Here is a 57057-nt window from a genome sequence, read left to right on the forward strand (position 1 = left end):
ATCTACACCTCTCTATTCGTCGGCAGCGTCAGAGGTGTATAAGAGCCAGCGTGTCCACGGGGCTGAAGGGGCGTCCCGTGGGCTGAGGGGCCGTGGTCGGTTCCGGGGGGGGTTCAGGAGAGTTCCGTGGAACCCTTCCATCCTTCGGCTTCCTGCTCCTGGAGCTTCTCCAGGGCGTCGGCGAAGTGGTCGCCCATGACGTCGCTGAGGTGGTGCGCCATCTCCTGGGCGAGCACCGCGTCCACGGCCTGTTGGGCCAAGGGGCGAACTCTACGGACCAGTTCGGCGATCTGGTCCACCTCGTCGACCTGGATGACGCTTCCCGGCGTGTACTCCCTGATGATGTGGTCCGCCACCGTCCGGACCATGTGCTCGGAGACGTCACCGATCCTGTTCCTGAGGTTCTCGGCGATGTCGAGGACGGAGTCGACCGTCATACCGAGCTTGACCAGTTCGACCCCGGCGTGGAACAGGCGGGGGCTGGGGACCCGGAAGCGCAGGCCGTCGCGTTCGATGACACGCAGTGCGAGGGCCCGCCGTACGGTCCTGGGGGTCACCTCCTTACCGAAGGCCTCCCGGAGCTCTCCGAGGCTGACGTAGTCGGGGATCTCGTCGCTCCAGGCATCACCGATGGCCGACTCGAAGCCGAGGATCTCCGACAGGTCTCCCCCGCGCTCCCACACCTGGAACATCTCGCCGATGTTGGCGAACGTGTAGCCGCGGCGGAGTAGTTGGCCGATCAGCCGCAGGCGCGCCAAGTGCGCCTCCGAGTAGATGCCGACCCGACCCTGACGGCGTGGTGGCGCCAGCAGCCCTCTGTCTTGGTACACCCGGACGTTACGCACCGTCGTTTCGGCGAGCCGGGCGAGTTCGTCAATACGGTATTCGGCCATGGCACCACCCTAGAGACACGGCGGAGCCGTACTCCTCGGTAATCACGCCCCTTCACGCCCATGCGGGTCGCCGACGAAGGTCGACGCTCCTCCAGCACGGCAGTGTGGAACGGATCACAGAGTACGCCATGGACACCCGCGACCTACTCGCGAGTAAATATCCGGCGTCACCCCATTGAATTGTGACAATGCTCGTTGTAACGTTCCGGCAATGACTGTGGAGGAGATCACATGACGGCCCCCCTGCCGCGTCACCTGCGCCGGCTCCCCGGCCAGAACGCCATCGTCACCGGCGCTTCCGGCGCGTTCGGCAGCGCGACCGTCGCGGTCCTGCGCCACCTCGGCGTCAACGTCGTCGGCATCGACCGCAAACCCGCCCCCGGTGTCATCGCCTGCGACATCACCGACGACCGACAGGTGCGCGAAGGCGTCGCCGAGGCGGTCGAACGGCTCGGCGGCGATCTGGACCTGCTCATCCACTACGCCGGTGTCGGACCCTCCGTGGACATCGGTCACCCGCCCGACGCCCACGTCCACCAGGCACTGGAGGTGAACCTCCTCGGTGCGTGGCGGGTCACCGCCGCCGCCATGCCCCACCTCGTTCGGACCCGGGGCCGCGTGATCGTCACCTCGTCCCTGTTGGCCCACCTCCCACTGCCCCTCGCCGGCGCCTACACCGTCTCCAAGCGCGCGCTCTCCGCCTTCTCGGACTGCCTGCGCGCCGAATACGGCACCCACGTCGGCGTCACCACCGCCTACCCGGGTTTCGTCGACACGCCCATCCACGAGAGCTCCCGCGCCACCGGGGCCTCGCTCGACGGCGTCGTCCCCGCCGAGACCGAACGCGACACCGTCATGGCGGTGGTCCGGGCCGCCGGGGCCAAGCACCCCCCGCGCGAGATCGCCTCCACCGCCCTGGGCACCGCGGCCCTGCACCTGACCCGGCACTTCCCGGGCACCACCGAACAGATCGTGTCGCTCCAGCTCGGCCTGCTCCTCACCGACGGCACCTTCGCCGAAGCGGAGATCGCGCGGGGACTCCACACGCGCCACGGCACCCAGTACGCACCCACCGCCCTCTCCTGAAGGAGGAGTCGATGACCGCCGAAGTCGCGGGCAAGCCCAAGACCACCGACCGCGAGGACATCGCCAAGCGTCTCCTGCGCGGCTCCGCCAAGGCCTCCTACGACCCGCTCGTGGAGATCGACTGGGGCGCCCCCGTCGACCCCGACATGTGGGCGATCCGACCCGAGCGCATCTCCCTCTACGGAACCCACCTGTGGGAGCGCCTGACCGATGCCCAGCGCAAGGAACTGTCGCGGCTGGAGATCGCCAGCATCGCCACCATCGGCATCTGGTTCGAGACCATCCTCATGCAGATGCTGGTCCGGCACACCTACGACAACGATCCCACCACCCTGCACGTCCAATACGCCTACACCGAGATCGCCGACGAGTGCCGGCACACGGTCATGTTCGCGAAGATGATCGAGAAGCTCGGGTGGGAGGCGCACAAGCTCGATCCGGTCGCCCACCAGCTCGGACGGCTCTTCAAGACGATCGCGCACGGTCCGCTGATCTTCGCCGGCGCCCTGTTCGTCGAAGAGGTCCTGGACCAGATCCAAAGAGAGGCCATCCCGGACGAGGAGATCCTCCCGCTGGTGCGCGCGGTCGCGCGGATCCACGTGACCGAGGAGGCCAGGCACATGCGCTACGCCCGCGAGGAGTTCAAGCGCGACTGGCCGCGGCGCGGCGCCCTCAACAAGGCCTACAGCCGTGTCGTGCTGGGCCTGGTCACCTACTACTCCGCGACCCGTCTGATCAACCCCAAGGTCTACGAGCAGGTCGGGCTCGACCCCAAGGAGGCCTACCGGGTCGCCAAGGCCAACCCGCGCTGGACCGACACCAAGACCTGGGCCTCCCGCAAGGTGGTCGACACCCTGGAGACGGCGGGCGCCATCTCCGGACTGGGCCGGTACTTCTGGAAGAAGGCCGGACTGCTCGGCCGCTGACCCCCACCGACACGGCCCCCGGCGCCGTCCGGGGCCACCGTGTCCCCGAGAACGCCGTCGTCGGAAGGCGAAACGCGCCACGTCTTCCGACGACGGTCCCCACGCCGGGGCCCGAGGACGAACGCGCCACGTCCTCGGGCTCCGGTGCCCCTCCCCAGGGAGTGGCATACCTACCGGTCGGTAAAGTGATGTGGCCCGATCGGACCACGAAGGGAAGAGCGACATGACCGAAGAAGCACCGCACTACCGGGTGGCCGTCATCGGCTCCGGTTTCGCCGGCATCGGCATGGCGGTCCGCCTCCGGCAGGCGGGGCTCAAGGACTTCGTCGTCCTCGAACGATCCGACGGCATCGGCGGCACCTGGCGGGACAACTCCTATCCGGGCGCCGCCTGCGACGTCCCCTCCCACCTGTACTCCTTCTCCTTCGCGCTCAATCCGAACTGGAGCCGCACCTTCTCCCCCCAGCCCGAGATCTGGGACTACATCAAGCGCGTGGCCTCCGAGCACGACGTCGACGAGCACGTGCGCCACGACAGCGACGTCAAGGCCACCCACTGGGAACCCGACCGGAACCGGTGGCGGTTGGAGACCACCCGTGGAACCCTCACCGCCCAGTTCGTGGTCAGCGGGGCCGGTCCACTCGCCGACCCCTCCCGCCCCGACATCAAGGGCATCGACACCTTCGAGGGTCGGCTGTTCCACTCCGCCGAGTGGGACCACGACCACGACCTGACCGGACGCAAGGTGGCGGTGATCGGCACCGGGGCCTCCGCCATCCAGTTCGTACCGCGGATCCAGCCGAAGGTCGCCCGGCTCACGCTCTTCCAGCGCACCGCCCCCTGGGTGATGTTCCGCCACGACCGCGACATCACCGGGCCGGAGAGGTGGCTGTACCGGAACGTCCCCGGCGCCCAACAGATCGCCCGCAAGAGCATCTACTGGGGGCGCGAGAGCTACGTCCTCGGTTTCGCGAAGAACCCCGGGCTGCTGAAGGTCGTGGAGCGGCTGGGCCGCGCCAACATCGACCGGAGCGTCAAGGACCCCGAGCTGCGACGCAAGCTCACCCCGAGCTTCCGCGCCGGTTGCAAACGCGTCCTGATGTCCAACGACTACTACCCCGCGCTGGCACGACCCAACGTCGACGTGGTCACCGACGGCATCGTCGAGATCCGCCCGAACTCCGTGGTCACCCGAGACGGCTCCGGCCGGGAGATCGAGCACGAGGTCGACACCATCATCCTCGGCACCGGCTTCCACGTCGCCGACCCGCCCATCGCGCGTCGGATGTTCGACCCCGAGGGGCGTTCGCTCTCCGAGCACTGGGGCACCGACGCCCAAGCCTTCCGAGGCACCACGGTCAACGGGTTCCCGAACCTGTTCGTGCTGGCCGGACCCAACACCGGCCTGGGCCACACCTCCCAGGTATTCATGATCGAAGCCCAGATCCGGTACACGATGCAGGCGCTCAAGTTCGCCTGCCGCAACCGGATCGACCGGCTCGAACCGCGAGCGCGGGCCCAGCGCGCCTACAACGACATGGTGCACGAGTCGATGCGGGGAACCGTGTGGGTGACCGGTGGCTGCGACAGCTGGTACCTCAACGAGGAGGGCCGCAACACCACCCTGTGGCCCACCTTCACCTGGAACTTCGCGCTGCGCACCCGCTGGTTCGACCCGCACAACTACGAGCTGCGGCGGATCCGTTCGGCACGTCGATCCGCCCGGAAGAAGACCGTCGCGGTCTGACCGAGGAGGAACACCATGAGCGGGTTCGACGACGAAGAGGAGTACCAGGGCACGGTGACGGTCCTGTTCTCCGAGGAGGCCACCGAAGGGGCCGAGGTCAGGGCGCACGTCGCCGGCCACTTCTCCCCCCTGACCGGTGACTACCGGTGGACCGGGCGGCTGTCCGCGCACCCGGAGGTCACCAAGGCCTACGAGGACGGGGTGCGGACCGTCGTGGTGCGCACGCCCGACGGCCACCGAGGCGTGGGCGCCCTGTCCGGTCCCAACCTGTGGGGCGGCCACGTCGTCAACGGATCGGGAGCTCCGCCCTACGCCATCCCCGAGATCGTCCTGGAGGACGACTGAGGGGAACCAGAACTTCCCCACTCCCCCCTTTTCCGCACCAACCCCCGAGAGGTGATCCGATGGCGACACGACACGTGGGCCACGCACGGGAACTCCAGGTCCGTTCCGCCGACGGAACCCTGCTGCACGTGGAGGTCCGCGGCCCGGACGAAGGCCCGACCGTGGTCTTCTCGCACTGCTGGGCGACCTCCCTCGCCTCCTGGGGGCGCGTGGTCCGGCGGCTGGACCCGGATCTGCGCGTGGTCCTGTACGACCAGCGCGGTCACGGCCGCAGCCAGACCCCCATCACCCGGGCCGGTTACGGCACCGAGAAGCTCGCCGACGACCTGTGCGCCGTCCTTGAGGCCACCGTCCCCGAGGGGGAGAAGGTCGTGGTCGCCGGGCACAGCATGGGCGGCATGACGATCATGGCCGCCGGCCCGCGTGCGACCTTCCAGGAGAAGGTGGGCGCGGTGCTGCTCACCAATACCGGCAGTACCGACCTGGCGTCCAGGTCGACGGCGATCCCGCTGCCGGGCCCGCTCGGTACCCTCGGCTCGAAGATCTTCCTGACCGCGCCGCTCCCCTTGGGCCCCTCCAGCCCGCTCAGCGAGCACATCTTCCGCTACCTGGTCATGGCCAAGGGCACCGACAAGGCGACCAGGCGGCTGTGCGCCCGCCTGGTCCACGGCTGCGGCAGTGTGCCTCGGGGCGAATGGGGTCGGGTCATGACCACCCTGGCCCTGGACGACTCCGCCCGCCGGATCACCGTCCCGACCGTGGTCGTCGGCGGTTCCGAGGACAAGCTCACCCCGCTCTGGCACGCCCATCACGTCGGTGGACTCCTGGAGAACTGCGAGGAGGTGCGGGAGATCCCCGGTCTGGGCCACATGGGCCCCTTGGAGGTCCCGGACGCCCTCGCCGAAATCGTCGACAAACTCGCCGTCGAGCTCCCCTCGACCCGCTGAGGCTTCGGCCTGTCCGCCCCCTCAGGCGGACAGGCCGGCCTCGACCATGATGGTGTCCAGCTCCTCGATCCCGTGGTCGTCTCCGGCGACGGGCTTGCCGAAGGCGCCTTTCGTTCACCGGAGCCTTCAAAGGGGGTTCGCCCGCTCAGGCCGAGTCGCGCGTCAGGGTGGGGATCACGTGTTCGGACACCTCGGAGTGGACCTGGTGCAGACGGGCCTGGACGGCCCGGCGGAGTTTGGCCAGGCACTCGACCAGGGTGATGTCGTCGCCGACCATGCCACCCTTGGCCACGACCGGGGTTCCGTCGAGTGGGCCCCCGCCGAGGTGACCGTGGATCGCCAACGGCACCACCTCGCCGCCGACGTCGAAGGCGTGCACGTCCAGCTCGTCCAGGACACTGGCGATCAGGTCGCCTCCGGTCAGGTACAGACCGCTGGGCAGAGCGTGGGCGCCCACGGTGTCGGCGAGCTCGTTGACGACGTCGGCGACCAGACCGGCGAGGCGACCGGGGAGCTCGGCCCGTGCCTGTGGTGGCAGGTCTCGGACGTCTTCGGGGGTGGTGACCAGCCGCAGCACGCACAGTTCGGGAAAGCCCGAGGACGACAGGTGTTCGGTGAGCTCCTGGGCGACCACGTCGACGTGGTCGTCGTCGGGGTCCCCGAGCCGGACGGCGTCGACGTCGACGAAGCGCACCGCGCCCGTACGGGCCACGGTGGCCAACTGGCGTCGGGTGAGCTCGGTGGTGCTGCCGGCCACCGCCAGCAGGGGTCCGCGCGAGCCGGCCTGACCGCGCAGACGCAGGGCGTAGGCGAGCAGCGCCCCCGTGGGCCCGGGGTCGACGGCCACCCACACCGTGCCGTCGGAGTGATGCGCGGCGGCGGCGGCCTCGGCGATGTCGGTCAGGTGCTGTTCGGTGGAGGCGTCGCACACCACGACCGGTTCGTCGCCGGCGAGGAGCTCGGCGGTGAGCATCTCCTGGGTGATCCGCCGGATCGGCACGTGCCGGACGGCCAGGTCGGTCTGGGCACCCAGGATGTCGGCGACCACGCTGGTGCTCATCGGGAAGAGCGGGTCCAGGGCCAGGTCGGTGCGTTCCAACGGGACGCCGTTGAGGAGCTGTACCCCGTCCTCGGTGATGCGGCCGGAGCCGGGGAAGGCGGGGGTGAACAGTACCCGCACCCGGGTGGCGGAGGGCACGCGTTCACGGACGGCGTCGTAGGCGGCCTCGACCTCGGCGCCGATGTTGCCGCGCAGGGTGGTGTCGGTGCGCTTGACCACGAGCCCGACCGGCCACACCGCCTCGATGACGTCGGTGACCAGATCGGCCGCCTGTTCGGCCGGGACGTGGCGGCTGTCCAGGTTGGCCACGACCACGTCGTAGTCGCCGGCGACCCTGCTGACGTGTTCGGGGGTCACCGTGGCCACCCGCATGCCGGTGCGGGCGAACCGCGCGCCGGTGGCGTTGGCACCGGTGAGGTCGTCGGCGACCACGAGTACCTGGGCCACGGGTGTCTCCTTCGGGTGCGTGAAGCCTGGACCTTCCTCCTTCCAACATAGAGCCAAGGGCGGGTCGGGGCGTCTTCTCCGAGGTCGGTACGCGACCGTGCCCCGATCGTCGCGGCGATCGGGGCACGGAAGGGATCGGAGCACACCGACGGGTTCAGGCCTGGGAGCGCGGACCCGCCGAGGTCAAGGTCAGGTCGGCGTAGCGATCACCCTCCACCAGATCGGTCAGACCGTCGAGTTCGTGGAGATCGGATTCGGTCAGACGCAGGTCTACCGCGGCGGCGTTCTCGTCCAACCGGTGTGTCCTCCTCGTACCGGGGATGGGTACCACGGGCAGGCCCCACACGTCGGCGCGTCGCTGTACCCAGGCCAGCGCGACCTGCCCCGGGGTGGCGTCGTGAACCCCGGCGATACGGGTGAGCGGCTCCAGGATGCGGTTGTTGTTCTTGATCCGCTCATCGGCGAACCGCGGCTGATGACGGCGGAAGTCGTCGTCGGCCAGATCGTCGGTGGTGGTGATCGTGCCGGTGAGGAAACCGCGCCCCAGCGGGGAGTAAGGGACGAAACCCACCCCGAGTCGAACGCACTCGGGGACGACGGCCTCCTCCACGTCACGGCTCCACAGCGACCACTCGGACTGCACGGCGGCGATCGGATGAACGGCGTGGGCGCGACGCAGTTCGCCGGCGGTCACCTCGGACAACCCGAGGTGACGGACCTTGCCGTGGGCGACCAGTTCGGCCATCGCGCCGACGGTCTCCTCGATGGGGACCTCCATGTCGACCCGGTGCATGTAGTACAGATCGATGACGTCGGTACCCAGGCGACGCAGGCTGGCCTCGGCCGCTTGACGGACGTAGGCGGCGTCGCCCCGAACCGGTCGGGCGTCGGGGTCGTCGGTCCTCAGAATGCCGAACTTGGTGGCCAGGACGGCGTCGTCTCGACGCCCCTTCAACGCCCTTGCGACAAGTTCCTCGTTGGCCCCGCGCCCGTACATGTCGGCGGTGTCGAGGAAGGTGACGCCGGTGTCAAGGGCGTGGTGCAAGGTACGGATGGACCGGGCCTCGTCTCCGGGTCCGTAGAACTCGCTCATCCCCATGCAGCCGAGTCCTTGGGCGGGGACGGTGGGACCGTTGTCTCCGAGAACGGTAGTGCGCACGATGGCTCCGATTTCGTTGATGTTCGTCGTGAACGGATACCCCGGTGAGGGGTCTTACGCCGCGCTTTCTCGCGGCAGAGTACGCATGACCAGCAGACGGCAGGCGACCATGCAGACCAGGAACAGCACGGCCATCGGAAGCAGACTGTCGACCTCCAGCAGGGAGGAACCGAGCATGATGAGACCGGCGAAGAGCATGAGGCAGAAACCGAGCCAGGAGCTGGCCAGGCCGGTCATCTCTGGAAAGCGGGAGACTCCCGCTCCCATGAGGTTGGGGTAGAGGACGCCGGCGAAGAGGATGATCACCGCGGAGGGCACCGTCAGGACCCACAGGTTGGGGTCGGTGAGCGAGGCTCCGGCGACCATGGCCGCGGCGGCCACGACCGATCCGATGGAGGCGATCTGGAACTTGCCCCGGTTGGTGACCGAGGCCGGCAGGAGGCGATTACTGAACACGCCGACGAAGTAGGCGGCGCCCATACCCAGGGCGATCGCTCCGTACATCGCGGGTGAGTACCCCATGACGTCCTGCACCAGGAAGGGGCCGATGAGGTTGAAGGTCAACAGAACGCCGTAGCACAGCCCCATGGACAGGTAGATGCGGGTGAACACTCCGTCGCCGAGGATGGTGGCGGTGCCCGAGACCAGGTTCTTGATGTTCAGCGGCCGGGGGGACTCATGGGTCTCCCGGTAGACGACCCCGACCATGAAGAGCAGCATCGCTCCATAGGCGACCAGGAAGTACAGGCTGTACTCCCAGCTCAGACGGGTGTGGAACCAGGCTCCGATGACCGGGGCGATGATCGGTCCCAAACCCCAGGAGACCACCATGTAGGTCATGACGGTACCGAGGCGGGGGCCGCTGAAGCGGTCCGCCGCGATCGTCTTCATCACCACGGACGCCGCGGTGATACCAAGGCCCTGGATGACGCGAGCGGCGACGAAGACCCAGATCGAGGCGGCGAACAGACTGAGCACGCCGCCGAGCAGGTACAGGGTGATCCCGATGAGCAGGGAGCGCCTGCGACCGAGAGCGTCCGAGAGCGGCCCGTAGAACAACTGGCCGATGGAGAACGCGATCAGGTAGAGGGTCACGCTGAGCTGGACCGCGTTCTGGGTGGTCTCGAAGGCGCCCACCAGGGCGGGCAACGACGGGACGTAGATGTCGATGGCCATCTGGCCGATCGGTGCCAACAACACGATCAGCCAGATGAGGAACGTGTCGCTGTTGGCCCTGGTCCGGCGACGGCCGGTGGGCGAAAGGCCGGGGCCCGACGCGGCCCCGGAACCGGAAGAGGGTCCGGTGGTGGTCATCGACGTTCCTTCTTTCGTTGGGATGGTGATCCTGTGGATGTGTGCTCCCGTTCCAGGAGCATTCCGGTCCAGGTGAAACCGGCTCCGGCTCCGATGAGCAGCACCCGCTCACCCGGTGCCGGACCGGCCTCGCGTGTCCAGGTGTCGAGTCCGGCGATCTGGTCGGCGGTCCCCAGATGACCGACGGTGGCCCCGAACGACCACAGGGAACGGTCCGCTCCGCCGGGGAGCTCGGGGAAGTAGGAGCTCTCCAGCAGCGGCCGGCCGAGGTTGGGATACACGACCGCCCGAACCCCGTCCTTCTCTCCCTCGGGGAGTAGAGCCGTGCGTATGGACGCGACCGCGGCCCGGGTGAGCTCGCCCAGGGCCTCACCACCGTGCCTGGTGAGAAAAGCGCGCTTGCTCGCCCGCATGTCGTGTTCGGCGACCAGACCCTCGGGGGTCTCGGCGACGGGTCGGTCGTCACGGTGCAGGCCCTCCAGCGAGGGCTCCGACACGGAGTGCACGGCACGGACCCGCCAGCCGCGACGTTTCGAGGCGCTGATGACGGCGGCGGCCGCCCCGTCCCCGTAGACGATTCCGTAGTCGCTGGTGAAGCGGTCGAAAGCCGAGCCGGAGAATCGGTCGGCGGCGACGACGAGCACCGCCTCGTTTCCGTCGGACCTGCCTTTGAGGACGTCGGCGGCCACGTCCAGCAACAAGAGCTGGGCGTTGCAGCCCTGGTGGACGTTGAAGGGGACGGCGTTGACGCAGCCGAGCCGTTCCTGGAGCCAGGACGCCGGGGACCACATCCTCCGGTGGCCATGTCGGTGGATGGAGGTGAACACCACCATCCGCACGTCCCCGGGGTCGATACGGGCCTGGTCCAGGGCACGGCGTGCGGCGACCAGCCCCATGTCCCCGGGATACAGTTCCGGTTCCACGCACACGGTCTCGTATCGGTAGGCGAGGACACGCTCCCGTTCCCGTCCGGGGAGATCGTCCACCGCCCGCCGTACGTCGACACGTCGCTCGGGCAGATAGGAGCCGGTCCCGATGATGTTCAGGGCGTCGCTCACCGGACCGCCTCCGTTCTTCGCACCGGGAGCTGACTCCACTCATGGGCCAAGCCGTCCAGGCGCGCGCGCACGAAGGCCCGTTCGGATTCGGTGGTGGCCTCACGCATGGTCTGGAGCAGATCCCCGACACCGGTGCTCCGGGCTATCCGTTGCGCGGTGGGACGTCTGACCGCCTCGTAGCCGTCCAGAAGTTCGGCGGGGGCTCCGGACAGAACCGTCTCCAGGCGTCCGGCCAACTCCACGGCGTCGGCGAATCCGGTGTTCATGGCCTGGCCACCCGCCGGCGAGTTCACGTGCGCGGCGTCACCCGCCAGCAGGGCGCGACCGACACGGAACCGGTCCGCGAGGCGCTCATGCACCTGATAATGGGTGAGCCGGTCGATGGTGGCCATGCGCAACCGGGAACCGAACCCGAGCCCCTCGACGGCCTCGCGGAAGACATCGGCGGACAAGGCCTCCTCCCGCTCCAGGAAGCGAGACGTCACCGGTCCGGCGATTCGCGTCCGGCCCCCGGGAAGGGGGAGCACGGAGACCGCCCCCTCGGGGCCGACGAACATGGCCGACTCATCGCGGGGTGTGGTGAGCTCTTCCGCCGGGAGCCCCTCCGCGAGCAGGTAACTCATCGGATAGGTGGTTCCGGGAAAGCCCACACCCAGATGTGCGCGGACCGCGCTGCCCGCGCCATCGGCGCCCACCAGGTAGCGCGCGCGGACCCGTGTCCTCGTGGTCGCGTCGTCGGCCCGGCCCATCTCGGCCAGGAGGTTCCCGCCGTCTTCCCGGTGCCCCGTGTACTCGACGCCGCGCAACAGGCGACCGCCCAAGGAGAGGTAGAGCCGTTCCAGTACACGTTCGACCTCGGGTTGAGGAACGTTGAGATAGTAGGGGTGGAGCGTGGGCAGGTCGGTGAAGTCGACGGTGTAGTCGGCGCGGTCCAAGAGGTGGAAGACGATTCTTCGCATGCGCAGCGCCATGTCCTCGATCCGGCCACGCACCCCCAGCCCTTCCAGCCATTCCAGGCCGGCGGCGTGCACCATGACGGCACGGGGACGAGGATCGACCTCCAGATCACGGTCCACGATCACGCAGTCGGTACCACGTCGTCTGAGTTCGCATCCCAACGCGAGTCCGGTGGGCCCCGCACCCACAACCAGGACCTCGCAGTGCACGAAGGATGGTGTGTACGGCCTCACCGCACAGCCCTCCGCATCGACCAGTCCGCCAGCACGCATCCGCACCGACAGTCCTCACCGTGGTGGAGGTCGACGGGGGCCGGCGCGCGGGGATCCAGGACCGGCCAGCCACGCTCGGCCGCGTGGGTCAGCAACTCCGGGTCGGAACCGACCACGTGGGGGTGTCCGACCGACTCCAACAAGGGGAGGTCGCTCGGGTGGTCACCGTAGGCGTGGCTGCACCGCAGGCACAGTCCTCGGGCCACGGCGAGCTCCCGTGCCGCCGCGCCCTTGGCCGTTCCGATCATCGGCCGCTCGACCTCTCCGGTGAGCCGCCCCTGATGGACCATGGGTCTGGTCCCGTGTGCCTCGTCCACTCCCAACCCGGCGGCTATGGCGTCCAGGCAAGCGAAGAAGGAACCCGACAGCAGGATCGTGCGCGCCCCCTGCGCACGGTGGCGGTGCAGTGCTCGCACGGAGACCGGCAGGAAGAACCCCGGACGGCCGCGGTTGGCCTCGAACCAGCGCATGCCCTCGCTCGCCAGGGCTTCGTAGGACTCACCCCGATAGAGCCGGTAGTAGGCACGGTTGATCTGTGCGCGTGAGGATCCGTCGGTGGCAAGGTCGCGTAGCTCGGCGGTGAGGCGATCGTAGGCGGAGCTCGGCTCACCACGTGCACGTAGATGGTGGGCGAGGAAGTCGAACATGCTCTTACCCGAAAGAAGCGTCTCGTCGACGTCGAAGAACGCGGCGTGATCTGAGGCTCCGTGTCGGCAAGCGAGCGGTGTACTCATCGTGGCCATCACCCCTTGGCCTTGAGCAGCCCGGCCGGTTCCGGGTGAACGTCCCGGCCACCTCTACCGGAACCGACGAGATAATGGTCGAGGGCACGTCCAGCACGGCGGTGTTCGATCTCGTGGAGCGTCTCCGAGGCGAATGCCGTGAACTCGACCTCGGAGCGTGAAGAACGACGGCCACCCTGTTCGATGTCGACGGTGACGCTGAATCCGAGGCGCGCGGGATCGTCGCAGTCGGCTCGGTTGACGCGGTAGTGGATGCTCGCGTCCAGGGGGAACAGGAAGTTCTCGAAGATGGTGGCCAGCGAGTCGATGACGAAGTAGTAGTAACGGCGAGGGTTTCTGGAGGCGTGGTGGCGCTCGGTGACGGCCAGGAACATCTGGCGTACGGCCTCGACGGCCACCATGCCTTGGACGTGCTGGCCGGTCTGGTGGTCCAAGAGGAGCTCGTTGTCGGCGTGCAGGCGTAGCGAGGCTCGGTACTCGTCCTCGTCGATCCGGACGAGGTCGGCGACCAGGACGTTCTCGCTCCGGCACTTGTGCGCCTCACCACGGCCGACAAGGTCGGGGACCCGATCCTGGAAGAGGACTCGTTCCCACACACCTCGCGCCCGAAGCACGGCGTGCACGTACTCCCACTCGTACTCACCGATTCCCTGGCCCGCCATGATGACGAGTGGGTGGGCGAGTTCGTCGTACTCTCCGTCGCGCACCGCCTTGGTGAAGGCACGCAGGGTGCGGACTCGTTCGTGTGCGGCGAATCCCGCGAAGCGGTCGCCGACGATACAGAGGGCGGTATTGGGCTGCTCGAACATGTTCACGCCTTTCCACTGTCTGATCCGTGTGTCGAACGTGGGTTCATCGGCCCACGGGTGATCGGATCGCCGGGCCATGGGCGAGCATCTGTGCGTTTCAGGGACTTTTCGCCTCCCTCCCGCGAGGGCGAAGACCGACCTCGTTCGGTGGCTTCCGGGGAGTGCTGTGTCAGCATGCAAAACCAACTAGTTGGTTGTCAACGCGAAAAGGCGTGGTTCACCGTCCGAACCCGGCCAGGTGACCTGCGCCACCGGCTTTCGAGGGCCTCGCCGCCCCCGGAAACCAACTGGTTGGTGCCCGGATACCCTGGGGGCATGGGACGAACCGAGGTCACGCGCACACTTCTCCTGGACGCGGCACGGAGGGAGTTCGCGGACCACGGGATCGCCGGCGCACGGGTGGATCGGATCGCCCAGCGCGCCGGCGTCAACAAACAGCGTCTCTACGCCTACTTCGGCAGCAAGGAACGACTCTTCCAACACGTCGTCAACAACGCGCTGGGGGAGCTCTCCACAGCAGTGCAGCTCCAAGGCACCGAGCCTTCCGAGTACGTCCGGCGTGTCCACGAGTTCCACCGCGACAACCCCGACCTGCTTCGGCTGCTGTTGTGGGAGTCCCTGCACTATGGAGACCGCGTCCTACCCGGCGAGGAGGAGCGCGCGACCCTGTACACCCACAAGGCCGACGTCCTCGCCGAGGCCATGGGGGAGGAGCCCTCCCAACACACGCGGCTGCTACTGCTCACCCTCATCGGCGTGGCCGCCTGGCCGAACATCGTTCAGCAACTGTCCCGGATGATTCTGGGCCGTGACCCGCAGGCTCCGGAGACACGAGAAGAGCTGACCGACTTCCTGGCCTCTTTCGTCCACTCCGCGGTCGAGTCCGGACAGGGCGCCGGGGGAACACCCCCCGAAGAACGGACTCCGTGAACACGGCGGCGCCGGCCCACCGGGGCGGCCCGGCACGCGCTCCGGATCAGGGAGCGGGCAGGGGCACCACGGTGCGGGTCCGTGCGCTGTGGCGGGCCGCCTCGATGACCTCCAGCCCGTGGATCACCTCGTGCGGGGCCACCGGAAGCGGTTCGCCCTCGCCGACAGCGTCGCGCACCCCGGCGTAGAACTCGTGGTAGGCGCCTCGCTCACTGGGAACCGGCCGCGACTCCCCGTCGACGCCGAGCGTGCCCCACTCGCCCTCGGGAAGAACGCCCCAGTCGGGGGCCGTGGGGCTCTCCCCCGCGACGAGACGGGCCTCCTGGCCGTCCATGCCGTGGGAGACGTAGCCGCCCCGGTCGCCCAGCACCCGGAAACGGGGGCCGTTCCGCGCGCTCAGTGCGCTCATCCACAGGTGGGAGCGGGTACCGCGGGTGTGCTCCAGTGCGAGGAACACGTCGTCGTCGGCGTTCACCCCCTCGCGGAGGGCGTCCACCTCGGCGTAGACCGAGGCGACGGGGCCGAACAGGTTGACGGCCTGGTCGATCAGGTGCGGTCCCAGGTCGTACAGCAGCCCGGCACCGTGTTCCACGCCTCCGCTCTCGCGCCACGTCCCCTTGGCCTCGGGACGCCAGCGTTCGAAACGGGACTCGAACCGGTGGATCCTGCCCAGGGCACCCTCCTCGATGATCCCCCACAGGGTGAGGAAGTCGGCGTCCCAGCGGCGGTTCTGGTAGACGGTGAGCACCTGGTCGAGGTCGGTGGCCAGGTCGGTGAGGTCGCGTGCCTCCTGGGAGGTGAGCGCGAACGGTTTGTCCACGACCACCGCGAGCCCGGCCGCCATGGCCGCGCGGGCCAGGGGGGCGTGGGTCTCGTTGGGGGTGCTCACGACGGCGATCTCGTAGCGTCCGGCGTCGGCCCACAGGTCTTCGACGGAGGAATACGCGGTCACACCCGGGTAGCGTTCGCGCGCGGCGGCCTGCCGGGCGGGCGATCCGGTGACCACGGCGGACAGCCGCAGTCCGGGGACGGCGTCGATGAGGGGCGCGTGAAAGACCTCCCCGCCCTTGCCGTAGCCGATGAGGGCGACGTGCAGTTCGGGTCCGTCATGCTCGGGGATGCCCTGACCAGGGCTGGTGGGTGCGTCGACCATGCCACCAATGTACTTTTCCCGCCGGTCCGTCTCCGACCCGCCCTCCACACGTAGGTCAGAACGATGAACCTCTTGTACACAAAAAACCAACGCAAGCTTTCGGATTGTTACGCAAGATTTTGCGCGAACTCTGGACATCGGGTCGAAATCCTACTTACATCGGTACACGCATGACCCGGATCACAAGCGCCGCACCGCGCGTGTACGTGCCGAAGGAGACCCCCTTGCCCAGAAGCGGCTACCGCCCCCTGCTCCCCGTGGCCGCCGCCACCGGAGCCCTCGTCCTGCTGGTTTCCGGCTGTGACTACCTCAGCGGTGGTGGCGGCGGCACCGCCGACACCTCCGACATCGACTGCTCCCCCTACGAGCAGTGGGAGGACACCGGTGGCACCGTCTCCGTCTACGCCTCCATCCGTGACGAGGAGGGCGAACGACTGGAGGAGTCCTGGGCCGACTTCGCCGCCTGCGCCGGGATCACCGTCCAGTACGAGGGCAGTGGCGAGTTCGAGGCCCAACTGCCCATCCGCCTGGACGGCGGCAACGCCCCCGACCTGGCCTTCATCCCCCAGCCCGGCCTCCTGGAGCGCTCGGTGGAGGACGGTCACGCGGTTCCGGTCGCCGACGGCGTCCGCGAGAACGTCGAGGCCGGTTGGAGCGAGGACTGGCAGGGCTACGCCACCGTCGAGGACGAGCTCTACGGTTCTCCGCTCGGCGCCAACATGAAGTCCATGGTCTGGTACTCCCCCGCGTACTTCGACGAGAACGGCCACGAGGTCCCCGAGACCTGGGACGACATGATCGAACTCAGCAAGGACATCGCCGCCGAGGGCACCAAACCCTGGTGCGCGGGCTTCGAGTCCGGTGACGGCACCGGCTGGCCCGGCACCGACTGGATCGAGAACACGCTGCTGCGCACCTCGGGCACCGACGTCTACCACGACTGGATCTCCAACGACGTCGCCTTCGACTCCCCCGAGGTCGTCGAGGCCTTCGACCTGGCCGAGGGCGTCCTGCGCAATGAGGACTTCGTCAACGGCCCGTTCGGCGGCGTCGACAGCATCGCCGTCACCTCCTTCCAGGAGGCCGGCCTGCCCCTGCTCGACGGTGGCTGCGCCATGTACCTCATGGGCTCCTTCTACGCCGCCCAGTTCGAGGAGGACGTGAACATCGGCGAGGACGGCGACGTCTACGGGTTCGTGCTGCCGGCCATGGAGGCCGACGGCGAGGTGCCGATCATGGGCGGTGGTGAGTTCACCGTGGCCTACGACGACCGCCCCGAGGTCACCGCCATGCACGAGTACCTGTCCTCCGTCGAGTTCGCCGACAAGCGCGCCTCTCTCGGTTCGTGGGTCTCCGCCCACCAGGACCTGGACCAGTCGCAGCTGCCCGACCCGACCGACCAGTTCACCGCCGAGGTCCTGAGCGACCCCGACACCGTCTTCCACTTCGACGCCAGTGACACCATGCCGTCCTCCATCGGCACCGACGTCTTCTGGACCGCGATGATCGACTGGGTGACCGGATCCGACACCGAGGACGTCCTGGAAACCGTCGAGTCCGCCTGGTAACCCGGGCCCTCGGCCCACCGGGGCGGAGCGGTCGCCCTCGCCGCGTACCCCTTCGCCCCGGTCCCCCATCTCAAGGAACCACCCATGGAGTTCTCGCTCCTGTCCGAGCTGCCCAAGCTCGTGTGGATGCTCATCGGGATCGCCGCGTTCCTCGCGGTCATCGGCCTGATGCTGGTCCTCGTCGACGTCCCCCGCACCCGACGGGACCGTTGGCAGGCCTTCCTCTTCCTCGCCCCCGCGCTGATCCTGCTGGTCGGCGGGCTGGTCTACCCGGTCCTGCGCACCACCTGGCTGTCCTTCCACGATCGCACCGGCACCGAGTTCATCGGTCTGGCCAACTACGTGTGGATGTTCCAGCGCCCGGAGATCCTCCTGGTACTGCGCAACACCCTGCTGTGGGTGCTGTTCGCCCCGATCATGGCCACGGCGATCGGGCTGCTGTACGCGGTGCTCATCGACCGGTCCCGGTTCGAGACGGTCGCCAAGTCCCTGGTGTTCATGCCGATGGCGATCTCGTTCGTGGGCGCCGGCATCATCTGGCGCTTCGTCTTCGCCTATCGCCCCGCCGACCAGGAACAGTACGGCCTGTTCAATCAGATCGTGGTCCGGCTCGGCGGCGAACCACAGCTGTGGCTGCTCGACCAACCCGTCAACACCTTCCTGCTCATCATGGTGCTCATCTGGGTGCAGGCCGGGTTCGCGATGGTGGTGATGTCCGCGGCGATCAAGGCGATCCCCGCCGAGATCGTGGAGGCCGCCCGGATCGACGGTGCCGGCCCTTGGCAGCTGTTCACCCGGATCACCCTGCCGTCGGTGTGGCCGACGCTGTTGGTCGTCCTCATCACCATCACGGTGCAGACCCTGAAGGTCTTCGACATCGTCCGCACCATGACCGCCGGCAACTACGGCACCAGCGTGATCGCCAACGAGATGTACAGCCGGGCCTTCCAACAGGGGCAGGTCGGCCAGGGTTCGGCCCTGGCCGTATTCCTGTTCGTCCTGGTCATTCCGCTGGTCATAGTGCAGATCCGGCGTTCGCGCAAGACGAGGGAGCTTCTGTGAGCCGCCCGACCCCGACCGGGGACACCGCCCACACGATCCCGGACGTGCGGGCCGGCGCCGCCGCCCGAGTACGCCGCCGGTTGAGCCGCGGGGCGGCGAGCCTCGCCGCCCTCGTCATCGCGGTGCTGTGGACACTGCCGACCGCCGGACTGTTCGTCTCGTCGTTCCGCCCGGCCGAGGACATCCGCACCACCGGCTGGTGGACGTTCTTCGCCGACCCGAAGATCACCCTGGACAACTACCGGGACGTACTGTTCGGCAGCGCCAGTGACGGGCGCCTGGCGTCCTACTTCGTGAACTCGATCGCGATCACCCTGCCGGCCACGATCTTCGTGCTGGGCGTGGCGGCCCTGGCCGCGTACGCTCTGGCCTGGATCGACTTCCGCGGCCGGGACTGGTTGTTCCTCGGTATCTTCGCGCTCCAGATCGTCCCTTTGCAGATGTCCCTGGTGCCGCTGCTGCGTTTCTTCTCCCAGGGGGTGACCGTCGCCGGTCTCCAGGTGCTGCCGGCCTGGGAACTGGGCGGGGCCATGGCCTTCACGAACGTGTGGGTGGCGCACACCATCTTCGGGCTACCGCTGGGCATCTTCCTCCTGCACAACTTCATCTCACAGCTACCGAAGTCGCTGTTCGAGGCGGCGCGCGTGGACGGCGCCGGACACGGCAGGATCTTCACCCGAATCGTGCTGCCGCTGATCGCGCCCGCCCTGGTCTCCCTGGGCATCTTCCAGTTCCTGTGGGTGTGGAACGACCTGCTGGTGGCGTTGATCTTCACCGGAGGCGACTCCTCCACAGCCCCCCTGACGGTGCGGCTCGCCGAACTGGCCGGTACCCGAGGAGAGGCCTGGCACCGGCTCACCGCGGGCGCGTTCGTGTCCATGGTGATCCCACTGCTGGTGTTCTTCCTGCTACAGCGGTACTTCGTACGGGGGCTACTCGCCGGCAGCGTCAAGGGGTGAGGAGTGAGGAAGAGGCTCAGCCCGCGCGCAGAGCGGAGCGGGCGGCCTCCAGCGTGGTGGTGCGGTAGGCGGCGCCGAACAGGCACAGGTGCACGAGCAGCGGATGCAGCTGGTGCAGCGCCACCCTGCCGCGCCATCCGGCGGACAGCGGTGCCACCTCGTTGTAGGCGTCCCGCACCCGGTCCAGGTGCGGCAGTCCGAACAGGGCCAGCATGGCCATGTCGGCCTCACGGTGACCACCGTGCGCGGCGGGGTCGATGAGCACCGCGTCCCGTTCACGCCACAGCACGTTGCCGTTCCACAGGTCGCCGTGGACGCGCGCGGGCGGTTCGGCCTCACCCGCCAACCGTGCCACCGCGTCCACGACCCGCTCCACCTCACGGGCGTCGCCCGGGGTGAGCGAACCCTGGTCCAGGGCGCGACGCAGGTAGGGGCGCAGGCGCTGTTCGGCGTAGAAGGTGGGCCAGTCGTCACTCTGGGTGTTGTCCAGCGGCAACGGTCCGATGAAGCCGGGCCAGGCCGCCCCGAACGCGTCCGCTCCGGTCAGATGGGTGCCCGCCAGCTGACGGCCGAGCCGTTCGGCGGCGCCCTGTGAGGGTTCGTCCTCGGCCACCCACGGCAGCACCAGCAGGTGGTCGTCCCAACCCTGCGGGGTGATCACCGGGGAGCCGAAGCAGCGCCCCAGCCACTCCAGGCCCCGCGCCTCGGCGGTCAGCACGCCCATGGCGGGCGACCCTCGGGTCAGGGACTTGACGAACAGACGGGTGCCGTCGTCCAGCTCGGCGTAGGACAGGGTCCAGTCGTGGCTGGTGCCCGCCCGGGCCGCGCGCCGTACCTCCCGACCCAGCAGCGCGGAGATCCGGTCGGCGAGCGTGCCGGTCAACGGGTCACGCCGGCGGGGTCTCTGGGGACCCCGCGGTCCATCCGGCCCGTGTTCTCCGGCTCCGGGGCCGTTTCCCCCGGGGCCGCGTAGGTGCGCGATCGGCTCGCCCTCCACCGTCTCAGCCCCGCAACCGGGTGACGAGTTCGTTGGTCAGGCCCTTGGCGGCGGCCTCCACCATGTTCAGGACCGCGGAGAAGCCGTCGTCGCCCCCGTAGTAGGGGTCGGGCACCTCGGGGTTGGGACCGCCGCCCGGCGCGAAGGAACGGAACAGTCGGAGCCGGGACATGTCGAACCCGAGCTCCTCTCCCCGTTCGTCCACGACCCGGCGCAGGTCGTCGAAGTTGTCCAGGTCCATGGTCAGGATCAGGTCCCGATCGGCAAGGTCGGACGAGTCGAACTGTCGGGCGGTGTGGTCGGTCAGGTAGCCGTGCACGCGCAGGGTGGACGAGGCGCGCGGATCCATCCCGCCGCCAACGTGCCAATCGCCCGTGCCGGAGCTGTCGACCCGTACGAGGTCGCTCATTCCGGCACGTTCGAGGTCCGCGGTGAGCACCTTCTCCGCCATGGGCGAGCGGCAGATGTTTCCCAGACACACCACACTGACACGGTAGGGGCCAGCGGGGTCACGCGGTTCCGGCAGACTCATGCCTCTTACCGTAACGAAGATCCGCCGCGACCACCCGTTCTGGCACGGTGCGTGTGCGCCCCGCCGCCGATTCCTCGCCGTGTCAGCTCTTGGGCAGGCGCACCACGGAGACGAAGAAGTCGTCGATCTGCCGCACCACACGTATGAACTGTTCGAAGTCCACCGGTTTGGGCACGTAGGCGTTGGCGTGCAGGCGGTAGCTGCGCAGCACGTCCTCCTCGGCCTCGGAAGTGGTGAGCACGACCACGGGGATGTGGGCCAGATCGTCGTCGCTCTTGACCTCCTCCAAGACCTCCCGGCCGTCCTTTCGGGGCAGGTTGAGGTCGAGAAGGATCAGGTGGGGGCGCGGGACGTCGGCGAACTCGCCCTCACGACGCAGGAAGCGGAGCGCCTCCACGCCGTCCGAGACCACGTGCAGGCGGTTGCCCAGCTTGTGTTCCTCGAATGCCTCCTTGGTCATCAGGACGTCACCGGGATCGTCCTCGACCAACAGCACCTCGATGGGATGCACCAACATGACCTCGCTCAAGCTTCCAGACCCCTATACGGGCCCCGACCCGTGACCGGGCGGTGCCATACCGCCGGCGTCTCCTGAGGGCGCGGGACTCTCCCCCTCCGGTTCGTTGACCGAGGGATCGGTCTCCGTCTCGGTGACACCGGACTCTCGTGTGGCGGTCGGCGCTTCGTCCGCGGGGGCGGACTCGGCTACCTCGGTGCCCTCGACGCCGTTAACGGCGTCGAGGGCCGGTTCGGTTCCCTCGTCGGTCTCCGACGCGGCGACCTGCTCGGCCTCCGCCTCGGTGTCGACCGGCAGGGTCCAGCATATGCGGGTTCCGGTCCGGCCGGAGTCCGCCTCGTCTGTGGTTTCGGACCCTTCGGGATTGTGCACGTTCACCGAGCTCGTGTCCAACCACATGTGACCACCGTGGAACTCGATGATCTTCTTGCACATGGCCAGGCCGATCCCGGTACCCGTGTACTTGTCCCGTGTGTGCAGGCGCTGGAAGATGACGAAGATGCGTTCGGCGTACTGGGGTTCGATCCCGATGCCGTTGTCGGAACAGGCGAACACCCACTCGTCCCCCTCGCGTTCCACCTCGATGCGCACCTCGGGCGCGTCCTCGCCGCGGAACTTGACCGCGTTGCCCACAAGGTTGAAGAAGACCTGGGTGAGCAGGGTGCGATCGCCCTGGATGGTGGGCAGCGGGTCGCTGGTGACGACGGCGCCCGCGTCCTCCAGGCTCGCCTCCAGACTGCTCAGGGAGTCGTCCAGGGCCGAGTTCAGGTCCACGGTCGCGAAGTTCTTGGTGCGCCCCACTCGGGAGAAGGCCAACAGGTCGTTGATGAGGGTCTGCATGCGCTTGGCGCCCTCGACCGCGAAGTCGATGTAGGAGTCGGCGCGCTCGTCCAACTGCCCGTGGTAGCGGCGTTGGAGGAGTTGGCAGAAACTGGCCACCTTGCGCAACGGTTCCTGGAGGTCGTGCGAGGCGACGTAGGCGAACTGCTCCAGTTCCAGGTTGGACCGGCGCAGCTCCTCGGTCTGGTGTTCCAGGAGGCTGGACTGCTCCTGGAGCTTGCGTCGGGCGGTGGCGACCTCGTCCAGGTCCTGCACGATGCGTTCGCGCATGGCGTCCACGTCGTGACCGAGCTGAACGATCTCCGGCGGCCCGTGCAGGACGATGCGGTGGGCGTAGTAGCCCTCGGACACCTGACGCATGTGTCCGGCCAGTTCCTCCATGGGGCGCAGCACCCACTGCTGGAGCATCACCCACAGGAACACCGACAGGAACACCACGACCAGTCCCACGAGCACGAGCAACGCCACGACCTGCTGGGTGGCCAGGGTGAGACCGCTCTGGGCCTCGGCGATCTCGTTCTCCAGGTGGTTGGTGGTGGCGTCGGCGGCCCGGTTGAGCTCCAGGAAGAGGACGCGCCCGCGCTGGAGGTCCTCCTGGGTGGGCGTCTCACCCGCACGCACCTTCTCCGACACCGGTTCGGCGAAGTCCTCGCTCCACACGTCACCGGCGTCGATGAGCTCCTCGACCTTGGGCGCGACGTCCTCGTTCTCCGCGGCCAGCATGCTGAGGGCGTTGCGGTACTCGGCCAGCGACATGCGCTGTTCGGTGTAGGGCTGAAGGAAGTCCCGGTCCCCGGTGAGGATGTAGCCGCGCAGGGCGTGGTCCTGGCTGAGGTAGGCCGAGCGGGTCTGCTCGACGGTGCTCAGGCCGGGTGTGAGCGACTCCACCTGCAGGGTCAAGGAGTCACGGGCCTGGAAGGCGGCGAGGGTGATCACCGACACGGCCACGACCAGCACGACGGCGACGACCGTCAGCAGACTGGTGACCCGACGGCGCAGGCTCCAGGAATGGCGGGCGGGGTACACGTCCCGGGTCAGGGTGCCGACAAAGGACGAGGAGGTCCCGGTGGATCCGTGTTCGTCCCGCTCCCGGTCGGCCCCCTCCTCACCGTGTTCGGAACCGGTCGAGGGCTCGGTTTCCATGGTGCGGTCTTCCTCCCCAATGGGGCTCAAGCGGGTTCTCCGTGGCTGATGAGCAGCATCGCCACGTCGTCCTGGAGCGGGCCCCCGTTGCTGCGCTCCGCCTCGTCCACGAGGTGTTCCGGCAGGTTGTTCAGGGGCACTCCCTGGTCCAGCACCCCGTTGACCAGGCGGCGCAGGCCGGCGACCTCCAGGCGCATGGGCGGACCACCGTCGTAGGCGTCGACCAGACCGTCGGTGTAGAAGAGCAGGCTGGTCCCGCGGGCCAGGACGACCTCGGTGGACTCGTCCTGGTCGACCGGGAAGACGCCCAGGGGCGGCTGCGGCGGGGCCTGGATCTCCTTGGCGGAGCGACCGGTGACGAGCAGGGGCGGGGGGTGGCCCAGGCTGCGGATACGGGCGCGCTCGCTACCGGTGTCGAGGCTGGCCATGCACAGCGTCGCGTACATCTCCTCCTGCGCGCGCTCGCTGACCAGGAGCTGTTCGAGGTAGGGCAGGACCTGCTGCTCGGCGACACCGCTCATCACGAGGGTGCGCCAGGCGATGCGCAGGCTGACGCCGAGCGCGGCCTCGTCGGGGCCGTGCCCGCTGACGTCGCCGATGATGACGTGCGTGGTGCCGTCCTTCTCGACGGCGTCGTAGAAGTCACCGCCGACCAGGGCGCGCTTGCGGCCGGGCCGGTAGTAGGCGCGGTGGCTCAGGGGCGAACGCTCCAACAGGACCTGGGGCAGCAGACCGCGTTCCAGGCGCATGTTCTCGCGGGCGCTCAGCCGGGCCTCACGCAGCTGACGGGCGTTCTCGTCGGCGCGGCGCCGCTCCAGGGAGTAACGCAGGCTGCGGGCCAGGAGGGAACCGTCGACCTGTCCCTTGACCAGGTAGTCCTGGGCGCCGGCGGAGACCGCGGCGATGCCCTCGTGCTCGTCGTCGAGTCCGGTGAAGACGACGACGGCGGCGGCGGGCGCACTGCCGAGCACCTCGCGCAGGAGATCGAGTCCGTGCGCGTCGGGGAGGTTGAGGTCCAGCAGGACACAGCCGCGGAAGCCCTTGAGGTGCTCGCGAGCGGCATTGAGGGTGGCCACCCAGGTGATGCGGGTGGTGAGCACTGTGTCCGCGAGGAGTTCCTCGGCGAGGAAGGCATCGCCGGGGTCGTCTTCGATCAGCAGGACGTCAACCGATTCGACGGTAGCCTCCACCTGGTCGGTCAGGACGGTGTCGTCACCCAGGGAGGCACTGCCGTCCGTGGCAGCACCTTCGGCGGCTTCGGCCGCTCCATCGCCGATCACCTTCACGGGATCGTGCCCTGTTCTCCTGGTATCCACTCATCGCCTTATGGTTCACGGTCCGTGGGACGCGTCGTCACGCCACCGACCCTAGTGCCGCGTCAGCCGAGGTCCACCCCGTCGCGACGCTCAGCACGGCACCTCGCCGCGTTGGCGAAAAACCCGAATAGGAACCACTATGAGGGCTTCCCGCCGCCTTGCGATGCACCATCCTGAACGCCGCTCCGTAACGGGCGAACCCCGACTGACGCGGCACTGGGCGGACGCCTGGGGTCCTCCTGCGGTTCGGACCGCACGACACCCAAACGATAAACGTCCCACCGACCACTTGACCAGCGGAGGCGACGAGACACATCCGACCCCGGTGAACGACCCCCGTCTCCTGGTGGCTCCGAGAGGCTCTGAGAGGTGGGCGCTATCGGGCACGTCCGGTGGTCCGCGCGGGGTTGTGGCCCGGCTCGTACGTCCGTGCGCGGGCAGATCTGCTTGTGACGCAGTGCACCACCGAAGGGACTTTCGTCCATTTTTTTATGACAGAGTGTCGTATCCGTCTTGACAGGGGCGGACGTCTAAATGACATCATGTCACAAAAGCCCCGAGCGGAAAGAGGGAGAGTGCCGATGAGCGTCACGGCCCCGGCCCCCACGTCGACCCCCGACCCCGGCACGGCCGCAGACACCCCCCGGCCGTTCTCCGAGCGTCTCAAGGCCGCCACCTGGGGCGACCACTCCGCCGCCGAGCACCACGGCTTCACCAAGGCCCTGCTGGAGGGCGAACTCTCCCTCGACGGCTACACGGCCATGGTCGCCCAGCACTACTTCGCCTACATCGCTCTGGAGCGGGTGGGCCTCGCCCTGGTCGACGACCCGGTCGCCGGCCGCTTCCACTACCCGGAGCTGGAGCGGGTCCCCGCGCTGGAGGCCGACCTGGAGCATCTGCTCGGCGCCGACTGGGCGGACCGCGTCTCCCCCAGCCTCGCCACCCGCACCTACGCGGCGCGCATCGAGCAGATGGTCGACCACCCCGAGGGGTTCGTCGCCCACCACTACACGCGCTACATGGGTGATGTCTCCGGCGGGCAGTTCATTCGCCGGATCGCCGCCAAGACCTACGGATTCACCGACGGCGCCGGGGTGGCCTTCTACGACTTCGGCACCCTGGGCAGCCTGCCCAGGTTCCGTTCCGGTTACCGCGAGCGGCTGGACGCCCTGCCGCTGGACGAGGAGGCCGCCGCCTTCCTGGTCCAGGAGACCCGTCTGGCCTATCAGCTCAACACGGAGGTACTGGCCGATCTGGGCCGTCGGCACGTCTGATCCTCGGGCCCCACGGCGCGTTCGACATGCCACCATAGGAGGCATGCCCAAGATCACGGCTCCGACCATCGCCGCTCACCGTGCCCGCACACGGGAGAGCATCATGGACGCCGTCGACGAACTGATCAGGTCCCAGGGGATCGACCGCGTCTCCATGACCGACGTGGCCAACGCCGCGGGCATCACCCGCACCGCGCTGTACAACTACTTCCCGGACAAGCCCGCGCTCCTGCTCGCCTTCACCGAGCAGGTCAGCGCCGCGTTCATGGAACGGTACAAGCGCGAGCTCCCGTCGGGGGTGTCGGCCGCGCGCCGCCTGTCGGCCTTCGTACGCCTCCAGCTGGAGGGCATCGTCGCGCATCCGCACCCACCCGCCGCCGAACTGGGCGCCAGCCTCGGACCGGACGCCTACCAGGCATTGGCCGCGCACGTGGCCCCCATGCAGCGGCTGCTCACCGAGATTCTGGAGGACGGGACCGCCTCCGGGGAGTTCGACCGACTGCCGTGCGAACGCGTCGCCTCGCTCACCCTGTCCATGGTGGGCTCCCAACGCCTGCCCATGGTGAGCGGTGAGGTCGGACTGGAGGAGACCCACGCCCTGGTGACCAGGTTCGTGCTCCGCGCCCTGGGGGTGGCGGCCGAAACCCTCGACACGATCCTGCCGGAAAAGCCCCCGCGCACCACTCTCGGTGAGGACTGAAACACCCTTGGCGATAAGGGTCTGCACGTAAACCCACGATGGCCGTGTGTGGTCGGTGTGAAGCGGCATGAAGGCGTGACGCCCGGGGAACGAGAGGATTCAGCCCGTCTCCCCGGGCCGTCCCCGTCCGCCCTCGACCCCCGTGAGGCCTTCTCAGCCATGTCCCTCGTACTGATCGCTCTCGGCGCCGTCCTGGTGTCGGTCGCCCTGTTCAACAAGATGCCGCGGTTCGTCGCCGAGCGCCCGGCCGTGTACCGCTCCGGAGGCGGGGTCGCCACCGCTCAGCGCACCGCCGTGCCACCCCGGCTGCGCCTGACCGACGCGCGGCTCACCGAAAACGGACGCGCCGTGTTCACCGCCATCGGCGGCAGCGCGCTCATCATCGCGTTCTTCCTGGCCCTGTCCGGGCTCTAGAGAGTGATCGGGGCCGCGCCCCGTGCCCTCCCTCGCCCACCACCCTCGACGGAGCGCTAACGCGCACGGGCTCGAATCAAGCTCGTACCTCGTTCACGGCTCGACTCCTCTTGCGCCGTGTCGAAGCAGACCCAGGCTCTCCGGACCCGAACGGGTGACCCCCGCTCTAGGGGCGGAGGGAGCGGCCACCGGCCATGCGCGCCAACAGGCCGCCCGCGACGGTGGCCGCGACGCCGCCGGTCACCACCGCGGCCCGGCCCAGCCGTTCACGCAGCAGCGACGCGCGCAGAGCGGCGGCCTCGGCCAGCTCGCGCTCGGAGTCGCGGAAGGCGCCGCCGCACAGCAGCGGATCGAGCTCGCGGGTCCGCCAGCGCGCGGCCCACGGCCGCAGCGGCAGCCGCGGACTCGTGCCGGGGGTGGTGCGCGGCTTGAACCGTACCGGGACCGCCTCGGGCGCATCGGCTTGGAGGAACCGGGGCGAAGGGCCGGTGTAACGCAGCTCCCCGGGGGCGTTGGCGATCATCTCCACCAACAGCTCCGCGCAGGCCCGGGCGTCGCCCAAGGCCGTGTGCTGGCCCGTGGGCCAGGCCCCGCTGAGCAGGTGCGAGGCGCGCGGCAAGGAGTAACGGGCCAGGTCCAGCTGGGAGCGCAGGGCCCGCAGCGTGCACAACCCCGACTGTCCGGACGGCAGCCCGGCGGGCACCAGTTCGGCGGCGAGGAACCGCTCCTCGAAGTCCAGGTTGTGCCCGACGACCACCGCCCCGGACAACAGTTCGGCGATCCGGGGAACGATCTCCGCCACCCGTGGGGCGCCGATCAACTCGCCTTCGCCGATCCCGTGGAACTCCTGGCCCCCGATCGGCGCTCGGGGGTCCACCAGGGTGCTGAACTCCTCCACGACGCGACCGTCGCCGTGCACCCGCACCACGGCGATCTCCACCAACCGGGCACCCTCGCGCGGGTCCAGACCCGTGGTCTCCACGTCGATGACCGCGTACTCCAGGTCCGCCGCCCGCGTTCCGACCCGTCTGCGGGTCAGCGCGCCCGTTCGCAGCGTTCCCATCGTGTGCCACCCCTCGAATCAGCCCTCTGTCGCGGTGCTCTCACCGCCGGCAACGACCCTACTGCCCAGGTCCGGCAGCCGGGTCCGTCGGGCCGAGACCCCGGGCCCGCCGTGGAAGGCACACCGAGGTGGGGGAAGAATCGTGCCCTTGTGTACGTTTTGATGCGTGCCCGGCAAAGGTCGGGGGACCCGATCACCCCCAATGGCCCGGGTCCAGTCACCCGATCGGCCCCAACGGCGAGGAGATCCCCACATGACCCAGGCCACGATCCCCGGTTACGTCCCCCTGGCGGAGGTCGTCCGCTCCGGGATGCGCGAGAGCGTCCACTACGGCGCCGTCGTCGGCCTGTCCCCCGAAGGGGAGATCGCCTACGCCCACGGACCCGTCCACGACCCCATGTTCCCGCGATCGGCCGCCAAGCCCTTCCAGGCACTGGCGATGCTGCGTGCGGGCGCCGACCTCCAAGGCGCCTCCCTCGCCATCTCCGCGGGCAGCCACGGCGGCGAGGACATCCACGTGGCCGAGGCCGAGCGCATCCTCGCCTCCGCCGGACTCACCGCCGACGCCCTCGGCTGCCCCGAGGACGTCCCCGGTGGCGCCGCCGCCCGCAAGACCTTCTACGCCGAGGGCCGCTCCCCCTCCCGCCTGTACATGAACTGTTCGGGCAAGCACTCCGGCATGCTCGCCGCCTGTGCGGCCAAGGGGTGGGAGACCGACGGCTACCTCGACCCCGAGCACCCCTTCCAGCAGCTGGTGCGCGAGGCCGTCGAGGACATGTGCGGCGAACCCGTGGCGCACACCGCCGTCGACGGCTGCGGGGCGCCCCAGCTCGCGGTGACCCTGGTCGGCCTGGCCCGCGGCGTGCAGAGCATGCGCCTGGCCCCCGAGGGCACCCCCGAGCGGTCCGTCCTGGAGGCGATGAGCGCCCACCCCGAATACGTCTCCGGCACCGGCCGGATCGACACCGAACTGATGCGCCGCGTGCCCGGCCTGGTGTCCAAGGTCGGCGCCGACGGGGTGCTGGTGCTCAACGCGCCCACCGGCGAGACCGTCGCCGTCAAGATCAGCGACGGAGACGCCGAACTGCGGGCGCGTACGCTGGTCGGCGTCACCGCCCTGAAGGCCCTGGGGATGGACGTCGAACCCATCGCCGACCACCTCACCACCGACGTCCACGGCGGTGGAGGGGTCGTCGGCACGGTCCGCGCCCTGTAGGCCGAGAACGCCCGCGGAACCCGCCGGCCGCACACGATACGAGGGAGAACGCACGGTGTCCGACACCCTGGACCAGATCGTCATCGCCGGCGCGGGGATGGCGGGACTGCACGCCGCCGAGGCCCTGCGCGAGCGGGGTTTCGAGGGTCGCCTGACCCTGGTCGGCGAGGAACCCCACGGGCCCTACTCGCGCCCCCCGCTGTCCAAGGAGGTCCTGACCGGCATCGGTATGGACCCGACCTCCGGCGGCCCCGGATGGCTGGTCGGGCACCGTGCGCTGCGACTGCGCGAGGACGAGGTCATCGAGGGCCTGGACCTGGACCTGCGTCTGGGCACGCGCGCGGTGGGCCTGGACCCGGCCTCCCGCGAACTCCGGGTGGACGGTCCCGAGGGCGCCGATTCCCTGCGCTACGACGGGTTGGTCGTGGCCACCGGCGCACGGGCCCGGCGGCCCGACACCGACCTGGCCGGGGTACACGTCCTGCGCACCCTCGACGACGCCGAGGCGGTGCGCTCCGCCTTCGACTCCACGGGGCGTCTGGTGGTGGTCGGGGCCGGGTTCGTCGGTGCCGAGGTCGCCGCGAGCGCCCGTGCCGTGGGCATGGAGGTGACCCTCGTCGAGGCCGCGACCACCCCGTTGACCCGGGTGGTCGACCCGGTGATCGGCGAGGTCCTCACCGAGATGCACCGGGAGAACGGCGTGGACGTGCGCCTGGGCGTGGGCGTGACCGGGTACGAGGGGTCGAGCCGGGTGGAACGAGTGCGCCTGTCGGACGGCTCGACGATCGAGGCGTCGCTGGTGGTGGTCGGGATCGGTGTGCATCTGAACACCGAGTGGCTGCGCGGCTCGGGGGTGGAGCTCCTGCCGGACGGGGCGGTGCTCTGCGACGAGTACTCCGCGACCTCCGTGCCGAACGTGTACGCCGTCGGGGACCTGGCGAACTGGCCGCACCCCCGCTACGGCGGACGGATCCGGTTGGAGCACTGGACCAACGCGAGCGAGCAGGGTGAGGCCGCCGCCCGCAACCTGCTCGCCGGTTCGGGTCGTGCCCCCTTCACCCCGGTCCCCTATTTCTGGTCCGACCAGTACAAGAAGAAGATCCAGCTTTTGGGACAGGGCGCTCCGGCGGATCAGGTCACCTTCGTGCACGGTTCACCGGAGGACCGAAAGTTCGTGGCGTTCCTGGGGCGCGGGGGGATGCTCACCGGGGTCCTGGGCTTGCGTTCCACCCCGCGCACCATGCGTTACCGGGGCCTGTTGGAGAAACCCACCACGTGGGACGAGGCCCTGGCAGCCGCGGGGATCAGTCCCGCAGCGTGATGGCCTGTTTGGGACACAGCCTCTCCGCTTGACGGACCTTCTCGTGAAGCTCCTCGGAGGGCTCCTCGGTGAGCAGGTACAGGAAGTCGTCGTCCCTGACCTCGAACACCTCGGGGGCCGCCCCCATGCACAGGGCGTTGCTCTCGCACTGGTCGAAGTCCACCTCGACGCGCACGTTCACCACCTTCTCTCGTACTCCGGGGCGTGCGGGCGCCCCATGGTCCACGGAACAAGACCTGGGTCCGGGCCGTCCGTTATCGGGCGAACCGGTCGGTGGCCTCGATGAGCCGGTCGAGGATGCCCGGCTCGCTGACCGCGTGCCCGGCGTCGTCGACGACGTGGAACTCCGCCTCCGGCCAGGCGCGGTGCAGGTCCCAGGCGGTGCGCATCGGGGTGCACACGTCGTATCGGCCCTGGACGATGACGCCGGGGATGTGCCGGATGCGCTCGGCGTCCTCGATAAGCTGTCCGGGGGTGAAGAAACCCCTGTTGTGGAAGTAGTGGTTCTCGATCCGGGCGAACGCCAGCGCGTAGTCCTCGTCGGCGTAGTTCTCGCGCAGCGACGGGTTCGGCAACAGCGTGATCGTCGAGCCCTCCCACACGCTCCACGCGCGGGCGGCCTCCAGGCGCACCTCACGGTCCGGGGAGGCCAGACGGCGCGCGTAGGCGGCGACGAGGTCGTCGCGTTCCTCCTCCGGGATGGGGGCCAGGTAGGACTCCCACAGGTCGGGGAAGAGGTTGGAGGCGCCCTCCTGGTAGAACCAGCGGATCTCCTGGTCGCGCAGGGTGAAGATGCCGCGCACGATCAGCTCGGTGACCCGCTCGGGGTGCTTCTCCGCGTAGGCCAGGGCCAGGCAGCTGCCCCAGGATCCACCGAAGACCTGCCAGGCGTCCACCCCGATCATCTCGCGCAGTCGCTCGATGTCCTCGACCAGTGCCCAGGTGGTGTTGGTGGACAGGTCCACGTCCATTCCACTGGCGTGCGGGGTGGAACGTCCACAGTTGCGCTGGTCGAACAGCAGGATGCGGTACTTCTCCGGGTCGAAGAGCCTGCGGTGGCCGGGGTTGCAACCGCCGCCCGGGCCACCGTGCAGGAACACCACCGGCTTACCCGTGGGGTTACCGCACAGTTCCCAGTAGACGCGGTCACCGTCGCCGACTTCGAGCATCCCGGAGTCGTACGGTTCGATCGGCGGGTACAAGGTGCGCAAGGCGTGGCCTTTCGTGACTGTGGCGGGGATACCGGACCGGGATCAGAGCCGGTCCAGCAACTCCGCCTTCTTGGTGCTGAACTCGTCCTCCGTCAGCAGCCCCTCGGCGCGCAGGCGACCGAGCTCGCGGATCTTCGCGAAGATCACGTCGCCGTCGTCGCCCGCGGTCTCCAACTCGGCGGGTTCCTCCACCGGGACGGTGTGGCTGTTGACGGTGGCCGCCATGAGGAGGGTTTCGTCGCTGCCCTTGGCCCCGTGGGAGACCAGGGTGAAGAAGTCGTTCTCCAGGTCGGAGGTCTCGGTCAGGGTCACCCCGCGCAGGACCACCCGCAGGAAACCCTCGCTGAAGTCGACCTGCGGAGTCCACTGGACGCGGTCGACCTCGGAGAGTCGGTACTCGCGGAACTGTTCGCGTTCCTTGGGGGTACTGGTCATCCACCCGTCCCACTGCAACCGCATCCGGTCCCCGTCGAAGGACGCGGAGCCCTCGGCGGTGCGCACCTGCAAGGGCGGCCGGGCCACCAGCCCTCGGGCGATCACGGCGGGGTCCGGCTGTTCCTGGGCCGTCTCACGGGCGAACCGGGTGGAGGCGGCGAGCTGTTCGGAGAAGTACTCGGCCACCAGTTCCTTGTCGTGCGCCCCGGTGAGCAGCAGCGGGGTGGACGCGGTCCCCGTGGTGTCCAGTTCGGTGTACGGGTCGGCTCCATCCACCAGGCGCAGCCGCAACCGCCAACCGCGTTTGCGATCGCCCGGGTCGAACTCCACGTCGCGCACCGCGACGAGCGGCACCGTGCAGTGGCCCAGCGCCCTGAGCAGCTGGGGGACCTTGCGCCCGGTCCCGAATCCGAATCGCACCCGTTCCTCGTCGAAGCGCCAGATCGCGTGGTGCCCGTGTAGCTCCTCCATGGTCCACCACCCTAGAGGGGACGACTCGTGGCACAAAGCCCGCGTCGGCCTGCTTCCGGGCGGCGATCGGCCCCGTGTCCGGTGGTGTCGGGGAGGCCGCCGAGGCGTCACGGCTGCTCGTTGCGGGTAGAACCGCAGGGGCACGCCCCGACCCACCGCCCCCACGGCGGTGGCGGCCCGTGGTCGGCGCGCGCCGACCCCGAACCGGAGGACTTCGATGTCGAAAGAGATGTCCGAGGGCGCGCGGGAGTTCCGCGCCGCACGGGACCTGCTCCTCCAACACCGGGAGGACCAGGAGACCGCCCACCGCGAGTTCGTCTGGCCCCGGCCCGAGCAGTTCAATTGGGCGCTCGACCACTTCGACCACGTGGCGGCGACCCGGCCGGACCGGACGGCGTTGTGGTTGGTGGAGGAGGACGGTTCCGAGACCCGCCACACCTACCGGCGGCTGTCCGAGCGCTCCGACCAGGTGGCGAACTGGCTGCTCGCGCAGGGGGTACACCACGGTGACCGGATCATGGTGGCCTTGGGGGACCAGGTCGAGCTGTGGGAGATCACGCTCGCCGCGATCAAGCTCGGCGCGGTGGTCTGCCCCACCTCACCGGCGCTCTCGGAGGGCGACCTGGTGGATCGGCTGGACCGGGGCGACATCTCGCACGTGGTCTGCTCCCCCACCGAGACCGAACGGTTCGACCCGCTCAAGGGCCACTGGACGCGGATCTGCGTGGGCTACATGGACGGCTGGCTCAGTTACCCCGACTCCGAGCACGCCGGGCTGGAATTCCGGCAACCCGGACCGACCGCCCCGGACGATCCGCTGCTCATGTACTTCACCTCGGGGACGACCGCCACCCCCAAGATGGTCACCCACACGCAGCGCTCCTACCCCATCGGTCACCTGTCCACCATGTACTGGCTGGGGGTGCGCCCCGGGGACATCCACCTCAACGTGTCCGCGCCCGGGTGGGCCAAGCACGCCTTCAGCAGCTTCTTCGCCCCGTGGAACGCGGAGGCGACCGTTCTCGTGGTCAAACAGGCGGAGTTCGACCCCGCGCGGTTCCTGGACGCGGTGGTGCGCTGCGGGGTGGACACCCTGTGCGCCCCGCCCACGGTGTGGCGGATGCTCGTCCAGGCCGGACCCGGATCATGGGACGTGGGCCTGAGCGAGGCCGTGGCCACGGGCGAACCGCTCAACCCCGAGGTGATCCGCCGCATTCAGGAAGCCTGGGGGATCACCGTTCGTGACGGGTTCGGACAGACCGAGACGACCATGCTCGTCGGCAACGGCCCGGGACAGCCGGTGGTCACCGGTTCCATGGGCCGCGCGTTGCCCGGATACGACATCGTGCTCGTCGATCCGGCCACGGAGGAGCCCGCCGACTCCGGCGAGATCTGCGTGGACCTGACCGACGACCCCGTGGGCGCGATGCGCGGCTACTCGGACGACCCCGAACGCACCCGCCGGACCACCCGCACGGGCCTGTACCGCACCGGGGACATCGCCTCGATGGATTCACGCGGGCACATTACCTATATCGGCCGAATCGACGACGTGTTCAAGGCGTCGGATTACCGGATCTCACCATTCGAACTGGAAAGTGTTCTGGTCGAACACGAATACGTGGCGGAGGCGGCCGTGGTGCCCTCCCCCGACCCGCTGCGGCTGTCGGTGGTCAAGGCGTACGTGGTGACCGTCGACGGGGTGGCGCCCGACGCCGAGAGCGCGCGGGCGATCCTGCAGTACGCGCGCGAGCGACTCTCACCGCACAAGAGGGTCCGCCGCCTGGAGTTCGGCGACCTGCCCAAGAGCGCCTCGGGTAAGATCCGACGGGTGCGACTGCGCCGGGCCGAGGCCCAACGAGGTACGGTCACCGACGGCACGCGCAACCCGCGTGAGTTCTGGGAGGAGGACCTCCCCGGGTTGAAGGAATGATCCCTCCTCACCCGCACGGGCCCCGAATAATGGCGGCCACGCTTTTCGTGTCTCAGTACATGAGATGACGTTCAGGCCATTGCCCGAATGTGTCCTTTCCCATCCCCGCGATCCGGTGGAACGACTCACGTCACCGTGCCGGCACGGATGTGCCGCGCTACGGTTTCACTGCTGCACCAAAACGACCGGACAGGAACAGGGAAACGATGACGAGCACCAATGACACACGGGTGGCGAGTTACAAGCCGCTCATCGCGCCCCAGGACCTGCTCACGGAACTGCCCCTCAGCGACGAGAGCACCGCCCTGGTCGAGAGCTCCCGCGCCGAGGTCGAGCGGGTCCTGAACGGGGAGGACGACCGGCTGTTGGTCGTCGTCGGTCCGTGCTCGGTGCACGACACCGAGTCCGCCATGGACTACGCGAACCGCCTGGCCGAGTTGGTGCCGTCGATCAGCGCCGACCTGTGCGTGGTCATGCGCGTGTACTTCGAGAAGCCCCGCACGACCGTGGGTTGGAAGGGTCTGATCAACGACCCCGGGCTGGACGACACCTACGACGTGCACCGGGGTCTGCGCACCGCCCGCAAGCTCCTCCTGGACATCAACGCGCTGGGGCTGCCCGCCGGGACCGAGTTCCTCGACCCGATCACCCCGCAGTACATCGCCGACGTCGTGTCCTGGGGCGCCATCGGCGCCCGCACCACCGAGAGCCAGGTGCACCGCCAGTTGAGCAGCGGCCTGAGCACCCCGGTCGGATTCAAGAACGGCACCGACGGCGACGTGCAGGTCGCCGTGGACGCCGTGGGCGCCGCCGCCGCCTCGCACACCTTCTTCGGTGTGGACCCCAGTGGCGCCGGTTCGGTCGTGGAAACCGAGGGCAACCCGGACTGCCACGTCATCCTGCGCGGCGGGCGCAGCGGCCCCAACCACGATCCGGCCTCGGTGGGATCGGCCTTGGACGTCATCGGCAAGGCCGGTCTGCCGCGGCGGCTGATGATCGACGCCAGCCACGCCAACAGCGGCAAGGACCACGTCCGCCAGGTGGGTGTGGCCCAGGAGATCGCCGACCAGGTCGCCGAGGGCCAGAAGGGCATCATCGGTGTGATGCTGGAGAGCTTCATCGAGGAGGGCGCCCAGAAGCTGGGCGACCCGGCCGCGCTGACCTACGGCCAGTCCATCACCGACAAGTGCATGGGTTGGGAGACCACCGAGGGTGTGCTGACCAACCTCGCCGAGGCCGTGCGCCGGCGTCGCAAGAACGCCGCCTGACCCGCGACCCGTACGACCACGAGGGGCCCGACACGGATGTCCGTGTCGGGCCCCTCCTTCCGGCACCGGTTCAGGCGCCCGCCGCGCTCGGCGGAAGCGCGTCGAGCTCCACCAGGAAGTCGCGCCCCAGCGATTCGCGCAGCTCGGTGTCGGTGTCCTCCGCCATGTCCAGACGCAGCGCGAACGTGTGCAGGTCGTCCCCGCTCTCCACCCAGCCGACCCACCAGCCCGGTGCCGGGTCGGTCTCCGCACCGAGGCCGGTCCGGCCGTACAGGGCGTAGTCGTCGGTGCGCTCCAACTCCACCAGTTCCCGCAGGGCCTCCTGGTGCTCCACCTGCACCGGCAGGTCGGCGCGGGCCAGCGCCGCCAGGAACGTGGTCTGTTCCACCGCGGAGATCTCCAGCGGACCCTCCACCCAGAACCGGCCCAGTTCGCCGTCCTCGCCCACCGTGCGGTTGCCATAGTCGAACCGGTCCACCCAGGTGGACATCCGGTCGTAGCCGATCCATTCGGCGACCTCGTGGTGCACCGACACGTCCGACGTGGGCAGCGCCTCCCGCAGGCTCAGATCCTCATCGTCCTCGGGGGAGACCACCTCGTCGATGTCGGTCACCACGCCCGTCTCCAGGGCGATGAGGGTGTTCGGGAGCTTGAACGTGGACGCCGGGACCGCCCGCTCGCGGGCCTCGTCCGCGCCCACCACCACCGCGGAGCCTTCCCGCACGTCGTGGAGCACGAATGTGCCCTCCACCCCCGCCTCCTCGAACAGCGAGACGAGGTCGGGGCGCTCCACCGCCTCCAGGTCACCGAAGGCGACCGGGGTGCCGTCGCTCTGGGCGGCCCGATCCGCCCGTTCCGGTCGGGGTTCCCCCTCGCCGCCCGCGCACGCCGCACCCGCGAGCAGGACGAGAGCGGAACCGGTGGCGACCAGGGCACGGCGCGGTGTCCTGAGGGCCCGGGCGGGGTCGGTGTCGATACGCACTCGGTTCCTCCAGCGGTGTTCGAGGGAACGTCCGATCCCAAGCTAGGTCATCTTCCCTCGTTGGTCTCCACCTTCCGAAAGGTCGGTCCACAACCCGTCGACCGGTCTTGGGCGCTCTATGTCACCGCTGCTAGGCTGGCCGTGTTGCTGACCCCGTACGGGAGAGCGCCCACGTAACCAACGCGGGCCGCCGAAGGAGCAATCCCTCCCCACAGACAACCTCTCAGGCACACGGACCGTACGGGCGAGACCACTCTGGAAAGCAGGGACGAGACTCCCTCGCCGAAGGTGCAAGCCACACCGCGCGCGTGGCGAAGCTCTCAGGCACCCATGACAGAGGGGGAGGATGGCAACGCCTCAATGCGACAACCGACGCCCATCCTCTCGGGAGTGCCCATGTCAGAGCCCACCTCCACGCCGCGTCTGACGGCGTTGCACAAGACCCACGAAGAGGCCGGGGCCACGCTCGTCGACTTCGCGGGGTGGCTCATGCCGCTGCGCTACGGCAGCGAGACCGCCGAACACACCGCGGTCCGTGAGGCCGCGGGACTCTTCGACCTCTCCCACATGGGCGAAATCCGCCTGACCGGCCCGCAGGCCGACCAGGCCCTCGACAACGCCCTGGCCGGCCACCTCTCCAAGTTGAAGGTCGGCCGCGCCCGCTACACCATGCTCACCTCCGAGGACGGCGGCGTCCTCGATGACCTCATCGTGTACCGCCTGGGCGAGGAGGAGTACATGCTCGTGGCCAACGCGGTCAACGTGCCCGTGGTGGCCTCCGCCCTGGCCGAGCGCGCCGTCGGCTTCGACGTCGAGGTCGTCGACGAATCCTCCGTCTACTCCCTCATCGCCCTGCAGGGGCCCAAGGCCGTCGAGATCCTCGCCCCGCTCACCGACGCGAACCTGGCCGAGATCCGCTACTTCGCCGGATACTCGCACAGCGTCGCCGGGGTCCCGGTGCTGCTGGCCCGCACCGGTTACACCGGCGAGGACGGCTTCGAGATCTTCATCAAGCCCTCCGACAAGGCGCCCGAGATCTGGGCCGCCCTCATGGAAGCGGGCGCCGAGCACGGGCTGGTCCCCGCCGGGCTCTCTGCCCGCGACACCCTGCGCTTGGAGGCCGGGATGCCGCTCTACGGCCAGGAACTCACCGCCGAGCTCACCCCCTTCGACGCCGGACTGGGCCGCGTGGTCAAGTTCGAGAAGGGCGACTTCGTGGGCCGCGCCGCCTTGGAGGAGGCCTCGCGCACCGCGCGCGCACGGCGCCTGGTCGGGTTCGTCGCCCGCGGCCGCCGCCCGCTGCGCAAGGGCCAGGACGTCCTGCGCGACGGCGCCGTCGTCGGAACCATCACCAGTGGCGCCCCCTCCCCCACCCTGGGCCGCCCCATCGCCATGGCCTACGTGGACGGCGACCTCGACACCACGACCGGCACGTTCACCGTCGACGTGCGCGGCCGCGGCGAAGAGGTCGACGTGGTCGAACTTCCGTTCTACCAGCGGAAGTCGTAGGAGCGGGGTCCTCTTCGGACCCCGCAGCACCTGCACGCGCCACCGCCCGGATCCCCACGAAGGACCGGCACGGTCGGGGCGTGACCAGGCGTAGGTCGGGTCGAGCCGGGGCGTCCGACGGGCGCACGGCACACAACGGACGAGCATCTCCAAGGAGAGTTGAAGTGAGCGTTCCCACGGAGCTGGGTTACACCGCCAAACACGAGTGGGTCGTGATCAAGGACGGGGTCGCCACCGTCGGCATCACCGCGTACGCGGCCGAGTCGCTGGGCGACATCGTCTTCGTCGAGCACCCCACCGTCGGGGAAGAGGCCAACACGGAGGACCCGGTCGGCGAGGTCGAGTCCACCAAGTCCGTGAGCGAGATCTTCTCGCCGGTCAACGGTGAGATCGTCGAGGTCAACGAGGCCCTGGAAGACGCACCCGAGACGATCAACTCCGACCCCTACGAGGGCGGTTGGCTGTTCAAGGCCCGGGTGTCCGGGGAATCCACTGACCTGCTCTCCGCCGCGGAGTACACCAAGCTGATCGAAGGCGAGAACTGAAGATGACCAGCGACAACCTGCTCAACCAGACCCTGGGCGAGTTGGACCCCGAGGTCGCCGCGGCGGTCGACGCCGAACTGGCCCGACAGCGCGACACCCTCGAAATGATCGCCTCGGAGAACTTCGCCCCCCAGGCGGTTCTGGAGGCCCAGGGCACCGTCCTGACCAACAAGTACGCCGAGGGGTACCCGGGCCGCCGCTACTACGGTGGCTGTGAGCACGTCGACGTGATCGAGCAGCTCGCGATCGACCGCGCCAAGGAGCTCTTCGGCGCCGAGCACGTCAACGTGCAGCCGCACTCGGGCGCCCAGGCCAACACCGCGGTGTACTTCGCCCTGCTCAAGCCGGGCGACACCATCCTCGGCCTGGACCTGGCCCACGGTGGTCACCTCACCCACGGCATGCGGATCAACTATTCCGGCAAGATCCTCAACGCCGTGCCCTACCACGTGCGCGACGAGGACGGCACCGTCGACTACGACGAGGTGGCCGCCCTCGCCAAGGAGCACCGGCCGAAGATGATCGTCGCGGGCTGGTCCGCCTACCCGCGTCAGCTCGACTTCGAGAAGTTCCGTCAGATCGCCGACGAGGTCGAGGCGCTGCTCATGGTCGACATGGCGCACTTCGCCGGCCTGGTCGCGGCCGGACTGCACCCCAACCCGGTGCCGTTCGCCGACGTGGTCACCACCACCACGCACAAGACCCTGGGCGGTCCGCGCGGCGGCATGATCATGGCCAAGGCCGAGTTCGCCAAGAAGATCAACTCCGCGGTGTTCCCCGGCATGCAGGGCGGACCGCTGGAGCACGTGATCGCGGCCAAGGCGGTCTCGTTCAAGGTCGCCGCGAGCGAGGAGTTCGCCGAGCGTCAGCGCCGCACCATCACCGGCGCCCGCATCCTCGCCGAGCGGCTGACGCGTCCGGACGCGACCGAAGCGGGCGTCAAGGTCCTCACCGGCGGCACCGACGTCCACCTCGTCCTGGTGGACCTGGTGGACTCGCCGATCACCGGCAAGGAGGCCGAGGACCTGCTGCACGAGGTCGGCATCACGGTCAACCGCAACGCGGTGCCCAACGACCCGCGTCCGCCGATGGTCACCTCGGGTCTTCGGGTCGGCACCCCGGCCCTGGCCACCCGCGGTTTCGATGAGGACGACTTCCGCGAGGTCGCCGACGTCATCGCGGAGACCCTCAAGCCGGAGCGGGACATCGCCGCCCTGCGCGCGCGGGTCGACGCCCTGGCCGCCAAGCGACCGCTCTACCCCAACCTGTAGCAGCGCCCTCGCCGTGGGGCCCGGCCGGGCCCCACGGCGCCCATCCCCCACGGCCCGAACCCTGTGCTCGACGAGGAGGACAGCCATGGCCATCAGTACCTTCGACCTGTTCAAGATCGGTATCGGACCGTCCAGTTCGCACACCGTCGGCCCGATGAAGGCCGCGACGACCTTCGTGTCGAGGTTGGCGGCCGACGGACCACTCGACCGGGTCGCGCACGTGCGGGCCGAGCTGTACGGTTCGCTGGCACTCACCGGTAAGGGGCACGGCAGCGACACCGCCGTGATCCTGGGGCTGATGGGACACACCCCCGAGGGGGTGGACGTGGACACGGTTCCGCGCATCGTGGACGAGGTCCGCTCCTCCCGGACCCTGCGTCTGGGCGGCCCCGACGGCCCGGTGGTCACGTTCGACCCGGCCGTGGACGTGGACTTCCGCCGCAAGGAGAGCCTGCCCGACCACCCGAACGGGATGCGGTTCGTGGCCCTGGACTCCGTGGGGATGGAGCTGGCCGCCAAGGTGTACTACTCGGTGGGCGGCGGGTTCGTCGTGGACGAGCGGGCCGCGGGCGCGGACCGGATCAAGGCCGACGACACCGAGATGCCCTACCCCTTCGACTCCGCCGAGGAGCTGCTGAAGCTGTGCGAGGGGACCGGCATGTCGATCAGTGCCCTGATGCTCGCCAATGAGCAGGCGTTCGGACGCACCCCCGAGCAAATCCGGTCGGAGCTGCTGGAGATCTGGGCCGCGATGCGCCAGTGCGTGCGGCGCGGGGTGATGACCGAGGGCAGTCTGCCCGGCGGCCTGAAGGTGCCCCGTCGGGCGCACCGGCTCTACCGCCAACTGGGCGGCAACTGCGACGAGCACGGGCTGCTCGCCCCCACCCACGTCGACCCGGACCCCATGCGCGGCAGCGACTGGATCAGCCTGTACGCGCTCGCGGTCAACGAGGAGAACGCGGCGGGCGGGCGTGTGGTGACAGCCCCGACCAACGGCGCGGCGGGCATCGTCCCGGCCGTGCTCCACTACTACCTGCACTTCAGCCCGGGCGCGGGTGACGAGGGCGTGGTGCGGTTCCTGCTGACGGCCGCGGCCATCGGCATCCTGTTCAAGCAGAACGCGTCGATCTCCGGCGCCGAGGTGGGTTGCCAGGGCGAGGTGGGTTCGGCGTCCTCGATGGCGGCCGCCGGCCTGGCCGAGGTGTTGGGCGGTTCCCCGGCCCAGGTGGAGAACGCCGCGGAGATCGCCATGGAGCACAACCTGGGCCTGACCTGCGACCCGATCGGTGGTCTGGTCCAGATCCCGTGTATCGAACGCAACGCGCTCGCCTCGGTGAAGGCCATCAGCGCCACCCGCATGGCACTGCGCGGCGACGGCAGCCACTTCGTGAGCCTGGACAAGGTCATCAAGACCATGCGCGACACCGGCCGCGACATGCACGACAAGTACAAGGAGACCAGTCGCGGCGGCCTCGCCGTCAACGTCATCGAATGCTGACCTGCATTTTCCCCTATCACGAACAAAAACGTGACACATTCATTCTTATAAATTACGGCCGGCTCCATGCACATTGGGCGTTCGTGGTAGAAATGCATTTCGTGAACTCCTCTACCATTTCCCCCATCCTGCGCCTGCTGGCACCCATGGCCGCCCTCACCCTGATGGCGACCGCCTGCGGCTCCTCCCCCGACGACACCCCGGATGACGATGAGCAGGCCTCCGCCGGGGTCGAAGAATCATCCGAAGGGAACGAGACCGAGGCAGAGGCAGAGGCGCCGGAACAGTCCTCCATGGGCGCCCCGGGCATCCTGACCGCGGAGTGCGACGGCCGCAACAGCGGCGACCTCGGTCTCATCGTCACCCTCTTCTCGGCCGAGGACGGCAGCGAGCTCCACAAGGTCGATTTCTCCCCTCCGCTCGCTGAACACGCGGAATCCGAATTCCTGTCCCACGGACGCGCGGCGCCGCAGAGCTCGGAGATCTCCCTTTCCGACCCCTGCGGCGACAAGCCCGGGGCGTACCTCCTCGAACGGGGGATGCTCGTAGCCGCCATCACCGAGAACGTGAACGGCAACGACATCTCCGGATTCGGGGTCCTGCACGAGAGCGGCACGTTCACGACACTGAGCCCCGACCAAGAGGTGTCGGACTTCGCCACCCCGATCAACTACCTCCACCCGGTCGCCGACTCCGAGGGCGACCGCATCCTCTTCGTGGAGGACGACGGCGAGAACACGACCGCGCAGTCCATGGACCTGGAGAGTGGGGAGATCACCGAACTCGGTCCCTGCGACCCGATGCAATGTGGAAAGCTCACGGCCCTGCCCGGACTCGACAGCGCGGTCTTCGACGACAGCAGCCTCCGCGACCTGGTCCCGGTTCTCGATGGATCGGCGTTGATCGGTAGCGCGAACACGCAGGTTCTGCACTACTTCGAACTGGGGGATCAGGCCGGGGACGACCTGATCGACCTGATGGAGCTGACCAAGCGAACCGACCTCTTCGCTGATGGGGGACCCCAGGTGAACCTGGAGACCCATGGCAGGATCCAGGTCATCGACGACAACACCCTGCTCATCGCCGACAACGTCATGAGCGTTTGGGAATTCACCGCGGCCGTCTTCGAGGACTACGAGGCCGAGAACGAGGACACCCTCCAGTACTCGCGGGAGCCCGTCCCGGCCACCCGGACCCTGGTCCCCGAGGGCCCGCGCGAAAACTCCCACCCGCACGTCTCCCCCGACCACACCGAGATCATCTTCCGCTCCGAAGCGGAGGCCGGTGGCACCAAGTGGTACCGGGTTCCCGTGGACGGTTCGAGTGAACCGGAGGAGTTCCCGGGTCTCCCCCTTCAGAAGGTCATCGCCTGGCAGTAGCCCGCACACGACCGGGGCCGGCACGCCGCTCGACGCGCCGGCCCCCATGTGGTTCTCCGGCCGAGCTCCCGTTCCAACGCTCGATCCGTGACCTGCGACACCCTCGGATTCGGCGGGAATGGATCGGGACCGACGTGGGTTGTATGGAAGGCACGGCCGAGGACCTGGCTTGAGCGCTTCCACCCGCTCGCCGATTCACGGCCGTCACCCCGGGTCTGGTGGCTTGAGCTCTGCTCGCCACCAGACTCGCCCCATCAGGCCAGAACGCGGCGAGGGTTCTTGGCGGGGGTGGTCATCGACATCCGGATGACCGCCGGGACGCTCTCCAGGTCGAGTGCGCTCCTCAGGTTGGCGAGTGCCTCCTCCCGCACCCGATGCCACACCCTCGCCACATCGGCGTCCTCGTCCAGCGTGAGCGCCAACCGCAGGTGGGGTTCGTCGCCGGACTCCGTCAGGCGTGCCTTGGCCCGGCGCACCCCCGGATACTCGGCGATCTCCTGTTCGAGGGCGCCGCGGGCCGCGCTCTCCGACATCTCCACGTTGCCCCCATCACCGTGCTCCAGGCGTAGGCGGCCCACCGTGTCGTTCATGCCCTGCACCAGCAGCCAACGAAGGGCCAGGAAACCGGCGACGAAGGCCACCGCCACGGCCACGTAGGGGACCCACTGACCGGTCAGCACCTCATTGACGGTGTCGCTCATCAGGGGCGTCCCCGCCGGTCCCGAACCGAAGAGCCCCTGCCCGGCGGCGAAGGCCGCGGCGCCGGCCGCGAGCAGCAACGTCCCCACGATCATCAGACCCAATCGGTTTCCCCGGGCCGACCTGCGGTACCTGTCACGCGCCATCGCTAACCTTCCGCGTATCGAACGTTCGTGACGATCCGCATGCTGCGCAACGGCGCGAGCTCCTGCAACCGCCGCTCCACGGACCTGGTCACCTCGGTGGGCAGGTCACCGGCCTCGCGCATTCCGGTGCGCACGTGGACCCGAAGCCTGTTCCCGCGCACCGTGACGTGCGCGTTGTCGACCCCGCTGACGTCCTGCGCGGCAGCGGCCACGGCGCGGCGCAGCGCAGGACGGGTCAGGCCCACCACGAGCGCGGGGTCATCGGTGCGCAGCGCGGTCCAACGGCTGCGTCCCGGGGCGAGCGCCGCCACGATCAGTGCCAAGCCGATCAGCGCCAGCACCGCCGAGGCGATCTGCACCGAGGGTTCGGACCAGGTGGTGGCGGCCGCGTAGTCGGTGGCGGCTCCCACCGGGAAGAGCCGCAGCGGGTTGCCCGCCAGCGCGGCTATGACCTCGGCGGCGGCGACCACCGCCACGGCGAGGACCAGGAACCCGGTGATCACCGCGGGCCATGAACGACGTGGCCGGAACGTGTGGACCGCGACCCGCCTGGCTCGGCGGTCCACGCTCTGGGCCGGACGGCCGAGTGCCTCTTCCACGGTGGTCATCGCACCAACTCCACGATCTCTATGTCGATGTGGTGGACCTGTTTGCCGGTGATCCGCTCGACCTGGTCCTTGACGTGCTCGCGCACCGCCCCGGCCACCCGGCCGACCGACCGTGGATAGTCCACGTCGATCCGTAGTCGCAGCAGGACCACCTCTCCGCTGACGCGTGCCCGGGCCGACCGGGAACGGGCGGCCCGGGCACCGGCGATCTCTCCGGCGGCCCGACCCGCGGCCTTCTCTATGACGGATCCCGAGATGTCGACGCGGCCCCCGGGGTCACGTACGCGGGTGGAGCCACTACCCGACTCGCTCCGTGGGACGGGCACCCGTTGCTGAGGAACCGTGTCACTGCGCACCCCGACCACGTCCACTCTCCCGTCTAGGCCGAACGCCGCGTGAACATCTCGGCCAGGTCGAGTTCGCCCTCCATCGCCCGGCCGGCGACGAACCCGACCAGGCCCAGGACCAGAACCAGCGCGAAGGCGGGGAACCCGCCGAACGCCGCCGCCAGCCCCAATACGGTCCCGTAGGACAGTCCAACGATGGGCCACATGGCTTCCCCTCTCATCAAACGCCCTGCCTTTCGATCGGTGTTCAGCCGGGCGGGACCACGTCGTTGCCGAGCCCGGCGACCACGTCCTCCACGGACACGTGGACGGCGCGGCCGCCGGCCAGCGGGGCCAGGCCCCGACGGATCTCGGTGGCGATCTCCGGCAGCGGACGCCCGTACCTGACCACCACTCCGACCTCGATGTGGTCTTCTCGCACCGCGACGCCGCGAATCCGTCCACCCCGCGCGGCGGTGCTCAGGGTTCCGAAGGACCCGGAGGACGGTTCCACCACGTCGGGGAAGAGAACCAGCGCTTCGACGATCTCCAGCGCGATCTGTTCGGGTGCGTCGCCACCGTCCATGGCTACTGGACCCTGGGCTCGGAATCGCCGTTGTCGGACTCGTCGTCCCCCGGCAGGTGGATGTCGTCCACCTTGATGTTGATCTCGGTCACCTCTAGCCCGGTCATCCGTTCGACCGCGCCGGCGACGTTGCGGCGGACCCCCGAGGCCAGGTCCTGGATGGCGGCGCCGTACTCGACGACGAGGCTGATGTCGATGGCGGCCTGGCGTTCACCGACCTCGACCGAGACCCCCTGCGTGACCGATCCGGAGGAGTTTCCTCCGCTCACGGCGTCGCGCACGGCCCCGACCATGCGTGAGGCGCCTCCGCCCATGGCGTGGACGCCACCGATCTCTCGCGCGGCCATACCGGCGATCTTGGCGACGACACCGTCGGCGATCTGGGTGTGTCCCTGTTCGCTGCTCGCACCGTCACGCCTACCGCCGGACTCGCGGGCGCTCGGCACCGTGGACTGGCTCTTCATGTCCGACACTGGTCCCCCTCCGCAGTGTGCAAACCGTTCTGGGCGTCGCGTTCGAAGGTGGCGTTGCCCTCGCCGACCGCGTCGTCGAAGCGCTTGCCCATTTTTCGTCCCCTGGTCTGAGCCCATTCGGCTCAGAACGTGTGGACCGAAACCCGCGCCTTCGCCGATGTGCGGAGGTCGCGGTGATTCGACCTCATCACACCATATAGCCACTCTTCGCATCTACCAAGACACTTAAAGTAATGATCAGCAGGTCGGAAGGGTCATGGTTCTACCATCCCTGCCCCAAACCCACCCCAGAGAACCCTGCTTCGGGCAAGAAGAACGCCAAGGGTACCGGTCAGTACCCCTGGCGTCCGAAAACAGATTCTCCGGTCAGTCGAAGATGACCGTCTTGTCCCCGTTGAGAAGGACCCGCCGCTGAGCGTGCCAGTTCACGGCTCGCGACAACGCCACCGACTCCAGATCGCTACCGATCGCGGTGAGCTGCTCCGGGCTGTGGGTGTGGTCGACCCTGGAGACCTCCTGCTCGATGATCGGCCCCTCGTCCAGGTCCGCTGTGACGTAGTGGGCGGTGGCGCCGATCAACTTCACGCCGCGCGAGTGCGCTTGATGGTAGGGGCGTGCGCCCTTGAAGCTCGGAAGGAAGGAGTGGTGGATGTTGATGATGCGACCGGACATCTTCGCGCACAGCTGTTCGGAGAGCACCTGCATGTACCGGGCCAGCACCACCAGGTCGACGTCGTAGGAGTCGACCAGCTCCAGGATCCTGCGCTCCTGCTCGCCCTTGCTCTCCGGTGTCACCGGCAGGTGGTGGAAGTCCACCTCGTAGGACTTCGCGAGGAACTCCAGGTCCGGGTGGTTGGAGACCACCGCGGCGATGTCGATGTCGAGCAGGCCGCTGCGCTGACGGTAGAGCAGGTCGTTGAGGCAGTGCCCGAACCTGGACACCATCACGATCATGCGCGGACGCACGTCCCGGGCCTGCAGGGTCCACTCGACGAACGACCCGCCCGCACTCTGTCCGAAGTCCCCGGACAGAGCCGCGAAGGCGCCGCGCAGAACGTCCTCGCTCGTCACACCGGAACCACCGTCCTCGGCCATGAACTGCATCCTCATGAAGAACCGTCCGGTGTAGTGGTCACCGTACTGCTGGCTCTCCGTGATGTTGCACCCGTGGTCGGACAGCAGATTGGCCACCGCCGCCACGATGCCCCGACTGTCGGGACAGGACAGGGTCAGGACGTACTCACGCTCGCTCATCGGTGGAAACTCTCCCGCAGATCGTCGGCCGAACAGCCTGACGGCCCAGGATATCCAGGGCCTTCGCCCCTTGGGGTCGTTCCGGACGTATCCCATGTCACCTGCGAGGACACCCGGGCGCTCGGATCGGTCCCTTCGGACAATATGAAAGAGATTCATGTTCTGGCATGCTCGTTTCCATGACAAGCCCGCGTGAGAAGTACGAGGCCGCCACCCGCGAGCTCCAGGCACCCTTCGCCATGGTCGACCTGGCCGCCTTCCGCGCCAACGCCGTCGACCTGACGCGACGCGCCCACGGCCGCCCCATCCGGATCGCCAGCAAGTCCGTGCGCAGCCGCGAACTCCTGCGCACGGCCCTGGAACTTCCCGGATACGCCGGGATCATGGCCTTCACGCTGCCCGAGGCGCTCTGGCTGGCCGGGACCGACCCTCACCTGAGCGACGACATCCTCGTCGCCTATCCCACCGCCGACCGGCCGGCCCTGGCCGAACTCGTCCGCGACCCCGTGGCCGCCCGCTCCATCACCCTGATGGTCGACGACATCGCGCACCTGGACCTGATCGTCGCCGCCGTCCGAGCGGCCGACCGCGGCGCCGACGCCCCCCGCGTCCGCGTGTGCCTGGACATCGACACCAGCTGGCAACCTCTGGGCCCGAACATGCGGATCGGTTCCTACCGCTCCCCCGTCCGCACCCCCGCCCAAGCCACGGAACTGGCCCGCGCCGTGGTCGCGCGCCCCGAACTGGAGCTCGACGGCATCATGGCCTACGAAGGTCAGATCGCCGGGGTGGGCGACGCGCCCCCCGGCAAACCCCTCTACGGGAGCCTCCTGCGCTTGGTGCAGCGCCGCTCCGCCATCGAACTGGCCAAACGTCGAGCCGCCATCACCCGTGCCGTCCGCGCCATCGCCCCACTGCGTTTCGTCAACGGCGGCGGCACCGGCAGCCTGCACACCACCGGGCGCGAAAAGGCCGTGACCGAGTTGGCCGCGGGTTCCGGGCTGTACCAACCGCACCTGTTCGATCAGTACCGGTCCTTCCAGGGCAGACCGGCGGCACTGTTCGCCCTGCCGGTCGTGCGGCGCCCCGCCCCCGGCGTGGTCACCGTCCTGGGCGGCGGCTACCCCGCGTCCGGGCCGGCCGACGCGCACCGCCCGCCCGTGCCCTACCTGCCCGAGGGGCTCTCCTACAGCGCCAACGAGGGTGCCGGGGAGGTGCAGACCCCGCTGATCGGGGAGGCCGCCCGCGGGCTGTCCATCGGCGACCGGGTGTGGATGCGCCACGCCAAGGCGGGCGAACTGTGCGAACGCTTCGACGCCCTGCACCTGATCGACGCCGACACCGGCACCTACGAGGGATCGGTCCCCACCTATCGCGGTGAGGGGCGCACGTTCCTGTGAGACCCGAGCCGGGAATCGAGAACGGGACGGGGCCCGCGCGATCTACGCGCGGGCCCCGTCCCGTGGTTCCCAGGGGTGGGGGAACCTACTTCCGCTTGCGGCGGACCGCCCAGGCCACCACGCCCACGACGACGACCGTGCCCACCCCGGCCGCCAGGATCAGCGCCTCGGGAGGCAGCCGACCGCGCGACTGGTAGGTGGTCACCACCTTGTCGTCGCCCCTGAGCACGATGCTGCCCTCTTCGGGGTGCACCAGGTGGCTCTCCACACGGACCGCTCCGCCACCGACCACCAGCGCACGGGCCTCGTCGAGGATCCGCGTACCGCGTTCCTTGACCTTGGCCACCTGGCGTCGGGCGATGTTGGCGGGACGGGCCTGCACACCGAGTTCGTCCAAGGTCTCGGCCAACCGGCGCTGTTCGCGGTCGATCTCGGCCTGGATCTCGGCAGCGGTCTGGCGCGGTTCGGTGTCGCCTGCCGTCATTGAGTGCCTCTCTCCACTAGCGCGCGATTGTCTGAGAGCCCGAGTCCGAGCCGGTGTCCCGGCCCTGCTCCTCCGCGCCGTCGGACGGACCGGAGAATCTCAGCGCGCCATCGATTCCGTCGACCACACGGAAGAAGTCCCGTGTGGACAACCACAGTTTATAGATGATGGCGATCTCGAAGGCGAGTAGCAAAACACCCACAAAGGCGGTGATCCAGCCGATCACGGGCGGGCCGAACAGAACCGTGGCCACCGGCGCCACCACGAAGACGGCCACCTGGAACTCGATGCCGCCCACCAGGTGGGTGCGGATGCGACGCGCGTTCAAGGCCGCCCAGAACCGTTGATACCAGGGGAAACGGGTCCGGAACTCCTGGTGCAGATCGACCTTGGGAAGAGTCAGGTCCGGCTGTTTGCCGGCCGTGCGCTGGTTGCGGGCCTCACGCTCGTTCTGGCTGCGCAGGATCTGTTCCAACACGCCGATACCGTGCCGCAGAACCGCCTGCTCGCCGCCGTCGCTCATCGTGCGGCCACCGCGACCGGTCGCCTCACCCGTGTCGTCGCCCTCCGGCTCCAACATCGACAGGGCGGCCCGGGCGCGCTCCAACGCCGCGGCCAGGTGCGAACGCATCTCCCGCCGCACCTTGTACACCTGCAACGCGTTCAGGTAGCGCAGCATGTCCAGGAAGACCACGGCCAGCGCCAACCAGACGAACACCACGTGCCCGGTCTCCCGGTACTGGCCGCCCATGAGCGCGACCACGCACACCAACACCCGGAACCGGTCGGACACGTAGTCCATCCAGGCGCCGAAGATCGTCTCCGTGTCGGTGAGCCGGGCCAGCTTGCCGTCGACACAGTCCACGAGGAAGCAGACGTAGTACAGCACCGCGCCCAGAATGAGCAGCGGCCAGTACCCGAACGCGAAGCACACGGCGGCGCCCAGCCCGAGGAAGAGCGCGACCACCGTCAACTGGTTCGGGGTGATGGCGGTGCGGTTGGCGAGTGAACGGACCATCCGGACCGCGATCGGGTCCACCAGGTACACGGTCCACCAGGAATCGCGCTCCTTGAGGGTGCGGGTCCTGACCTCGTCGAGTGTGAAACCGGACATCGGCGCGAACTACTCCCAAAGAGAAATGGATGTGCTCCGGCCCAGCTGCGATACCGGACATGCCGTCGGGTCACCGGCGACCCGCGCACGCTACGGCATGAGGTCCAGAACCGGCCAACCGAGAGCGTTCGGTCAACAATAGGTGATGAGAGCGTCGGCCACCCCCAATGCGGATGAACCGAACCGGAATCGCAACCGAAGCACGCACGCCACCCGCGACCACCGCCACTGATGCGGCCACCCACCCGCACCCCGTGCCGACTTCGACATCTCGTACTGTGAGGCGTGCAGAACACGGGCCGGGTATGCCCGGCCCACCAGCAGCGGAAGGAAGACACCACGTGAGCGAGACCATCCGTCTGGAGCCCGGAGACCAGGCCCCCGACTTCACCCTCAGCGACGCCGACGGCGAGTCCGTCACCCTGAGCAAGGTCCTGGCCGACACCGGCAAGAGCGTCGTGTTGTACTTCTACCCGGCCGCGATGACCCCCGGGTGCACCACCGAGGCCTGTGACTTCCGGGACAACGTCGCCGAGTTCGCCGACGCGGGCTTCACCGTCCTGGGGGTCTCCCCCGACGAGCCCGAGAAGTTGGCGCGGTTCCGGGAGAAGGAGAGCCTGACCTTCACCCTGCTCGGCGACCCCGGGAAGGACACCCTGAGCGCCTACGGTGCCTTCGGTGAGAAGAAGAACTACGGCCGTGTCGTCCAGGGCGTCATCCGGTCCACCTTCATCGTCGGCACCGACGGCAAGGTGCAGAAGGCCTTCTACAACGTGAAGGCCACCGGCCACGTCGACCGGATCAAGCGCGAACTGGGGGTGTGACCCCGCATCGGTCGTCCGGTCACCACGGGATCGGACGACCGGTGACCCCGGTTTCCCGCGCACCCCACCGATCCCGGTAGAGTTACTCCGTCGGGGCCGTAGTCCAACGGCAGGAGACGGCAGCTTTAGGTGCTGTACAGTGCGGGTTCGAATCCCGCCGGCCCCACTCCACTCGAGAACGACCCTGCTCGTGCGTGAACGCACTCGCCGGGTCGTTCCGTCGTTTCACAGGCCTAGCAGAGCCCACATCATCAGGGCGAGCAGGGCGAGCACGCCCAGCCCCACACCGGCGACCACCGGAAGTCGGCTCTTCTCCGCGTGCTTGCCCGGGCTGGTCAGTCCCATACTGTCCGTGGACTCGCGGATCGACATCATGATCGAGTTCATCGCCTCGGGGCTGTTGTGCAGCCGCTCGCTGATGGACTCGGCCAGCACCTTCGCACCCGCTCGGAAGTGCTCACGGGCCGACTCGCGCTCCTCGGGGCTCTCCCCCTCCTCGCCGGCCGTCGTGCTCTTCTCCGGGTCCTCCGGCGACCAAGGCGCGAGAGCGGCGATCCGCAACATCTTGGTGGCGTTCTCCGCGGTCAGCCGCTCGGAAGGCTCCACCTTGAGCAGACCGGCCAGCACCGGAGCCAGTGGCCCGGCGTTGGCGGCCACCTTGGGCTCGTGCAGGGGCTCCTGGCGCAGGATCTTGATGTAGCCCTTGCGGTCGTAGGGCGGATACCCCTCGACCGCGGCGTACAGCGCGGCGCCCAGCGACCACAGGTCCGACTCGGGCCCCACGGGACCGGCTTTGGCCCGCTCCGGCGGAATGTAGGCGGGCGAGCCGATGATGCGACCGGAGGAGCTCAGCGCGGACTCACCGTTCCAGGCGGCCAGCCCGAAGTCGGTGAGCACCACCCGACCGGCGGCGCTGATCATCACGTTCTCCGGCTTGACGTCACGGTGGACGATGCCCTCGCCGTGCGCCACCTGCAGGGCGTCGATGAGCTGGAGGCCGATCTCGGCGACCCGCTGGTAGGGCAGGGGTCCGCCGACCTGGATGATCTCCTCCAGGGTGGAGGCCTCGACCAGCTCCATGACGATCCACGGCCGCTCGTCCTCGTCCACCACGTCCAGGACGGTGACCAGACTGGGGTGGGTGAGACGTCCGGCCACCCGCGCCTCGCGGGTGGTGCGCTGCAACAGGGTTTCGCGCTCGGAACGGCTCAGGTCCGCGGGCAGGCGCAGTTCCTTGACCGCGACCTCACGTTTGATGACGAGGTCGGTGGCACGCCAGACGGTGCCCACACCGCCCCGGGCGATCTCCGAGGTCAGTTGGTAGCGACCCTTGAGAAGCCGGCCGGCGGGCTCAGCCACCGCCGTGTCCGGACGCGCGGAATCGAGCGACGTCTCTGGCCGCTGTGTGTGGGGGTTTTCTAGGGAGGACACGGTTATCCACGGGTCCATTCACTGGCCATGGTGGCCTCCTGCGGAGCATTGCGGTCGCTGTCACCACGTAGGTGCACGGAACACTCGTTATACCAGTATGACGCGGGTAGCACGCCTACGGTTAACCGATGAGTGACACATAGGTTCGGTTTCGTTATGTCCGAGCTGGGACGACACATGCCGTGGGGAGAATCTCCCTTGCGAACCCTTGACTCGGACGTGGGTTTCGTGCACGCGCCGTTGCGCGTGCACGAAACCCACAGAGATCAGCTCCAGAGGGACTCCGGGGAACGCACCTCGACCGGACCGATTCCGGTCTTGGTGAGGGGCTCGCGGAGGCTGTCGGCGTCACCGACCACCACCACGACCGACTCCTCGGGGTGAAGGTGATCGACCGCGGCACTGTTCAGGTCCTGCGCGGTGAGCTTCTCGTAGCCGGACCGGACCCGGTCGACGTGGTCGTCGGGCAGGTCGTGCACGACGATGTCCACCAGGGCGCCGGCGACCGCGCGGGCCGTGGAGAAGGCGACCGGGAGCCCCACCGTGTTGGACTCGCGGACCGTGGCCAGCTCGTCCTCGGTGACCCCGTCCTCGCGCAGCTTGTTCATCTGCTCGAAGGAGGAAGTGACCGAGTGCGCCGTGGTGCTCGCCTCCACCTGGGTGCTCATGAAGAACACACCGCTGTCGCGACGCAGGTCGAAGCGGCTGCCCGCGCCATAGGTGTAACCCAGACGCTCGCGCAGTTCCATGTTGAGGCGGGAGGTGAACATACCGCCCAGGACCTCGCTGATGCCCTCCACGCGCGGCAGGTCCACCTGCGAACGGGAGGGGGCGCGGTGCGCGATGACCAGGGCGGACTGCACCGACCCGGGACGGTCCACGATGAGCACTCGGGGCAGCTCGCCGGGCGGCGGCGCGGGCTCGGTGATCTGTCGCTCGGGGGTGGCGGCGGCGTCACCGAAGACGCCGCGTCCCAGCTCCTCCAGGTCGACCCCGGCCAGGTCACCGACGACCACGAGGGTACCGGCGACCGAGGCGAGGGACTCGGCGTGGAAGGCGGCCACCCGCTCGGGGGTGATGTCGGCGAGCTTGACCGGGCCACCCGCCAACGGGGTGGCGTAGCGACCGCTGAACAACTGCCCGCCGAGGCTGCGCATGGCCAGGGTGGAGGCGGAGGCCGCCTCCAGCCAGAAGCGCTCCAGGAGCTGTTCACGGCGTCGGACGATGTCGTCGGGGTTCAGCGCGGGGCGGCGCACCGCGTCGGTGAACAGGCGCACGGCCTCGCCGAGGCGGTTGGTCGGCGCGTCCAGGCCGGTGATGAAACCGTCCCAGTTGACGCGGGAGATCCACTCCGCGCCGTAGCGCTCCAGAGCGGGGGCCAGCGAGCTGTTGCCGTCGGGGCCGTCTTCGAGGACCTCGCTGGTCAGAGCGCCGACACCCATGGCGTCGAGGGGCTCGACCGCGCCGCCCGACGGGTGGATGAGGCGGAGCGAGGCCAGCTTCTGGCCGGGCAGGTCGACGGCGACGACCGTGCCGTTGCCGACACGGATGCGCTGGGGTTCGGGGAACGTGTAGGACGCGGCGGCACCGAGGTCCGGGCGGGTCTGCTGCATGCTGCGGCTCTTTCTGTGGCTGGGAACGACGGGGCCTGCGGTCACGAACGGGAGGCGTCGGCGTCGGCGTCGGCCCCGGTTTCGGGATCGAACCGCACGACCAGCATGTTCTCGTCGACCAGTAGCCGCGCGGCGGCGGCACGGACCTCTTCGGCGGTGATGTCGGCCCAGCGCTGGGGCCAGGTGAAGGCGAGCTCGGGGTCGTCGAACAGCTGCGTGCAGCTGCCGATGGTGTCGGCGAGCCCGGAGGGGCCGGCGATGTGGTGCAGGTGCTCGCGTTCCAGGACGGCGCGGGCGCGGTCGAGTTCCGCGTCGGTGACGCCGTCGGCGAGCTTGGCGATCTCCTCGCGGATGGCCTTCTCCAGCACGTCGCCCTCGACGTTCTCGCGGGCGAGCATGTTCACCAGCAGCAGGCTGTCGGTGTAGCGGAACGGCAGGATGTCCGCGGCGCCACCGCCGTCGTCGGCGGCGATGGGGCGGTCCACGACCAGTGAACGGTACAGGCGGCTGCCCTGGCCCTGCCCCAGGACGGCGGCGGCCAGCTGCGCGGCGTCGTGCTCGCGTTCGCCGTAGGAGGGCACCCGGTAGCCGATGAAGACGCCGGCGGCGGGGACGGTCTCGGTGACCGCGTCGCGCACCGGGCCGCCCAGGCCGGTGGTCAGGGTGGAGTCGGGGACCTCGGGGGTCTCCTCGCGGGCCGGGATGTGGCCGAAGAACTTCTCCACCCGGGCCAGGACGTCGTCGGTCTCCAGGTCGCTGACGATGGTCAGGACGCAGTTGTCCGGGCCATAGTGCAGCTTGTGGAAGGACTTGACGTAGGCCAGGTCCGCGGCGTCCAGGTCGGCCATGGAGCCGATGGTCGGATGATGGTAGGGGTGCCCCTCCGGGTAGGCCAGGCGCAGGATGCGCTCCAGGGCCGTGCCGTAGGGCTGGTTCTCGTACCGCTGGCGGCGCTCGTTCTTGACCACGTCGCGCTGGTTGTCCAGGACCTCCTGGGTCATGCCCTCGCGCAGGGTGGCCAGACGGTCGGACTCCAGCCACAGGATGAGGTCCAGGGCGTGGGTGGGGACCGTCTCGAAGTAGTTGGTGCGGTCGGTGGAGGTGGAGGCGTTGATGTCGCCGCCGAGCCGCTCGACCGCGTCGAAGTGGTCGCCCTTGTCGGTGTTTCCGGTCCCCTGGAACATCAAGTGCTCGAACAGGTGGGCGAATCCGGTGCGCCCGGGCACCTCGTGGCGCGAACCCACTCCGTACCAGAGGTTCACCGCGGCGACCTGACCGGTGGAGGCCGGCGCTGTCACAAGACGCAAACCGTTGTCCAGCGTGTACTGCTCGACCCGCCCGGACGTTCCCATGGTGGTCACCTGCGCATGCACCCCATCAAGTTGCTTTGACTGCTTCACCGAACACGAGCCTATGGCCTCAGGGCACTGTCAGGACACGAGGTTCGGGCAATCCGTAGGGGTTTTCGCCGGTCCCGCCGGCCGATACCGAGACGGGCGTGACACGAGGGACCTCAGGAGTTCGCGCGGTAGTCGGTGGTGTCCATCGACGCGGCGATCTCGTCGTAGAGGGCGTCGTGCTGGGCGTCGACGGACCACACGTACAGCATCACGTCGCTCTCGGGCAGGAACCACATGCGCACCTCGAACTGGTCGCCGTTGGCGCAGGTGACGTTCCAGATCGAGTGGTGGGACTTGAGGGCGTCGGCGTGCTCGAAGACGTTTCCGGTGCCGTTGACGAGGGTCGCCTCGTCCACTCCGATGTTGCCCGAACCGGCGGTGTTGAGGCTGCGGCAGCCGTCGGTGTTGTCGGCCCAGCCGTCGTCGTCGTGGAAGGACTCGTCCTTCTTGGGCCAACTCTGGGGATGATCGGCGGCCTGATTGGGGACCAGCAGGACCGAACCGTAGGCGCAGGAGCTCTGTCCGGGCGGGGTCAGGCACACCTGACCGCCCTCGTTCTGGACCTCCCAGTCGTCGGGGGCCTCGATCTTCACCCCGGCGACCTCGACGTTCTCGAAACCCTCCGGACCGGGCGGATCGATCGCGGGCATCATGCCGCTCTCGCCGCGCTCCAGTTCGGCCTCCGTGGATTCCCCGGAGCCGCAGGCGCCGAGGGTCAACAGGGCCACCGCAGCGATCGCGGCGGCTCGGCCGCCTCTTCGCACACGCCGCCGCACCTGGTCCTTCGCGCTCGCCATGGCCCGTCCCGCCCTTCTCTATCGTCTCCACCGCCGTGGGGGTCCTCGCCGGCTCGGAGCACAGTCGACCCTAGCGCTATCCACAGGCCCGACGCACAGCGGAACCGTCGCGACTACCCTGGGCCCATGGTGGACCTCGCGAAGATCACTGAGCCCTTGTCCCTCAATCGTTTCGGCCCGCGACCCCAGCGTCCGCTGGTGCTGGAGCTGGATCTGACGGAAGGGATGGTCGACGAATCGCCGGGCGACCCCCTGAGCCAGATCATGAATCGACGCAAACAGCAGTACCTGGAGGTACTGGAGGGTATCCGTCGGGGCGCCCGTGATCCGGAGGTGGCCGCCCTCATCGTTCGGGTGGACGCGCGGTCCCTGGGTCCGGCCAAGGTGCAGGAGCTGCGCGACACCGTCGCCGACTTCCGATCCACCGGCAAGCCCGCGGTGGCCTGGGCGGACACCTTCGGTGAGGCCGGTGACGGCAACCTCCCCTACTACCTGGCGACCGCCTTCACCCGGATCGCCGTCTCCCCCACCGGCCTGGTGGGGCTGAACGGCCTGATGATGCGGACCATGTTCTACAAGGGCGCCCTGGACAAACTCGACGTGAAATTCGAGGCCGGTGCCCGCCACGAGTA

At 68.8% G+C, this 57057-nt stretch carries 56 protein-coding genes, 1 tRNA gene and 1 riboswitch (1 of these 58 only partly in view); of the genes, 25 read left to right on the top strand and 32 right to left on the bottom strand.

The genetic code is table 11. The features are described 5' to 3' along the window. Positions 1-113: 113 nt before the first annotated feature. The gene (locus BQ8420_RS13005; protein WP_087098785.1) at positions 114-893 is read right to left on the bottom strand and encodes a MerR family transcriptional regulator; all 780 of its coding nucleotides are present in this window, start codon (positions 891-893) and stop codon (positions 114-116) included. A gap of 231 nt (positions 894-1124) precedes the next feature. Between BQ8420_RS13005 and BQ8420_RS13010 the strand changes: the two genes are divergently transcribed. The 5 genes from BQ8420_RS13010 (at position 1125) to BQ8420_RS13030 (ending at position 5944) form a co-directional block, all read left to right on the top strand. Beyond that, positions 1125-1979, top strand: a complete 855-nt coding sequence (locus BQ8420_RS13010; protein ID WP_087098787.1) for an SDR family oxidoreductase — start codon at positions 1125-1127, stop codon at positions 1977-1979. 11 nt (positions 1980-1990) lie between these two features. After that, a complete protein-coding gene (locus BQ8420_RS13015; RefSeq protein WP_087098789.1) occupies positions 1991-2905 on the top strand; it encodes a diiron oxygenase in 915 nt (304 codons plus the stop codon). A gap of 223 nt (positions 2906-3128) precedes the next feature. Then, positions 3129-4652, top strand: a complete 1524-nt coding sequence (locus BQ8420_RS13020; RefSeq protein WP_087098791.1) for an NAD(P)/FAD-dependent oxidoreductase — start codon at positions 3129-3131, stop codon at positions 4650-4652. A gap of 15 nt (positions 4653-4667) precedes the next feature. Next, entirely contained in the window at positions 4668-4997 is a 330-nt protein-coding gene (locus tag BQ8420_RS13025) for a DUF4873 domain-containing protein (RefSeq protein WP_087098793.1), read from the top strand. Between the two features lie 59 nt (positions 4998-5056). Then, positions 5057-5944: an alpha/beta fold hydrolase gene (locus tag BQ8420_RS13030; RefSeq protein WP_087098795.1), complete on the top strand. Its 888-nt coding sequence runs from the start codon at positions 5057-5059 to the stop codon at positions 5942-5944. 145 nt (positions 5945-6089) lie between these two features. Here the strand turns inward: BQ8420_RS13030 and BQ8420_RS13035 are convergent, their stop codons facing one another. From BQ8420_RS13035 to BQ8420_RS13065, 7 genes are all read right to left on the bottom strand, one after another. Then, the gene (locus BQ8420_RS13035; RefSeq protein ID WP_087098797.1) at positions 6090-7451 is read right to left on the bottom strand and encodes a four-carbon acid sugar kinase family protein; all 1362 of its coding nucleotides are present in this window, start codon (positions 7449-7451) and stop codon (positions 6090-6092) included. A 154-nt stretch (positions 7452-7605) separates the two neighbouring features. Continuing rightward, a complete protein-coding gene (locus BQ8420_RS13040) occupies positions 7606-8610 on the bottom strand; it encodes an aldo/keto reductase (RefSeq protein WP_200815920.1) in 1005 nt (334 codons plus the stop codon). Positions 8611-8664: 54 nt separating this feature from the next. Continuing rightward, positions 8665-9924, bottom strand: a complete 1260-nt coding sequence (locus tag BQ8420_RS13045; protein WP_087098801.1) for a multidrug effflux MFS transporter — start codon at positions 9922-9924, stop codon at positions 8665-8667. Beyond that, the gene (locus BQ8420_RS13050) at positions 9921-10982 is read right to left on the bottom strand and encodes a ketoacyl-ACP synthase III family protein (protein WP_087098803.1); all 1062 of its coding nucleotides are present in this window, start codon (positions 10980-10982) and stop codon (positions 9921-9923) included. Before BQ8420_RS13050 ends, BQ8420_RS13045 begins: the two co-directional genes overlap by 4 nt. Further along, on the bottom strand, positions 10979-12211 hold the full coding sequence (locus BQ8420_RS13055) for an FAD-dependent monooxygenase (protein WP_087098805.1): 1233 nt from the start codon (positions 12209-12211) through the stop codon (positions 10979-10981). Before BQ8420_RS13055 ends, BQ8420_RS13050 begins: the two co-directional genes overlap by 4 nt. Beyond that, positions 12169-12945, bottom strand: coding sequence for an HAD family phosphatase (locus tag BQ8420_RS13060; protein ID WP_087098925.1), 777 nt, complete (start codon positions 12943-12945; stop codon positions 12169-12171). Before BQ8420_RS13060 ends, BQ8420_RS13055 begins: the two co-directional genes overlap by 43 nt. An 8-nt stretch (positions 12946-12953) precedes the next feature. Continuing rightward, positions 12954-13763: an AfsA-related hotdog domain-containing protein gene (locus tag BQ8420_RS13065; RefSeq protein WP_160049305.1), complete on the bottom strand. Its 810-nt coding sequence runs from the start codon at positions 13761-13763 to the stop codon at positions 12954-12956. Positions 13764-14078: 315 nt separating this feature from the next. On the opposite strand from BQ8420_RS13065, the gene BQ8420_RS13070 reads away from it, so the two are divergent. After that, positions 14079-14693, top strand: coding sequence for a TetR/AcrR family transcriptional regulator (locus BQ8420_RS13070; protein WP_087098809.1), 615 nt, complete (start codon positions 14079-14081; stop codon positions 14691-14693). 46 nt (positions 14694-14739) lie between these two features. Here the strand turns inward: BQ8420_RS13070 and BQ8420_RS13075 are convergent, their stop codons facing one another. Then, positions 14740-15846 carry a Gfo/Idh/MocA family oxidoreductase gene (locus tag BQ8420_RS13075; RefSeq protein ID WP_087098811.1) on the bottom strand — a complete coding sequence of 369 codons (1107 nt, stop codon included), beginning with the start codon at positions 15844-15846 and terminating at the stop codon, positions 14740-14742. A 224-nt stretch (positions 15847-16070) separates the two neighbouring features. Here BQ8420_RS13075 and BQ8420_RS13080 point away from each other — a divergent pair, with 224 nt between their 5' ends. From BQ8420_RS13080 to BQ8420_RS13090, 3 genes are all read left to right on the top strand, one after another. Beyond that, positions 16071-17414: an ABC transporter substrate-binding protein gene (locus tag BQ8420_RS13080; RefSeq protein WP_235006153.1), complete on the top strand. Its 1344-nt coding sequence runs from the start codon at positions 16071-16073 to the stop codon at positions 17412-17414. An 84-nt stretch (positions 17415-17498) separates the two neighbouring features. Further along, positions 17499-18476, top strand: coding sequence for a carbohydrate ABC transporter permease (locus BQ8420_RS13085; protein ID WP_087098815.1), 978 nt, complete (start codon positions 17499-17501; stop codon positions 18474-18476). Continuing rightward, a complete protein-coding gene (locus BQ8420_RS13090; protein ID WP_200815921.1) occupies positions 18473-19435 on the top strand; it encodes a carbohydrate ABC transporter permease in 963 nt (320 codons plus the stop codon). Before BQ8420_RS13085 ends, BQ8420_RS13090 begins: the two co-directional genes overlap by 4 nt. 16 nt (positions 19436-19451) lie before the next feature. On the opposite strand, the gene BQ8420_RS13095 is transcribed toward BQ8420_RS13090, so the two are convergent. The 5 genes from BQ8420_RS13095 to BQ8420_RS13115 form a co-directional block, all read right to left on the bottom strand. Next, positions 19452-20432, bottom strand: a complete 981-nt coding sequence (locus BQ8420_RS13095; protein ID WP_087098817.1) for a fructosamine kinase family protein — start codon at positions 20430-20432, stop codon at positions 19452-19454. Between the two features lie 4 nt (positions 20433-20436). Continuing rightward, a complete protein-coding gene (locus tag BQ8420_RS13100) occupies positions 20437-20964 on the bottom strand; it encodes a low molecular weight protein-tyrosine-phosphatase (RefSeq protein WP_087098819.1) in 528 nt (175 codons plus the stop codon). Positions 20965-21046: 82 nt separating this feature from the next. Continuing rightward, positions 21047-21481, bottom strand: a complete 435-nt coding sequence (locus BQ8420_RS13105; RefSeq protein ID WP_087098929.1) for a response regulator — start codon at positions 21479-21481, stop codon at positions 21047-21049. A 24-nt stretch (positions 21482-21505) separates the two neighbouring features. Then, positions 21506-23464: an ATP-binding protein gene (locus BQ8420_RS13110; RefSeq protein ID WP_369825503.1), complete on the bottom strand. Its 1959-nt coding sequence runs from the start codon at positions 23462-23464 to the stop codon at positions 21506-21508. A 26-nt stretch (positions 23465-23490) separates the two neighbouring features. Next, positions 23491-24750 carry a PP2C family protein-serine/threonine phosphatase gene (locus BQ8420_RS13115; protein ID WP_087098823.1) on the bottom strand — a complete coding sequence of 420 codons (1260 nt, stop codon included), beginning with the start codon at positions 24748-24750 and terminating at the stop codon, positions 23491-23493. Between the two features lie 611 nt (positions 24751-25361). On the opposite strand from BQ8420_RS13115, the gene BQ8420_RS13120 reads away from it, so the two are divergent. From BQ8420_RS13120 to BQ8420_RS13130, 3 genes are all read left to right on the top strand, one after another. Beyond that, positions 25362-26054: a heme oxygenase (biliverdin-producing) gene (locus BQ8420_RS13120; RefSeq protein WP_087098824.1), complete on the top strand. Its 693-nt coding sequence runs from the start codon at positions 25362-25364 to the stop codon at positions 26052-26054. A 43-nt stretch (positions 26055-26097) separates the two neighbouring features. Next, positions 26098-26754, top strand: coding sequence for a TetR/AcrR family transcriptional regulator (locus tag BQ8420_RS13125; RefSeq protein WP_087098826.1), 657 nt, complete (start codon positions 26098-26100; stop codon positions 26752-26754). A gap of 159 nt (positions 26755-26913) precedes the next feature. Then, positions 26914-27168 (top strand): hypothetical protein, encoded by a 255-nt coding sequence (locus tag BQ8420_RS13130; RefSeq protein ID WP_087098829.1) that lies wholly within the window; start codon positions 26914-26916, stop codon positions 27166-27168. A 166-nt stretch (positions 27169-27334) separates the two neighbouring features. Here BQ8420_RS13130 and BQ8420_RS13135 read toward each other — a convergent pair whose 3' ends face one another. Further along, complete coding sequence (locus BQ8420_RS13135) at positions 27335-28231, bottom strand: PolC-type DNA polymerase III (RefSeq protein WP_087098831.1); 897 nt, start codon at positions 28229-28231, stop codon at positions 27335-27337. 253 nt (positions 28232-28484) lie between these two features. Here BQ8420_RS13135 and BQ8420_RS13140 point away from each other — a divergent pair, with 253 nt between their 5' ends. Beyond that, entirely contained in the window at positions 28485-29447 is a 963-nt protein-coding gene (locus BQ8420_RS13140; RefSeq protein ID WP_087098833.1) for an asparaginase, read from the top strand. A 55-nt stretch (positions 29448-29502) separates the two neighbouring features. Next, positions 29503-30768 (top strand): NAD(P)/FAD-dependent oxidoreductase, encoded by a 1266-nt coding sequence (locus tag BQ8420_RS13145; protein ID WP_087098835.1) that lies wholly within the window; start codon positions 29503-29505, stop codon positions 30766-30768. On the opposite strand, the gene BQ8420_RS13150 is transcribed toward BQ8420_RS13145, so the two are convergent. The 3 genes from BQ8420_RS13150 to BQ8420_RS13160 all read right to left on the bottom strand — a co-directional run bounded on the left by BQ8420_RS13150 (position 30752) and on the right by BQ8420_RS13160 (position 32885). Beyond that, positions 30752-30943 carry a ferredoxin gene (locus BQ8420_RS13150; protein WP_087098932.1) on the bottom strand — a complete coding sequence of 64 codons (192 nt, stop codon included), beginning with the start codon at positions 30941-30943 and terminating at the stop codon, positions 30752-30754. The genes BQ8420_RS13145 and BQ8420_RS13150 overlap by 17 nt on opposite strands. A gap of 79 nt (positions 30944-31022) precedes the next feature. After that, the gene (gene pip / locus BQ8420_RS13155) at positions 31023-31979 is read right to left on the bottom strand and encodes a prolyl aminopeptidase (RefSeq protein WP_087098837.1); all 957 of its coding nucleotides are present in this window, start codon (positions 31977-31979) and stop codon (positions 31023-31025) included. A gap of 42 nt (positions 31980-32021) precedes the next feature. Beyond that, on the bottom strand, positions 32022-32885 hold the full coding sequence (locus tag BQ8420_RS13160) for a DUF4429 domain-containing protein (protein WP_087098839.1): 864 nt from the start codon (positions 32883-32885) through the stop codon (positions 32022-32024). A 217-nt stretch (positions 32886-33102) separates the two neighbouring features. Here BQ8420_RS13160 and BQ8420_RS13165 point away from each other — a divergent pair, with 217 nt between their 5' ends. Beyond that, complete coding sequence (locus BQ8420_RS13165) at positions 33103-34818, top strand: AMP-binding protein (RefSeq protein ID WP_087098841.1); 1716 nt, start codon at positions 33103-33105, stop codon at positions 34816-34818. A gap of 206 nt (positions 34819-35024) precedes the next feature. Then, positions 35025-36086: a 3-deoxy-7-phosphoheptulonate synthase gene (locus BQ8420_RS13170; RefSeq protein ID WP_087098843.1), complete on the top strand. Its 1062-nt coding sequence runs from the start codon at positions 35025-35027 to the stop codon at positions 36084-36086. Between the two features lie 70 nt (positions 36087-36156). Here the strand turns inward: BQ8420_RS13170 and BQ8420_RS13175 are convergent, their stop codons facing one another. After that, positions 36157-37068, bottom strand: coding sequence for a penicillin-binding transpeptidase domain-containing protein (locus BQ8420_RS13175; RefSeq protein ID WP_087098845.1), 912 nt, complete (start codon positions 37066-37068; stop codon positions 36157-36159). Positions 37069-37216: 148 nt separating this feature from the next. Further along, positions 37217-37317: riboswitch (glycine riboswitch) on the top strand. A 147-nt stretch (positions 37318-37464) separates the two neighbouring features. Here BQ8420_RS13175 and gcvT point away from each other — a divergent pair. The 5 genes from gcvT to BQ8420_RS13200 all read left to right on the top strand — a co-directional run bounded on the left by gcvT (position 37465) and on the right by BQ8420_RS13200 (position 43270). Then, positions 37465-38577: a glycine cleavage system aminomethyltransferase GcvT gene (gene gcvT / locus BQ8420_RS13180; RefSeq protein WP_087098847.1), complete on the top strand. Its 1113-nt coding sequence runs from the start codon at positions 37465-37467 to the stop codon at positions 38575-38577. 164 nt (positions 38578-38741) lie between these two features. Beyond that, positions 38742-39122 carry a glycine cleavage system protein GcvH gene (gcvH, locus tag BQ8420_RS13185; protein ID WP_087098849.1) on the top strand — a complete coding sequence of 127 codons (381 nt, stop codon included), beginning with the start codon at positions 38742-38744 and terminating at the stop codon, positions 39120-39122. A 2-nt stretch (positions 39123-39124) separates the two neighbouring features. Beyond that, on the top strand, positions 39125-40393 hold the full coding sequence (gene glyA / locus BQ8420_RS13190; protein ID WP_087098851.1) for a serine hydroxymethyltransferase: 1269 nt from the start codon (positions 39125-39127) through the stop codon (positions 40391-40393). Between the two features lie 85 nt (positions 40394-40478). Then, a complete protein-coding gene (locus BQ8420_RS13195; protein WP_087098853.1) occupies positions 40479-41891 on the top strand; it encodes an L-serine ammonia-lyase in 1413 nt (470 codons plus the stop codon). Between the two features lie 101 nt (positions 41892-41992). Next, on the top strand, positions 41993-43270 hold the full coding sequence (locus BQ8420_RS13200; protein WP_143847234.1) for a hypothetical protein: 1278 nt from the start codon (positions 41993-41995) through the stop codon (positions 43268-43270). A 254-nt stretch (positions 43271-43524) separates the two neighbouring features. Here the strand turns inward: BQ8420_RS13200 and amaP are convergent, their stop codons facing one another. From amaP to purU, 7 genes are all read right to left on the bottom strand, one after another. Then, a complete protein-coding gene (gene amaP, locus BQ8420_RS13205; protein WP_143847236.1) occupies positions 43525-44115 on the bottom strand; it encodes an alkaline shock response membrane anchor protein AmaP in 591 nt (196 codons plus the stop codon). 2 nt (positions 44116-44117) lie between these two features. Further along, positions 44118-44723, bottom strand: a complete 606-nt coding sequence (locus BQ8420_RS13210) for a DUF6286 domain-containing protein (protein ID WP_087098857.1) — start codon at positions 44721-44723, stop codon at positions 44118-44120. Beyond that, complete coding sequence (locus BQ8420_RS13215; protein ID WP_235006157.1) at positions 44720-45088, bottom strand: alkaline shock response membrane anchor protein AmaP; 369 nt, start codon at positions 45086-45088, stop codon at positions 44720-44722. Before BQ8420_RS13215 ends, BQ8420_RS13210 begins: the two co-directional genes overlap by 4 nt. Positions 45089-45102: 14 nt before the next feature. After that, positions 45103-45276, bottom strand: a complete 174-nt coding sequence (locus BQ8420_RS32305) for a hypothetical protein (protein ID WP_190318529.1) — start codon at positions 45274-45276, stop codon at positions 45103-45105. 41 nt (positions 45277-45317) lie between these two features. Then, positions 45318-45635, bottom strand: coding sequence for a hypothetical protein (locus tag BQ8420_RS13220; RefSeq protein WP_087098861.1), 318 nt, complete (start codon positions 45633-45635; stop codon positions 45318-45320). 2 nt (positions 45636-45637) lie between these two features. After that, entirely contained in the window at positions 45638-46099 is a 462-nt protein-coding gene (locus tag BQ8420_RS13225; RefSeq protein ID WP_369825504.1) for an Asp23/Gls24 family envelope stress response protein, read from the bottom strand. Positions 46100-46474: 375 nt separating this feature from the next. Continuing rightward, complete coding sequence (purU, locus tag BQ8420_RS13230; RefSeq protein WP_087098865.1) at positions 46475-47362, bottom strand: formyltetrahydrofolate deformylase; 888 nt, start codon at positions 47360-47362, stop codon at positions 46475-46477. 179 nt (positions 47363-47541) lie between these two features. On the opposite strand from purU, the gene BQ8420_RS13235 reads away from it, so the two are divergent. Next, complete coding sequence (locus BQ8420_RS13235) at positions 47542-48762, top strand: amino acid deaminase/aldolase (RefSeq protein ID WP_087098936.1); 1221 nt, start codon at positions 47542-47544, stop codon at positions 48760-48762. Positions 48763-48847: 85 nt separating this feature from the next. On the opposite strand, the gene BQ8420_RS13240 is transcribed toward BQ8420_RS13235, so the two are convergent. Both BQ8420_RS13240 and BQ8420_RS13245 read right to left on the bottom strand, forming a co-directional pair. Then, positions 48848-49246: a DUF3618 domain-containing protein gene (locus BQ8420_RS13240; RefSeq protein WP_087098867.1), complete on the bottom strand. Its 399-nt coding sequence runs from the start codon at positions 49244-49246 to the stop codon at positions 48848-48850. Positions 49247-49262: 16 nt separating this feature from the next. Beyond that, positions 49263-50360 (bottom strand): CDP-alcohol phosphatidyltransferase family protein, encoded by a 1098-nt coding sequence (locus BQ8420_RS13245; RefSeq protein ID WP_087098869.1) that lies wholly within the window; start codon positions 50358-50360, stop codon positions 49263-49265. Between the two features lie 341 nt (positions 50361-50701). Here BQ8420_RS13245 and bcp point away from each other — a divergent pair, with 341 nt between their 5' ends. Next, on the top strand, positions 50702-51184 hold the full coding sequence (bcp, locus tag BQ8420_RS13250) for a thioredoxin-dependent thiol peroxidase (protein ID WP_087098870.1): 483 nt from the start codon (positions 50702-50704) through the stop codon (positions 51182-51184). Between the two features lie 92 nt (positions 51185-51276). Beyond that, positions 51277-51350 (top strand) — tRNA-Leu (locus BQ8420_RS13255). A 59-nt stretch (positions 51351-51409) separates the two neighbouring features. On the opposite strand, the gene BQ8420_RS13260 is transcribed toward BQ8420_RS13255, so the two are convergent. The 4 genes from BQ8420_RS13260 to BQ8420_RS13275 form a co-directional block, all read right to left on the bottom strand. Further along, entirely contained in the window at positions 51410-52543 is a 1134-nt protein-coding gene (locus BQ8420_RS13260) for a serine/threonine-protein kinase (RefSeq protein ID WP_087098872.1), read from the bottom strand. A gap of 338 nt (positions 52544-52881) precedes the next feature. Continuing rightward, a complete protein-coding gene (locus BQ8420_RS13265) occupies positions 52882-54228 on the bottom strand; it encodes a pitrilysin family protein (RefSeq protein WP_087098874.1) in 1347 nt (448 codons plus the stop codon). 41 nt (positions 54229-54269) lie between these two features. Beyond that, positions 54270-55580 carry a pitrilysin family protein gene (locus BQ8420_RS13270; protein ID WP_087098876.1) on the bottom strand — a complete coding sequence of 437 codons (1311 nt, stop codon included), beginning with the start codon at positions 55578-55580 and terminating at the stop codon, positions 54270-54272. A 161-nt stretch (positions 55581-55741) separates the two neighbouring features. Continuing rightward, a complete protein-coding gene (locus tag BQ8420_RS13275; protein ID WP_087098878.1) occupies positions 55742-56425 on the bottom strand; it encodes a hypothetical protein in 684 nt (227 codons plus the stop codon). Between the two features lie 126 nt (positions 56426-56551). Between BQ8420_RS13275 and BQ8420_RS13280 the strand changes: the two genes are divergently transcribed. Then, a protein-coding gene (locus tag BQ8420_RS13280; protein ID WP_087098880.1) for a S49 family peptidase crosses the window boundary here: on the top strand, positions 56552-57057 show its 5' portion. It continues 1216 nt past the right edge of the window; 506 of the gene's 1722 nt are visible here — the first part of the coding sequence; it begins with the start codon at positions 56552-56554; its stop codon lies off the right edge, out of view.

Origin of the sequence: Nocardiopsis sp. JB363, assembly GCF_900143625.1 — a bacterium.
GTDB lineage: Bacteria > Actinomycetota > Actinomycetes > Streptosporangiales > Streptosporangiaceae > Nocardiopsis.

Bases quoted from the DNA above. Each gene is read 5' to 3' on its own strand.
- BQ8420_RS13055 (WP_087098805.1), bottom strand. From the start codon at position 12,211: ATGCGTGCTGGCGGACTGGTCGATGCGGAGGGCTGTGCGGTGAGGCCG.
- gcvT (WP_087098847.1), top strand. From the start codon at position 37,465: ATGTCAGAGCCCACCTCCACGCCGCGTCTGACGGCGTTGCACAAGACC.
- BQ8420_RS13160 (WP_087098839.1), bottom strand. From the start codon at position 32,885: ATGGAGGAGCTACACGGGCACCACGCGATCTGGCGCTTCGACGAGGAA.
- BQ8420_RS13045 (WP_087098801.1), bottom strand. From the start codon at position 9,924: ATGACCACCACCGGACCCTCTTCCGGTTCCGGGGCCGCGTCGGGCCCC.
- BQ8420_RS13020 (WP_087098791.1), top strand. From the start codon at position 3,129: ATGACCGAAGAAGCACCGCACTACCGGGTGGCCGTCATCGGCTCCGGT.
- BQ8420_RS32305 (WP_190318529.1), bottom strand. From the start codon at position 45,276: ATGTGGCCCATCGTTGGACTGTCCTACGGGACCGTATTGGGGCTGGCG.
- BQ8420_RS13165 (WP_087098841.1), top strand. From the start codon at position 33,103: ATGTCGAAAGAGATGTCCGAGGGCGCGCGGGAGTTCCGCGCCGCACGG.
- BQ8420_RS13030 (WP_087098795.1), top strand. From the start codon at position 5,057: ATGGCGACACGACACGTGGGCCACGCACGGGAACTCCAGGTCCGTTCC.
- BQ8420_RS13100 (WP_087098819.1), bottom strand. From the start codon at position 20,964: ATGAGTCTGCCGGAACCGCGTGACCCCGCTGGCCCCTACCGTGTCAGT.
- BQ8420_RS13070 (WP_087098809.1), top strand. From the start codon at position 14,079: ATGGGACGAACCGAGGTCACGCGCACACTTCTCCTGGACGCGGCACGG.
- BQ8420_RS13015 (WP_087098789.1), top strand. From the start codon at position 1,991: ATGACCGCCGAAGTCGCGGGCAAGCCCAAGACCACCGACCGCGAGGAC.
- BQ8420_RS13105 (WP_087098929.1), bottom strand. From the start codon at position 21,481: ATGTTGGTGCATCCCATCGAGGTGCTGTTGGTCGAGGACGATCCCGGT.
- purU (WP_087098865.1), bottom strand. From the start codon at position 47,362: ATGAGCGAGCGTGAGTACGTCCTGACCCTGTCCTGTCCCGACAGTCGG.
- amaP (WP_143847236.1), bottom strand. From the start codon at position 44,115: ATGGCGCGTGACAGGTACCGCAGGTCGGCCCGGGGAAACCGATTGGGT.
- BQ8420_RS13270 (WP_087098876.1), bottom strand. From the start codon at position 55,580: ATGGGAACGTCCGGGCGGGTCGAGCAGTACACGCTGGACAACGGTTTG.
- BQ8420_RS13140 (WP_087098833.1), top strand. From the start codon at position 28,485: ATGACCCAGGCCACGATCCCCGGTTACGTCCCCCTGGCGGAGGTCGTC.
- BQ8420_RS13085 (WP_087098815.1), top strand. From the start codon at position 17,499: ATGGAGTTCTCGCTCCTGTCCGAGCTGCCCAAGCTCGTGTGGATGCTC.
- BQ8420_RS13240 (WP_087098867.1), bottom strand. From the start codon at position 49,246: ATGACGGCAGGCGACACCGAACCGCGCCAGACCGCTGCCGAGATCCAG.
- BQ8420_RS13220 (WP_087098861.1), bottom strand. From the start codon at position 45,635: ATGGACGGTGGCGACGCACCCGAACAGATCGCGCTGGAGATCGTCGAA.
- BQ8420_RS13025 (WP_087098793.1), top strand. From the start codon at position 4,668: ATGAGCGGGTTCGACGACGAAGAGGAGTACCAGGGCACGGTGACGGTC.
- BQ8420_RS13170 (WP_087098843.1), top strand. From the start codon at position 35,025: ATGACGAGCACCAATGACACACGGGTGGCGAGTTACAAGCCGCTCATC.
- BQ8420_RS13265 (WP_087098874.1), bottom strand. From the start codon at position 54,228: ATGCAGCAGACCCGCCCGGACCTCGGTGCCGCCGCGTCCTACACGTTC.
- BQ8420_RS13005 (WP_087098785.1), bottom strand. From the start codon at position 893: ATGGCCGAATACCGTATTGACGAACTCGCCCGGCTCGCCGAAACGACG.
- BQ8420_RS13125 (WP_087098826.1), top strand. From the start codon at position 26,098: ATGCCCAAGATCACGGCTCCGACCATCGCCGCTCACCGTGCCCGCACA.
- BQ8420_RS13210 (WP_087098857.1), bottom strand. From the start codon at position 44,723: ATGACCACCGTGGAAGAGGCACTCGGCCGTCCGGCCCAGAGCGTGGAC.
- BQ8420_RS13010 (WP_087098787.1), top strand. From the start codon at position 1,125: ATGACGGCCCCCCTGCCGCGTCACCTGCGCCGGCTCCCCGGCCAGAAC.
- BQ8420_RS13120 (WP_087098824.1), top strand. From the start codon at position 25,362: ATGAGCGTCACGGCCCCGGCCCCCACGTCGACCCCCGACCCCGGCACG.
- BQ8420_RS13225 (WP_369825504.1), bottom strand. From the start codon at position 46,099: ATGAAGAGCCAGTCCACGGTGCCGAGCGCCCGCGAGTCCGGCGGTAGG.
- BQ8420_RS13075 (WP_087098811.1), bottom strand. From the start codon at position 15,846: ATGGTCGACGCACCCACCAGCCCTGGTCAGGGCATCCCCGAGCATGAC.
- BQ8420_RS13245 (WP_087098869.1), bottom strand. From the start codon at position 50,360: ATGTCCGGTTTCACACTCGACGAGGTCAGGACCCGCACCCTCAAGGAG.
- BQ8420_RS13065 (WP_160049305.1), bottom strand. From the start codon at position 13,763: ATGTTCGAGCAGCCCAATACCGCCCTCTGTATCGTCGGCGACCGCTTC.
- BQ8420_RS13060 (WP_087098925.1), bottom strand. From the start codon at position 12,945: ATGAGTACACCGCTCGCTTGCCGACACGGAGCCTCAGATCACGCCGCG.
- BQ8420_RS13135 (WP_087098831.1), bottom strand. From the start codon at position 28,231: ATGGGAACGCTGCGAACGGGCGCGCTGACCCGCAGACGGGTCGGAACG.
- BQ8420_RS13130 (WP_087098829.1), top strand. From the start codon at position 26,914: ATGTCCCTCGTACTGATCGCTCTCGGCGCCGTCCTGGTGTCGGTCGCC.
- BQ8420_RS13235 (WP_087098936.1), top strand. From the start codon at position 47,542: ATGACAAGCCCGCGTGAGAAGTACGAGGCCGCCACCCGCGAGCTCCAG.
- BQ8420_RS13195 (WP_087098853.1), top strand. From the start codon at position 40,479: ATGGCCATCAGTACCTTCGACCTGTTCAAGATCGGTATCGGACCGTCC.
- glyA (WP_087098851.1), top strand. From the start codon at position 39,125: ATGACCAGCGACAACCTGCTCAACCAGACCCTGGGCGAGTTGGACCCC.
- BQ8420_RS13275 (WP_087098878.1), bottom strand. From the start codon at position 56,425: ATGGCGAGCGCGAAGGACCAGGTGCGGCGGCGTGTGCGAAGAGGCGGC.
- BQ8420_RS13110 (WP_369825503.1), bottom strand. From the start codon at position 23,464: ATGGAAACCGAGCCCTCGACCGGTTCCGAACACGGTGAGGAGGGGGCC.